Below are 43,494 nucleotides of genomic sequence, written 5' to 3' on the forward strand. Positions count from 1 at the left end.
AAGAAGCTTAAATTTTTAAAATTCTTGTCTTTTCGGAGTTTTACTATGTTTTTCTTGGGTTTTTGTTGTTTTTATTAAATTTATAGTTTTTATTCTATTCTTTATAGATATATCCAGTATTACTTTCTAATACAATAGTTCGTTCTTCACCTAAATGGTCTGATAGTTTTATTTTACACTTGTTCTTTATTTCATGTGAAGTATTGTCATTTACATTATTACTTAATTTTGAGTATATTTTTCCATCTGCTCCAAAAGATAGTTGTCCCAAGGAACTTGTTTCATTACAAGAGATAACTACATCTTCAATATTAAAGTTTTGACTTATTAATACATATTTACTGTTATTAATATTCTCTTTACAATAATTTGTACTATAAATATTTTTTAAAGTTAGACTATCTTTTAAACTATCTTCAATACTAGGATGTCCAGATGAATTATTGTCACTATAAATTGAATAGTAAATACCTCCTACATCTTTTCTACATCTAAAGAACTTTAATGTCCATCTTTTTTTATGCCAATAGCTATCATCTTGATCATGTTTATCATTTATCAAAGCTTGATATCTTGTTTGTTTTAAATATAGAATCAATCTATTTGTTAATTCATCAATTTTATTAATTTGTGATTTAGGAATAAAAGCAGTATATAGAATCCCTAATAATGAGATTATTAAAAGTATTTCTAAAAGGGAAAAGGCTTTTTTCATAAGTTTTATTTTATATAAACTTTATAAAGATCTTTATTGTAATAACTAACTGTCATTTTCTTTTCATAGTTAGAGAATTTATTTAAACTAATAAAATGTTTTTTCCCTTCAACTATGCCATAGAATCTCAATCGTAATAATAAACGTTTATCATCACTTGAGATAAAATTAATATTATGTTTTTTCATTTCTCCAGCTAACTCTTTTATAAAATGGTATTTATAAACAAAGTGTTTTTTAGGATTTGGAAGTATTATATATAATGGTTTATTTATAAAAGTAAACAATACATTTGTAAATAACATAAAAAGAACTAGCACTACAACAATATTATGTTTTTTTCTAAACTCTTTTAATCTAACACGATATGAATGGAAAAAAATCTTTAGCATAAAGGGTAAAGATATTACAACATATGGTGCAAAATCTTCAATATATACTCTTTGTCTAAATGAGAAAAGAAAAGATACTAATAAAGCAGTTGTAGAAATATACCAAGTTAAAGATTTTTCTTTTTCTTTAAACCCTACTCTATATATTGAATAAAAGAAATACACAAAAAGTAAGGGTGAAAATATTGTTGCATAAATTGCAAATGTATCTAAAAAAAAGCCTTTTGGTTTTCCTTCAGTTGTGAAACCATAGATATACATAGATAATGCAAAAAGGAATAAAGAAACCCAAAGTAAGGTATTTTTCTTATTTTTTCTGTCTTTTAAAGAATAGAAGAATAATGCTAAGAATAATATAGCAAAAGAGTTATCAATAAATACAAATATAAATAAAAGGACATAAGAGTGTTTGTTTGTTACTTTATAATAATATAAATATAACAATGTAAAAAAAGTAACTAATATTGCACTATTTACTAATAAAGAGGCACTTAAAACACCCGGAAGAAGCATAAAAATACAAATTGATATTAACCTATCACTTTCATATTTAAAATATTTATCTGTAATTTTATACATTAATAAAACACTTAAAATATATAAAATTATAAAAGGTAATCTTAATGATATATCATTTTGGCCAAATATATAAAGTGAGGCTTTAGTAATATAAGTTAAAACAGAAGTATTTACAAATACGTTTAAAGACTCTTTATATGAGATACTAAGAGTATTTGCAACAAACAATAATACAAAAACTAGTAATGTTAATAAAGCATAAAAATAGTAATTGTATTTATTTGTATTTGTCATAGTTTTAAGAAGTTATCTATCATTTCATATCCATGCTCACTCATAATTGATTCAGGATGAAATTGTACTCCATATATTTGTTTATCTTTAATCTCTAAAGACATAATCTCATCATCATCTAAACTAATTGATGTAGGAATTACAATAGAGGGTAAATTATTTTTATTTACACTTAATGAATGATATCTAGTTTCTACAAATTCAGAAGGTAAACCTTTGAAAATAACTGTGTCTTTTAATACTTTTACTTTGGAAGTTTTTCCATGCATCATATTTTTAGCACGAATTACTTCAGCTCCAAATACTTGTGCAATGCTTTGATGTCCTAAACAAATTCCAAAGATTGGTATTTTATTTGAAAAATGTTTTATTACATCTAAACAAACACCAGCTTCATTTGGAGTTGCAGGTCCTGGAGATATTATTATCTTTTCTGGATTTAGTTTTTCTATTTCTTCAACACTTAATTCATCATTTCTAATAACTTTTAAATCTGCACCTAATTCTAAGCAATATTGAACAATATTATATGTAAAGGAATCATAATTATCTATCATTAAAATCATTTTTTTTCAATTTCCTCTTGATACTTAAGCATTGCTAATTTTATTTTATCAATTTCACTTTGTGGTACATTATCATCTGCAGACCATTTAACTTCATCTATTCTTCCACCATAATCAGAACCTAACTCTTCAATCTTCTTAGAAAAATCTTCTAAATCATTACAAATTTCTATTCTTTGTGTTACTGTGTCTTTTAATTCTATATATGCAAATCCTAAGTCATTACATTTAATTACTGATTCAAAAATTACGCTCATTATAGTTTCCCTTTATTATTTGAGGATATTATATCCATAAATAAATTTCAATAAGTTAAAATAAATAGAAATAGATTTGATAATCATTCTTAGTATTAAGAAACAATAAAGCTTTATTTTTTTATAATTCTAATAACAATTATCATTACAGGTAAAATAAGAAGGAAAATTATGATTAAAAAATTAGCATTAAGTGCTTTAGTATTAACAAGCTCATTATTCGCAAGTAGCGAAGTAAATGTATATTCTCATAGACATTATGATACTGATAAAAAACTATTTAAAATGTTTGAAGAAAAAACTGGTATAAAAGTAAATGTTGTAAATGCAAAAGCAAGTGCTTTAATTAAAAGAATAGAGTCAGAAGGTGTTAAATCTCCAGCAGATGTATTAATTACTGTTGATGCAGGTAGATTATATCAAGCAAAGCAAAAAGATATTTTACAAGCTATTAATTCAGATTATTTAAATGAAAATATTCCAGCTAATTTGAGAGATATAGATAATAAATGGTATGCTCTAACAAAAAGATCAAGAGTTGCTTTATATAAAATAGGTTCTGGTATTGAAAGTAAATTAACGACATATGAAGATTTAGCGAAACCTGAATTTAAAGGTCAGATTATGGTTAGATCTTCAAATAATATTTATAATCAATCACTAATGGCTGCAATGATTGCACATCATGGAGAAGAGTACTCATTAAATTGGGCAAAAGGTGTTGTTGCTAATATGGCAAAAGCTCCAAAAGGGAACGATAGGTATCAAGTTAAAGCTGTTGCAAATGGAATTGGACAAATTGCTATTGCAAATACGTATTATATTGGTAAAATGGTTGACAATAAAGATGCATCACAAAGAGAAGCAGTTAAAAAAGTTAAAGTTTTATTTCCTAAATTTGAAAATGGTGGAACACATATAAATGTATCTGGTGCAGGAGTTGCTAAATATTCTCCAAATAAAGATAATGCAATTAAGTTTATAGAGTTTATGGCATCAAAAGAAGCACAGAAGTTATTTGCACAGGGTAATTACGAATATCCAGTATTAAAAGGTGTTAAAGCATCAGAATTAGTATCTTCATGGGGTACATTTGAAGATGATAATATTTCAATTAATACTTTAGGACAAAACAATAAAGCTGCAGTAAAAATCTTTGATAAAGCAGGATGGAAGTAATAAATATTGATAAACAACTTTTCAAAAATTAAAATAAGTAGTGTTTTTTTAACACTACTTATTAGTGCTCCGGCATTAATTATATTTTTATATTTATTTATAGGTGATAGCCAAAACTGGCAACACTTAAAAGAGACTCTTTTATTTGAATATATATTTAACTCTCTATACATCATGATAGGTGTAGCAATACTTACGTCCATAATAGGCTTTACAACTGCTTATTTAACTTCTTTATATACTTTCTCTTTCTCTAAATTTTTCCATTATGCACTTATACTTCCTTTTGCAATACCTACATATATAATGGCTTTTATTTATGGAGGAATGTTTGATATTACTGGAAGTGTGACTACTTTTATTTTAAATATTTTAGGTATGAGTATTAATGAAGTTTATTTCTTTGATATTATGTCAATAGAAGGTGCTATTATAGTTATGTCATTAGTTTTATATCCTTATGTTTATTTAATTTGTAAGACTTATCTTTCTTTTGAATCAGCATCAATTATTGAAGCTTCTAAAACATTTAATTTATCAACTTGGAAAATATTAAGAAAAGTAATTTTACCAATATCTAGACCTGCTATTGTTGCTGGTGTTACTCTAGCTGTTATGGAAGCAGTTAGTGATTTTGGAGTTATGGATTATTTTGGAGTTAGTACATTTGTTACAGGAATATTTAGAACTTGGCTTGGAATGGGAAGTATTGAAGATGCTTCAAAACTTGCAAGTATTCTAATGACTTTTTTATTTATTCTAATAGTTTTAGAAAAAATTCAAAGAAGAAACAAACTTTATAAAAGTTCAGGTAAAGATTTTAGACCAATTGAAAAAATAAAATTAAAAGGTATTCAAAATATTTTAGCAAGTAGCGCTTGTTTTATTCCATTTTTCTTAGGATTTTTATTACCATTTATTCAATTATGTTTTTGGTTTATGCAATCTTATGAAGATATTATTGATGAAGACTTTATGACTTTATTATATCAGACACTAAGCTTAGGTTTTGGAAGTGCTTTTTTAATCACTGCTCTTGCATTTTTATTTGTATATAATGTAAGAATAAACAAAGATACTAGTTCTTCAGTATTGACTCAAATTGTTAAACTTGGATATTCAGTTCCAGGTGCTGTTGTAGCTGTTGGTATCTTATCTTTCTTTTCAATTATAGATAAATATGTAATTGATTTTATATCTACAACATTTATAATATCAGGAAGTATTGTTGCTATTATCTTTGGTTATTGTGTTAGATTTTTAGCAATTTCAATTAATACTTTTGAGTCAGGTTTTTCAAGAATTCCTAACTCTTATGATGATGCAGCATTTATTTTTAAAATAGGTGATTTAAAAACATTTTTAAAAATCTATGTTCCTTTATTAAAGAACTCTGCTTTTGCAGCATTTATTGTTATCTTTATTGAGGTAATAAAAGAGCTTCCTCTTACTATGATTCTAAGACCCTTTAATTATGACACACTTGCAGTTAGAGCTTTAGAATTAACACAACAAGGACAAATAGTAGAATCATCTGTTCCTTCTATGTTTATAATATTAATTGGAATGATTTCCGTAATACTTTTAGCAAAAAATATGAATAAGGTTTAAATAATGGTTAATGTAAATAATTTAAGTATTAAATTTAATGATACACAGATTTTAGAAGATATAAATTTTTCTGTACAAAATGGAGAGATAGTAACTCTTCTTGGTCAAAGTGGTTGTGGGAAAACAACAATTCTACGAACTATTGCAGGACTACAGCGAGAACATGATGGAAATATATGTATTGGAGAAGTATGCGTTTCTTCAAAAGAGGTTTATAAGCAAGATAGAGAAGTTGGCTATATTTTTCAAGACTATGCACTTTTTCCTCATTTAGATGTAGAAGAGAATATATCATTTGCTTTAGATAAACTTTCACGTAAAGATAGAAATAAAAGAGTAGATGAATTATTAGAACAATTTGATATTATTCCTCATAGAAAAAAACAGATTCATCAACTTTCAGGTGGGCAGCAACAAAGGGTTGCAATTGCAAGAGCAATGGCTAACAAACCAAAAATCTTACTTCTTGATGAACCTTTTGCAAACCTTGATTCACAACTTAGATATAAAACAAAAATGTGGCTTAAAAATCTTATAAAAAAATATAACCTATCTGCAATTTTAGTAACACATGATAAGAAAGAAGCTTTAAGTATTTCAGATAAAATTGGAATAATACATGATAAAAAACTACTTCAATTTGATACTACTAAAGCTATTTATACTAAACCTATAAATTATTATGTTGCAAATTTTTTAGCTGAAATCAATATACTACCTATTGAAATTATAAAAGATTTTGATATTGCTTTATCTGAAGAACAAATTGCAATAATAGAAATATCAAAATGTAAAATATCAAATGAAAGTAGTTTATTTGAAGTAGAAATAATAGATAAATCTTTTTGTGGAGAATATTATGAAGTACTAATAAAAATAAAATCTGATAAAGAAAATAAATTAATAATGATTAAATCTTCATTAGAACAGATTAATTTAGAAAATAAATTTTATTTAAATATAAAAAAAGAAGATATACAAATCATATTAAAATAAACAGTATAATTAGAGTATAATATTTTTATGAAGATTAAAAATATTGTTTTTATATTAATCATATCAATGTCAAGTCTTTTTTCGCAAGAAAATAATAAAATTACTTTACAACTAGACTGGCTAAATCAATTTCAATTTGCAGGTTATTATACTGCAAAAGAAAAAGGCTTTTACAAAAATAATAATTTAGATGTAACTATTAAAGAGTTTAGTAATAATGTAAGCCTTGTAGAAAATGTAATAAACAACTCAAATACATATGGTATTGGAAAATCTTCTTTAATAATAGATAAATTACATAATAAAAATATTGTACTTCTAGCTGCAATATATCAAAATTCCCCAATGACATTAATAACTTTAAAAAAATCCAAAATAAATACTTTACTTGATTTGAAAAATAAAAAGGTAATGCTAACTTCTGATGCAAAAGATACTGTTAGTATTCACTCTATGATAAAATCTCAAAATCTACAACTAGAGAATATTGAGTTCATTCCACACTCTTTTAATCTTGAGGATTTAATAAATGGCAAGACTGATGCAATGGCTTGTTATTTATCTAACGAACCATTTATTCTAAAAAATAGAAATATAGAGTTTAATATTTTTAATCCAAGTGATTATGGTTTTGATTTTTATGGAGGAATATTATTTACTTCAAACGATGAGCTTGAAAATAATCCTAAAAGGGTCAAAGATTTTCATACTGCTAGTATGCAAGGTTGGAATTACGCTTTTTCAAATATAGAAGAAACTGCTAAACTAATTTATGAGAAATATAATACTCAAAATAAAAGCTTAGAATCTTTAATTTATGAAGGTCAAATTTTAAAAAAATTAGCCCAAAGAGTAGATGATAAACCCTTAGGATTTATTGATCAAAAGAAAATCAATGAAATAAAAAGATTATACTCAGTTTTAGGCTTTACAGGTAAAACTAACGTTAGTTTTGATAATTTTATTTTTAATAATCAAAAAGTAATTCTTAATAAATTAGAGAATGATTTTATTAAAGATAATAAATTTACTCTACTTACAAATATAAAAAATAGACCTTTTTCTTATATAGATGATAATGAGATTAAAGGAATTGAAACAGATTTATTTGGGCTTTTAAGTAAAAAAATGAATATAGCGGATAATGTGATTGAAAAACCTACAAATCCATCAATATTTAATAATCTTAGAACCAATAGTATTCATTTAGGATTTAATTACTCAACTAATCAAGTTAATTTAGCCAAAACTTTATATAGCGAACCTATTTTAAAAATTCCAATGGCTATTGCAACTACTCATGATAAAAACTTAATTACAGACCTTTCAATTTTAAAAAAACAAAAACTTGTAGTCTTAAAAAACTCTAATATTTACAATGAATTAAAATCAAAATACAAAAATATAGATTTTATTCTAGCTGATACAAAAAAAGAAGCTTTTACTTTAATAAAAAAAGAAAAAGCTTTTGGTTTTATAGACAATATTTTATCTCTTTCACACGAAATAATTATAAGAAAACTATCTACTATAAAAATTTCGGGAAGCCTTCCTTATAATTTAGAAATGAGAGTATCAACAAATAAAGAGAATTTTGTACTAATTGATATTATTAATAAAATCATACCCTTAATTAGTAAAAAAGAGAAAGAGGAAATTGTAAAGAAATACCAGTTAATTATATTTGAAAAAGTAAACGATTATTCATGGATATATAAATTTATTCTTCCTCTTTTATTTGCTATTATTATAATATTATTGGTTAATAATAAAATGAGAAAAGAGATAAGTAAAAGAAAAAAAGCAGAAGAGACTTTAAAAGATTATGCAAATAAAGATAGTTTAACAAAAATATTTAATAGAGCAAAAATTGATTCTGTTCTTAAAGAGGAGATTAAAAAAGCCAAATTATTTGATGAAACATTCTCAGTTATATTTTTTGACATAGATGATTTTAAACTAATAAATGATGATTTTGGTCATATAAAAGGAGATAATGTTCTTATTAAATTAGCATCTTTAGTTTCAAAGAACATACGAGATAGTGATATTATCGGAAGATGGGGAGGAGAAGAATTTATAATAATTCTTCCTAATACAACTTCAAATAAAGCATTTATCTTAGCAAATAATCTAAGAGAACTTGTTTTAAAAAATAATTTTGAGATAAATAAGCAACTTACAATTAGTATAGGAATTACTCAGTATACACCAAATGATACAAAAAAAGATTTGATAAAAAGAGCAGATGAAGCTATGTATTATGTAAAAAACAAAGGGAAGAATGCAGTAAAAATATTATAAAGAAACAGAGCTAAAATGCTCTGCTTTTATTTATAATTGATACTCTTTTTTAAACTCATCACTTATGTCAATAACTCCACGTTCTTGAAGTGACTTAAGTACACTAGGCGTACAATCAACATCATCTGGCCATCTTCTTTTAAAGTTATCTAAGGCATTTTTATTTGTACTATCAATACAAATTGTATTGTTTTCAATATACACATCTCTATTTGAATCCATATTATTTACAACTCTCCAAACTAACATATAAGAGTTTTCTACATCATTTTGATTTGAAGAATCAACAATTACTAAAATTTTTAAATTTCCGTATAGAGGTTTTAAATCTTCAAAAAGTTCTTTTTGATTTCTAGTTTTCTCTACAGTTATAACAGTTAGTGGATTTTTTGTATCTTTATAATATTGTTTTAAATCTTTTATTTCACTAGTTATTTCTTGCATTTTTTCAAGTAAATCTTTATCACTTAAAACTTCAATACCAAGTTCATCAACTTCATCACCAGTACAATCAAGGCCAAGCTTTCCACCAACTGCAAACTTAGGACTTGAGTGATCCAATGCATCAACAACACCTCTTGTAATTAATATCTCTTCAATATCAACTCTATTTAATATATGTCTAATAATTCCATCATGGTCTGTTAATAAAGGTGCATCTTCACCTACAAAAATAGCATGTTTTACAAAAGACATTTGCCCTACTCCCCAAAATGCATGCATCATTTGCTGCGCATGACCTGGATATAAAGTTTTAATTTTTGCTAAAATTAGATTATGAAATACTCCATTTTCTGGCATATAATAATCAATTAAATCTGGTGCAGTTGTTTTAAGTAATGGTAAAAAGATTCTTTCAGTTGCATGTCCCATATATTTATCTTCTAATGGCGGTTTTCCTACAACTGTTGCTAAATATGTTGGTTCTTTTTTGTGTGTAATTGCTGTTACTTCCATAAAAGGATACTCTTCTTCAAGTGTATAATAACCTGTGTGATCTCCAAAAGGCCCTTCAATTCTTAGCTTACTTGGATCTACAAAACCTTCAATAATAAAGTCATTATCTTTTGGAACCCAAATATCATTTGTAATAGATTTTACAAGTTGAGCATTTTTCCCTTTTACAAAACCATATAACATTAACTCAAAAATACCTATAGGAAGAGGTGCTTGCCCACACCAAATATACATAGGATCTCCACCAATACCAACAGAAACTGGCATTTTTTTACCTGCTTTTTTGTATTCATGGAAAAAATGATTTGAGTCTTTATGAATTTGCCAATGAAGTCCTACAGTATTATCAGCATAAACTTGTAATCTATACATTCCTAAGTTCTTCATTTCTCCATTTAAAGATGTTGTATAAACTTGTCCCATTGTAATAAAAGGACCTCCATCTTGTTCCCAAGTAGTCAAAACTGGTAAATCAGATAATTTAGCATCAGCTCCTAATTTAATTACTTCTTGACACTCACCCTTACCTTTATTCTTTTTAGGAATTGTATTTTTTAATGCAAATAGTTTTCCAAAAGTAGACAGTTTTTCACTAATAGTTGTTGGTGGCTTCATCTTTAATAAGCTTTCAATCTCATTACCTATTTTATCTCCATCACCAATAAACAGTTTTACTGCTTTTTCATTACAAAATACATTCATTAAAACAGGTATATCAAATTTTTTATTGTTTTCTTTATCAATAACATTAGTAAAAAGTAAGGCTTTTGAATCCTCTTTCTTTACTTCAATATATGCTATGTGTGGAATTTCTAAATTAATATCTAGTTCATCATCTATAATTCTTAATAAATCATTCTTTTTTAATAGTTCAATTGCTTTTTTCATATTTTCCTCTGTGTAACCTAATAAGGTAATTAGTATAAATCTTATATCATCTTATCAATAAAATATAGTTTATGGTAGAGGATTTATATATGCTTAATAAAATTAATTACAATTTTGATGAAAAAATAGATAGAAAAGGTACAAATTGTGCCAAATATGATGGATTAAAAAAATACTTTGGATATGAAGACTTAAATCCACTTTGGGTAGCTGATATGGATTTTAAAACTCCTACTTTTATAAATGATGAAATAATAAAAGCAGCCCAAAATTCAGTTTATGGCTATAGTATTGATGATGATCAAACTTATAATGCCATAATATCATGGCAAAAAAATAGACATAATTGGGAAATAGAGAAAAAAGACATTTATATGATAAATGGTGTAGTTCCAGCTTATTCTGCTTGTATTGAAGCTTACAGTGATATTGATGATGAAGTTATTGTTCAAACTCCTGTTTACCCTCCATTATTTAAAAGTGTTAAAGCAAATAATAGAAAAGTTGTTATTAATGAATTAAAAGAAAAAGATGGCTATTACACAATGGATTTAGAAGATTTAAAATCTAAAATAACTAAAAAAACAAAAATACTTTGTTTATGTTCCCCACACAATCCTGTTGGAAGAGTTTGGAGTAAAGAAGAGCTTGAGGATTTAGCAAAAATATGTATTGAGAATAATATAGTAATTGTGTCAGATGAAATTCATTCAGATGTAACATTTAAAAAATTCACACCACTTGCTTCTATTTCAGAAGAGATTTCAAATATAACGATTACTCTTAATTCAGCAGGAAAAACATTTAATATAGCAGGACTTAATTGTGCTTATGCAATTAGTAAAAATAGTAAAATACTAAGTAGATTTAAAATAATAGCTCAAAAAAGAGAAATTAATTCTGTTAACTTTTTTGGTTATATCTCAACAAAGGCTGCTTATGAAAATGGTGCTATTTATGTCGATGAATTAAAAGAATATTTACAAGAAAATATGGAGTTTACAAAAAACTTTCTTTTAGAGAATAGTCCAAAAATAAACTTTTTGTTACCAGAAGCAACATATCTTTTATGGTTAAATTTTAAAAATACTTCACATTCTCATAAAGAAATAAAAAATATATTATTAACACAATCAAAAGTAGCATTAAATGATGGTGTTTCATTTGGTAGCAATGGTGATTCTTATTTTAGACTTAATGTAGCTTTACGTAAAGATGCTCTAAAAGTCGCTCTAATAGATATTAGTAAGAACTTTAAATAGCAATAAAATAGCAAAGTATTACCTTTTTTCTCACTATTTTAATTATACTTTAGCAAAGCTCTTAAAAGCTTTCTAAGTATGTAAAATTAGTGTACAATCCTAAAACAATATTAATAAATAGGATATGAAATGTCAACAGAATTAGTTCTTGCATCTGTTATTTTTGTTACAATTGGTTTCATTCTAGTAGGTGTTTTTGTACTTACAAGGTATATAGGACCTAAAGATGAATTAGCTCAAATGAAAAATACAGTTTATGAAAGTGGTGTTTCAAACCCTGTAGGAAATACAAACATAAGATTTTCAATCAAGTTTTATCTTGTTGCAATTTTATTTGTTCTATTTGATGTGGAAATAATTTTTATGTTTCCTTGGGCTGTAAATATTAAAGAACTAGGCTATCTAGGACTTTTTGAAATGTTCATGTTTATGGGACTTTTATTTTCAGGGTTAATCTATATTTATAAGAAAAAGGCATTATCATGGGATTAGGAGCTGAAGCTGCGTTAGGTGATTCAATAGTTACAACAAAACTTGATCACGCAATAAACTGGGGTAGATCTTACTCTTTATGGCCTATGGTATTTGGAACTGCATGCTGTGGAATTGAATTCATGAGTGTTGCAGGAGCTAAATACGATTTATCTAGATTTGGAGCTGAAGTTGTAAGATTTTCTCCAAGACAAGCTGACTTATTAATTGTTGCAGGAACTATTTCATATAAACAAGCACCTATTTTAAAGAAAATTTATGAGCAAATGTGTGAGCCTAAATGGGTAATCTCAATGGGAGCATGTGCATGTTCTGGTGGATTTTATGATAACTATACAACTTTACAAGGAATTGATCAAATTATTCCAGTAGATGAATATGTAGCAGGTTGCCCTCCAAGACCAGAAGCCGTGCTTGATGCAATTATGAGAATTCAAGAAAAAGCGAATGACGAATCAATTATAAAAGATAGAGTAAAAGATTATAAAGGATTCTTAGATGCTTAAATGTGATATGTTAATTGAATCAAATGAGATCAAAGCAACTATATTAAAATTAAAAAATGAAGAAAACTATTCAATCCTTTTAGATATTACTGTAGTTGATTATTTAAAATATCCTGATGTAACTCCTTCAAGATTTGCAGTAGTTTATATATTAAGAGATGCAACATTTAAAAAACAAATAAGTATAAAATCATATGTTGATGACAATACGCTAACAGTAGATTCTTTAAGTGATATTTACAAATCTGCAAATTGGGCTGAAAGAGAAGCTTATGACCAATATGGTGTAAACTTTAATGGTCATCCAAATTTAAAAAGAGTTTTAAATCATCATCAATTTGTAGGTCATCCTTTAAGAAAAGATTATGAAATCACAAAAGGTCAAATCTGTACAGAAACTGAAGATTTAATGGATGAAATGAATCCTTTACTTACTAGTAAAGGATATACACCTGAAGAAGTTAATGATTTAATGCTTCTAAATGTTGGACCATCACATCCAGCATCACATGGTACTATTAGAAACTTTGTAGCAATGGAAGGTGAAACAATAACAGCTTGTGTTACTGAAATTGGATACTTACACAGAGGTTTTGAAAAATCGTGTGAAAATCATACATACTCACAAGTAATTCCATACACAGATAGATTAAATTACTGTAGTGCAATTTTGAATAATATTGGTTATTCAAAAGCTGTTGAAGAGATGTTAAATATTGATATTACGCAACGTGCTAAATCAATTAGAGTTATAATTGGAGAGTTAAGTAGAATCATAGATCACCTTGTTTGTAATGCTGCAAATATGGTTGATTTAGGAGGTTTAACTAACTTCTGGTACTTATTTGCTCCTCGTGATACTGCTTATGATTTATTATCAAAATTAACAGGTGCTAGACTTACAAATACTTATACAAGAATTGGTGGCTTAGAGTTTGACTTATATGATGGTTTTGCAGATGATTTAGAAAATGTATTAAAAGAAGTTGAAACTGCATGTTCTGATGCATTAAGTTTAATCGCACATAATAGAATATTCCATGATAGAACACAAGATGTTGGTGTTATTAAATCTGACTTTGCTTTAAATGCAGGAATTTCAGGTGTTAATTTAAGAGCAACAGGTGTTGCACATGACTTAAGAAAAGATAAGCCTTATTATGGTTATGAAAACTATGACTTTGATGTTGTTGTAGGTTCTCATGGTGATGTTTATGACAGAATGATGTGTAGATTTGAAGAAATGGTTCAAAGTACAAAAATTATTAGACAAGCTATGAAAGAATTACCAGATGGTCCTATAAATGTTGATGCACCTGGTATCTTATTACCATCTAAAAAAGATGTATATGGAAATATTGAAGGTTTAATGAATCAATTTAAACTTACATTTGAAGGTATAAAAGTACCAAAAGGTGAATATTATTCTTCAATTGAAGCTGGAAATGGAGAGCTTGGATTCTTTATAGTAAGTGATGGAGAAGGAAGACCTTATAAAGTAAAATGTAGACCACCTTGTTTTTACTCACTTGGTGCTTATTCTAATATAGTTGAAGGTGGAATGCTTGCAGATGCTGTTGTTACAATGGCTAGTATGAACTTTATTGCTGGGGAGTTTGATAGATAATGAAAACATTTGTATTTACAAAAGAAAATGAAGAAAAGTTCCAAGAACAACTAAAGAAATATCCTAATTCAGATGCTATGATGCTTCCTTGTTTATGGTTAGTACAAGAACAAGAAAACTGGATATCTCCAGAAGCTATGATATTTATAGCTAATAAACTTAAAAAAACTCCAATTCAAGTATATGAAGTTGCAACTTTTTATACTATGTTTAATTTAAAACCAATTGGTACTTATCATATTGAAGTATGTAAAACATTATCTTGTATGTTAATGGGTGCTAATGATTTAATTAAATTTATGAAAGACACTGTTGGTATTGAACCTGGACAAACAAGTGAAGATGGAAAGTTTCATTTAAGTGCAGTTGAGTGTTTAGGTGCTTGTGGAGGTGCACCTATGTTTGCATTTAACGGTGTTTACAAAGAAAACCAAAGTGTTGAATCCTTAAAAAAACTTGTTGAAGGATGTAAATAATGGTAGTTAAAGTAGTAAGCAAAAAATTTGATATTCCAGACTATCATAAACTAGAAGTTGCACAAAAAAATGGTGCATATTCTTCAATAGAAAAACTTTTTACTATGAAACCAGATGAAGTAACTGAAGAAGTTTGCAAATCAGGGTTAAGAGGAAAAGGAGGCGGTGGAGCTGCTTGTGGTCCTAAGTGGAAACTTATGCCAAAAGATGATCCAAGACCTGCATATTTAATTGTAAATGGGGATGAAAGTGAACCTGGAACTTTTAAAGATAGACAAATTTTTCAATATGACCCACATCTTTTAATTGAAGGAATAATTTGTTCATCATACGCAATTAATGCTCATCATGCATACATTTACATAAGAGGTGAATATAAATTTTTCTCTGATAGAGTAGATGAAGCAATACAAGAAGCTTATGCAGCTGGTATTATTGGTGATAGTGTTATGGGACATGATTATAAAATGGAAATAACAGTTCACCGTGGAGCTGGAGCTTATATTTGTGGGGAGAAGTCTGCACTTATTGAATCATTAGAGGGTAAAAGGGGACATCCAAGACTAAAACCACATGGTAAAGAGTGTGAATGGTTCTTTGATAATCCAGCAACTGTAAATAATGTTGAAACAATTGCAACCGTACCTTTTATTGTTGAAAATGGTTATGAAGCTTATACAGCCTATGGAACAGAAAAATCACCTGGAACAATGTTATTCGCAATGAGTGGGCCTGTTAAAAACCCAGGAGTTTACGAATTAGCATTTGGAAACAAAATGATTGACTTCTTAAATGAAGTTGGTGGTGGTATGAGAGATGGTAAAAAATTAAAAGCAATTATTCCTGGAGGATCTTCGTGTCCTATTCTAACAGCAAAAGAAGTAGAATCCGCAGTATTAGATTATGAGTCTATGTGGGATGTTGGTTCAACTTTAGGAACTGGAGGAATGATTGTAATTGATGAAGATACTTGTATGGTTGAAGCTGCAAAAAACTTAATTGAGTTTTACCATCATGAATCATGTGGACAGTGTACTCCTTGTAGAGAGGGTTGTGGATGGATAGATGATATCCTAGCAAAAATTCTTGCAGGTGAGGGATCAAAAAAAGATATAGATACTATACTTGATGTATGTGTATCGTTAAATGGTAAAACAATTTGTGTATTTGCACCAGCTGTTAAAGATATCATTCAAAGCATGGTGCAAAAATTCCCGCAAGAATTTGAAGCATACTTTAAAAATTAAATTTTATATTAGGAGAAATAAATGGCAAAAAATACTTTTACACTAACAGATAATAGAAACGGTAATTCATACGAATATAACGTAATTGATGGAACAAGAGGACCAAGTGTTGTAGATATTTCTACATTCTATAAAGATTCAGGAATGTTTACTTATGACCCAGGTTATACATCAACTGCATCTTGTGATTCAAAAATCACATTTATTGATGGAGAAAATTCTGAATTAAGATATAGAGGTTATGATATTGCTGATTTAGCTGGTAAACACTCATTTTTAGATGTTTGTTACTTACTTATGAGAGGTTCTTTACCAACTGAAGATGCTTCAAAAAACTTCGATTTAGAAATTAGACATAGATCTTTTTTAAATGAAGGTTTAATTAGAATTTTTGATGCATTACCAGATGGAGCACATCCAATGGCAACTATGGGTGCAGCAACAATGGCACTTGCAGCATTCTATAAAGATCATTTAAATTTAGAAGATGATAAACAATTTAAAATAATGAGAAGAAGAATTGTTGCTAAAATGCCTACAATTGCTGCAATGGCATATAGAAACTCTATTGGTACTCCATTAATTTACCCAGATGTAAACAGATACTTTACAGAAAACTTCTTATATATGTTAAGAGCATATCCAGGTGGTTCTATGAAAAGACTTCCAGATGGAACTAATGAAGAAATTAAACAAATTGAAGTTGATGCACTTGATGCAATCTTTACATTACATGCTGATCATGAACAAAATGCATCTACAACTACTGTAAGAAATGTAGGTTCTACTGAAGCACATCCATATGTTGCAATTTCTTCAGGTATTGCTGCATTATGGGGTTCTGCTCATGGTGGTGCAAATGAAAAAGTAATGGATCAATTAAAAATGATTGGTGATATTAAAAATGTACCTTCATTTATTGCTAAAGCAAAAGATAGAAATGATCCATTTAGACTTATGGGATTTGGACATAGAGTTTATAAAAATAGAGATCCAAGAGCTGAGTGTTTAAAAGGTTTACAAGATCAACTAAGAGTTGAGTTAAAACTTGATTCTAAATTATTAGATATTGCTGCTGCTGTTGAAGAAGCTGCATTAAGTGATGACTACTTTAAAGAAAGAGGTTTATACCCAAATATTGACTTCTATTCAGGTGTTATCTTAACTGCATTAAAAATTCCAGTTGAAATGTTTACACCAATTTTCGTAATCGGTAGAACTCCAGGTTGGATTTCACAATGGTCTGAATTAAAACAAGATCCTAAGCATAAAATTGCAAGACCTAGACAATTATATACAGGTAACTAAGAATTAAAATAAACAAGTGTAAGGGGTAAAATAAATGAGTGAAATGGTAGAAATAACAGTCAATGGCGCACAAATGGAGGCTTCTAAAGGAAGTCTTCTAATTGATAAATTATTAGATGAAAATATTCATATTCCTCATTTTTGTTACCATCAAGCACTTGGTAAAGATGGAAACTGTAGAATGTGTATGGTTGAAATCGAAGGTCAAAAAAGACCTCAAATTGCCTGTGATACACCAATCAAAGATGGTATGATTATAAGAACTAAGGGTGAAAATATTGAAAAAGTTAGAAGAGATATATTAGAACTTGAACTTATAAATCATCCAATCGATTGTCCTACATGTGATCAAGCTGGAGAGTGTAAATTACAAGATTACTATATGGAATCTGGTTTTTATGACTCAAGAGTAAATACAGATACAAAAGTGAAAGCTAGAAAAAGAGTTGATTTAGGCTCTAATGTAATGCTTGACCAAGAAAGATGTGTACTTTGTACAAGATGTGTAAGATTCTGTTCTGATATTACAAAGACTAATGAATTAGGTGTAATAAATAGAGCTAATCATTCTGTTATTGGAACTTTCCCAGGACAAGAGTTAAGTAATCCTTATGCAATGAATGTTATTGATATTTGCCCAGTTGGAGCTTTAACAAACAAAGATTTTAGATTTAAACAAAGAGTTTGGTTTTTAGAAACTTTTGATGCTATTTGTAATGGTTGTTCAAAAGGCTGTAATATTTATGTTGATCATAGGAAAGAGAAATATAAAGATGACCAAATATTTAGATTTAGACCAAGAAGAAATGATACTGTAAATGGTTTCTTTATGTGTGATGAAGGAAGACTTTCATACGAAAATGAAGCTACTAATAGATTTACAACTCCTTTACTAGATAATGCTCAAACAGAAATAAGCAACACAATTACGAATATGTTCAAAGAGTTAACAACTCAAAAAAATATTCTTTTTGTATTAAGTCCAAATCTTTCTTATGAAGAAATACAAAATGTAAATAATTTAGCAAATAAATTAGAAGCAAAAGTATCGGGATATTCGCCAGATACTTTTGATGAAGATTTTAAAGATGATTATTTAAAAACAAATGATAAAACAGCTAATAGAGCTGCATTTAAAGAATTAGAAATAAATGAAGATGAGAAATATTTTAAAGATAGTTTAGATACTTCATCATTAGTAATTATTGTAGATAATAAATATTTTGATGAAAATTTAGATTTATTAAAAAATAAAAAAGTAATTTCTCTTTTTAGCCATAATTGTAAAACTATAGAAAATTCTGATATTGCTATTCCTATTTCATCATTTTATGAAAAATCAGGAACATATATAAATACAAATGGTACAAAACAAAAAGTGATTTCAAAGATTAATAAAGATAATCCAATGGAATCTATTACTACTATTATTGAACATTTAAAATCAATGATTGAAAAAGGAACTCTATGAGTAGTGCAATTGTAATAGCTGTAAATATAGCTCTTGCTGCATTTTTAGCAGTTGGTCTTACACCAGTTTTTGTATGGTGGGAAAGAAGGGTATCTGGTTTTATGCAAGATAGAACGGGTCCAAATAGATGTGGTATTGGTCCAATTAGGTTAGGTGGATTAATCCAAAGTTTTGCAGATATGTTAAAGCTAGTATTTAAAGAAGATTTTACTCCTACACATATTAAGTACAAATTCTTTTTTACAATAGCACCTGTAATTGTATTTTTCTGTTCTTTTTTAACATTTGCTACAATTCCTTTTGCTGATAATTTAGTTATTGATGGGCAATCTTTTATTATGTCTGCAATTCCAAATGAACTTGGAATCATGTGGTTCTTAGCATTTGCTGGACTTTCTATATATGGAATTATTTTAGGTGGTTATTCATCAAATAGTAAATATGGATTATTAGGTTCAATTAGAGCAGCAGCGCAAGTAATTTCTTATGAAGCAGCAATGGCATTAGCAATTATTTCAATGCTTTTATCATATGGTTCAATTCACTTAACAGATATTGTAAATGCACAAACAGGAACTTTCCTAGGTGTAATACCAATGTGGGGTATTTTTATACAGCCAATTGCTGCAATTATATTTATTGTGTGTTGTTTTGCTGAAACAAATAGAGCACCTTTTGATATAGCTGAGGGTGAATCTGAAATTGTTGCAGGGTATCATACTGAGTATTCTGCGATGAGATTTGGACTATTTCAAGTAGGTGAATATGCTGCTATGAGTGCAAGTGCTGCTATTATTGTTACACTTGTATTTGGTGGTTATCAAATACCTTGGTTAGATACACCAACTGTTCAAAATAATATGAACTATATTATGATGGCATTAATTGTAATTTTACCGATAAAAGTTTTCTTCTTAACAAAATGGATGAAGAAAAATAATAGATCAAAAAATAGTGAAGATAAATCAAGAGATTTAGAAACAAAAATACTTACTATTGCATTTTGGGGTATTTCGTTAGTTGTAGTTGCATTACTTGCAATTTTCTTAATTTTTGGTTTAGGTGAAAACGGTGTAAATATTGTAACTGCAGTTTTACAAATTGGAACATTCTTAGTTAAATTCTTTTTAATGGCATTTGTATTTATTTGGATTAGATGGACAGTATTAAGATTTAGATATGACCAATTACAAATGTTAGGATGGAAAGTATTATTACCACTAGCATTATTAAATATTGTTGTAACTGCGACATTTATCGTAGTTCAAGGGAGTTAAGATGGGAGTTAAAGTAGTACCAAGACATGGTAAATCATTTAAAGACAAATTATATCTTCCTGGAATAATAGGTGGAATGAAAACTACACTTAGCCATTTTACTAAAAACTTAAAAGATGTAAATAAGCTAAAAACAATGCAGTATCCAGAAGTTCAACCAACTGACTTAAATGAAAGATACAGAGGTGTTCATAGACTTACAAAATGGGAAGATGAAACTGAGAAATGTGTTGCATGTTATATGTGTGCAACTGCATGTCCAGCAGATTGTATTTTTATTGAAGCAGAAGAGAGATTTGATGAACATGATGAAAAAAGACCAAAAGAGTTTAAAATAGATTTACTTGAATGTGTTTTTTGTGGTTATTGTGTTGAAGCTTGTCCTTGTGATGCAATTAGAATGGATACAGGAATTTTTTCTTTTACAGCAAGTTCTAGAGAAGAGTTTGTTCTAGATAAAAAAGCACTAATGGCAAATGAAAGATCAAAGGATTTAGATAATGGTTGATATAGTATTTATAGCACTTGCATTCTTAGCAATTTCAGGTGCAATTGCAATGATTGTATATGCAAATCCTATGTATAGTGCACTTGGCGTTTTAATCTCAATGCTAAGTGTTGCAGGAATGTTTGCGCTTTTAAATGCAACTTTTTTATTCCTTGTACAAATTATTGTTTATGCAGGTGCAATTATGACACTTATTCTTTTTATCTTAATGTTCTTAAATATAAAAGAAGAAGATTTACCAAAGGAACCAAAGAAATTTCAATTAATTGCTTTTGGTGCAGTTATAATGATTCCTTTAAATATTTTAATTTTAAAAGCTGTTGCAAAGCTACCTTCAAAAGATTTTTCTATTTCAAGTAGCGATTTTGGAGATATTAAACCAATTGGTATGCAACTATATAATAACTGGTTATTAGCTTTTGAGTTAATATCAATTTTACTTTTAGTTGCATTAATAGGTTCAGTAGTACTTGCAAAAAAAAGAAACTCAAAAATTAAAAATCCAGGAGAAGAATCATGATTTCATTAACATCTTATGCATTTGTAGCAATGATGCTTTTTTCTATTGGAGTAATTGGTGTAATAGCAAGAAGAAATATCTTTGTTATTTACATGTCAATTGAAATGATGCTAAATGGAGTAAATTTATTTTTAGTTACTTTTGCTAGATATCATTTCAACATGGATCCACAAGTAATTACAGTAATGGTTATAGCAATAGCAGCAGCTGAAGCTGCAATTTTCCTTTCAGTAATTATTCTATTATTTAGATCAAGAAAATCACTTGATACAGATATTTTTAATACTTTAAAACAAGGAGAAAAATCATGAATACTTCCCTTTTAGTTTGGATTATTCTAGCTCCTTTAATTGGTGCAATATTAAATGCTGGATTTTACTTCTACCACATTAAAAAACAAAAAGTTTCTGAGTTAACATTTGCTTTAATTGGAACACTAACTCCTTTAATATCTTTTTTAATTACACTTAGCTTGTTTTTAAGAATGAATGAAGAGAATATTACATTTAAGCAAGATTTATTTACTTGGTTAGATATTGATAAATTACATATTGGAATGTCTTTACTAGGAGATAATCTATCAATATTTATGTCTATGTTTGTTACATTTGTAGGTTGGTTAATTCATATTTATGCAATTGGATATATGAGAGGCGATAATGGCTTTGGTAAGTTTTTTGCTTACTTTAACTTATTCTTAGCTTCTATGTTAATTTTAGTACTTGCAGATAACCCAATTATACTTTTCATTGGTTGGGAAGGTGTTGGAGTTTGTTCTTACTTACTAATTAAATTCTATTATGGAAAAGCAGAAAATGTAATAGCTGCAAATAAAGCATTTATTGTAAATAGAGTTGGAGACTTTGGTTTTATACTTGGAGTTGTAACTTTATTCTTTGCACTTGGTGAAGTTGACTTATCATTTTCTTCAATGGAAGCAAATATAGCAAATGCAAGTAGTGAATTATTAGTATTATCAGGTGTTTTACTTTTTATTGGGGCAATGGGTAAATCTGCACAAATTCCTTTATATGTTTGGCTTCCTGATGCAATGGCAGGTCCTACTCCAATTTCAGCTTTAATTCACGCAGCTACTATGGTAACTGCAGGTGTTTATATGGTTGCAAGATTTCACTTCCTTTATTCTGGAATTGAAGAGATTGGTTTATTAATAGCTTATATTGGTGCATTTTCAGCTCTTTTAGCTGCTATTATTGCAACAAGACAAACAGATATTAAAAAGATTCTTGCTTATTCAACTATGAGTCAATTAGGTTATATGTTTATAGCAGTTGGTCTTGGTTTTTATTCAACTGGACTTTTCCATGTATTTACTCATGCTTTCTTTAAAGCTATGTTATTTATGGGAGCTGGTGGAGTTATTCTTGCAGTTCATCATAGACAAAATATCTTTGATATTGCAAAACATAGAGCAACAACACCAATTATTAAATTTACTTTTCTGATTGGAGTAATAGCAATTTCAGGAGTTCCTTTCTTCTCAGGTTTCTTCTCAAAAGATGCAATACTAGCAGCTGCTTTCCAAGAAGGAGAATACTTAATTTGGGGAATTGCACTATTTACTGCATTTTTAACAGCATTTTATATGTTTAGATTATATTTTATTGTTTTCGTAGCTCCTACAAAACATGATGTAAAATATGAATATACATCAAGAACAATAACTATTCCACTACTATTATTAGCAGTAGGAGCAGTTGCTGCTGGATATTTAAATCTTCCAGCTGTTTTAGGTGGAGAGCATTTAGTTGATACTTGGTTAGCACAATTAAATTCAACTCCTATACATATGAGTCACTTAACAGAATGGATTTTAATGATTCTTTCTGTTGCAGTAGCTGGTTCTGGTATTTTTGTAGCATATAAGAAATATGCTAATTTTGATATTTACCATCCTGAAGAAGAGACGGGACTAATTGGTAGAAGATTTTATATTGATGAATTGTATGACTATTTATTTGTACAATCTTCAAAAAAACTATCTACTTTTATTGATAAAGTAATAGATGAAAAAATTATTGATGGTTTTATTATGCGCTCATCAAATAGTTTTGTAAACATTGGTAAAAAAGTTTCTTTATCTCAAAATGCGAATGTTAGATTTTATGCAGCCTTTATGCTTGTTGGAATGACTTGCATATTTATTTATTTATATATTAAGTTAGGATTATAGTATGAGCCCAGATATACTTTCATTTATAATATTTTTACCTGCTCTTGTTGCTTTTGCTTTAATGATTACAACTAAAGATGTAAACACAATTAGAAATATCGCTTTTTTAACAACTACAGTTATTTTAGCTCTAGTTTTAAAAATCTATATCGAGTTTATTCCAAGTGAAGGTATGCAGTTTGTTACGAATGTACCTTGGATTGAAACATATGGAATTAATTACTATGTTGGATTAGATGGTTTTTCTTTAACAATTTTAATGATGATTGCAATTTTAATTCCAACTGCTTACCTATTATTATGGGAAGGGAGAACTAAAGGATATTGGTTAAATATGCTTTTAGTACAAACAGGAGTTACAGGAACTTTACTATCTTTAGATATCGTACTATTTTACTTCTTCTGGGAAGTTATGCTTTTACCAGTATTTCTTATGATTGGTTCATATGGATTTGGAAATAAGATTTTTACAACAATAAAAGTAACTGTTTATACAATGGTAGGTTCACTACTTATGTTTGTTGCAATTTTATATCTTGGAGTTGCTTACTATAACGAGTTTGGAGTTTGGTCATTTGCATATAATGAACTAATGAAAATATCAACATTAGAGTATTCAACAAAAGTATGGTTATTCTTAGGATTCCTAGCTGCCTTTGCTATTAAAATTCCTATTTTCCCATTACATACTTGGATTATGGAAACATATAAAAATGCACCAACTGGTGCTGTTTTTCTTTTATCTTCAATTATGGCAAAACTTGGTGTTTATGCGATTGTAAGATTTATGATTCCAATTTTTCCTGAAATTTATATTGAATTCTCAGCATATTTTGTAGCAATTGGTTTATTTGGTCTTATTTACTTTGGAATTGCTGCACTTATGCAAGATGATATTAAAAGAATGTTTGCATATTCATCAGCATCTCACTTAAGTTTTATAGCTGCTGGTATTTTCTCTTTAAATGAATATGGTATTAATGGAGCACTTTACTTAATTATTGCTCATGCAATTGCAACTGGTGCACTATTTTTACTAGTTGGATTGATTCATGAGGAGACTGGTTTTAAAAGTATAAAAGATTTAGGTGGAATTGCAAAGCAAGCACCTATTTTAACTTTTATATTTGCAATAATGCTTTTTGCAAATGTTGGACTTCCAGGAACAAATGGATTTGTATCTGAACTATTAATTATTTTTGGTATTTATGAGTTTAATCATACACTTGGATATATTTCAGCAATTACTGTTGTTGTTGGTGCATCATATATGTTGTGGATGTTCCAAAGAGCAATACTACAAGATAGACCTGAGGGTGCTAGTGTTTTAAAAATGAGAGATTTAAAAATCAAAGAGATTGTAGGACTAGCTCCTTGGGTATTCTTAGTGTTTTTAATGGGTATTTATCCAGAAATTTTTATAAACAAATTTGAACCAACAGTTACTCATTACTTAAATGACATTTTACATATTGGAGCTTCAAAATGAGTCAATTTATATATTTAATTCCAGCAATTACTGTATTAGTTGGAGCTTTAACTCTTATGTTTATGAGTATGTATGAAAAATACAATGTTAAAAACTTTATTACAGTTTCATCTATTTTTCTTTTTATTGCTCTTGGTTTTTCAGCATTATTCTTTACTGAATCATATTCAGTTCAACCATATAATGACTTATTAAACAATGTTTTAATATTTGATACGTTTTCAAACTTCTTTAATATTCTACTAATACTTGGTACTATATTAACGCTATTAATAGGTGAACACTATTTCCAACATAGATCATATTTTAAAGGTGAATTTTTCTCAATTTTATTATTTGCACTATTTGGAATGATGTTATTAGCGCATACAAATGAACTAATTACTGCATATATTGCGCTTGAAATTGCATCTTTTTCTGTTTATATTATGGTTGGAGTTAATACAGAAGATTCAAAAAGAGTTGAGGCTATTTTTAAATACTTAGTATTAGGTTCATTTATTGGAGCATTTTATTTACTAGGAGTTGTATTAGTTTATGGAGCAACTGCAACTACAAACTTAAGTGAAATTGGAGCATTTATCTCAACACACTCTGGTGATGATATGATTTTAGTTTATATAGGATTAACACTAATTCTATTTACATTCCTATTTAAAATTGCAGCATTTCCATTCCAATCATGGGTACTTGATGTTTATAGAGGTGCGCCAATGGTTATTACAGCTTACATGGCATCAACTTTTAAAATTGCAATTTTCTCTTTTTTCATGAGAGCATTTTTACAAGACTTAGCACCAATTATTGATTTTTGGGATACGATTATATCAGTAATTATTGTATTAACACTTGTATTTGGTACATACTTAGCAGTTAGTCAAAATATTGTAAAAAGAATGTTAGCAGCATCATCAATTGTACATACTGGATATTTATTATTAGCATTTATTGCACTATCATATAAAGATGGAGAAATATTAAATATTGATTCTGCATATGCAACAATGTTCTATTTAATTGCATATTTATTATCAGCACTTGGAGCATTTGGTTTAGCTTCTCATATTATTTCAGAAACAAATGTAAGAGTTACATATGATGATTTTAAAGGTTTAGCACATGAAAGACCTTTCTTAGCAGCTATGATGACAATATTTTTATTCTCACTAGCAGGAATTCCTTCAACAATTGGATTTATTGGTAAGTTTTATGTATTCACTGAAGCTATAAATGCAGGATATATAGGACTTGCAGTTTTAGCAATTATTGCTACAATTGTTTCAGTTTACTACTACTTTAAATTAATTGCAATGATGTATTTTTACCCTGCGCCACTTACTTGTAGTATTGAAGGTTTTAATGATAAAAGAGTTTCAACTTATGCAATTGCATTTGTTGCAATTTTAACAATATTAGGTGGAGTTGGTTCAGCAATTGTCTTCTTTATTCCTATTTTAAATATTGATGCTATTATTGCATTAAGTCAAACTGCAGTTCAATCTTTATTTATAAAATAGAGTGTGTTAATAAGTAACACAACCTTTTATAAATACTTCAAATACACAATCAAAAATTGTACATAGTAAAAGCCCATATAATGGGCTCTTACTTCTAACTCTCGACTACTTCACTATTAAATTGTACAGTTCTAATACAAAGAGAAATAAACAAAAATGAAGTACCCTTTCGCTATTATAATGCTATTATAAAAAATTAATTTTATCACTGGAAAGGATTGAATATGAGTAACCTTATAGAAGGCTATTTAGGTAAAACAGTTGAGGGGAAGAAAAGTAGACTACCTGCTAAACTTGACTATTTACAAAGTGTTACAGGTGGATTTCTAGCATTATTCATGTGGGCACACATGTTACTAGTATCTTCGATATTAATATCTGAAGAATTCATGTATACAATTACAAAACTATTGGAAGCGAGTTTTATAATTGATGGAGGAAGCCCTCTTTTAGTTAGTATTACAGCTCTTGTAATATTTGTAATCTTTATTGCGCATGCAGGATTAGGTATGAGAAAATTACCTGGTAACTTTAAACAGTACCAAGTAATGAAAGCACACTCTAAGAATATGGATCATGACGATACTAAACTTTGGTTTACACAAGCAGGAACAGGTTTTACTATGTTCTTCTTAGGTTCTGTTCACCTATATATCATTATGACAAATTCAGATGCAATTGGTCCTTATGCATCAGCTGATAGAATCTGGTCTGAGTGGATGTGGCCTTTATATATTCTTTTATTAATTGCTGTTGAGTTACATGGAACAATTGGTCTTTATAGATTATGTGTTAAATGGGGTTGGTTTGACGGAGAAAATCCAAAAGCTACAAGAATTGCACTTAAAAAAGTTAAATGGGCATTAACTATATTCTTCTTAACATTAGGTTTCTTATCATTAGCAGCTTATATGAAAATAGGTTACGACCATGCAAAAGCTGGAAAAGTTGGTGAAAGATTTGTTCCTACTGCAAAAGTTATGGAATACAAAATAACAAATAAAACTATTGGAGGAATCGCATAATGAAAATTAATTACTGTGATGCACTTGTAATTGGTGGAGGACTTGCAGGTTTAAGAGCTGCAGTTGCTGCACAAAAAAAAGGTTTAAATACAGTAGTACTATCACTTGTACCTGTTAAAAGATCTCACTCTGCAGCTGCTCAAGGTGGTATGCAAGCATCTTTAGGAAACTCTAAGATGTCTGATGGAGATAATGAAGATTTACACTTTGCTGATACTGTAAAAGGTTCAGATTGGGGATGTGATCAAGAAGTTGCAAGAATGTTTGTACATACAGCACCAAAAGCAATTAGAGAATTAGCTGGTTGGGGTGTTCCTTGGACTAGAGTTAGAGAAGGTTCAAGAGAAGCTGTTATTAATGCTAAGAAAACAACTGTAACAGAAGATGCTGATAGACATGGTTTAATTATGTCTAGAGACTTCGGTGGTACTAAAAAATGGAGAACATGTTACACTGCTGATGCAACTGGACATACTATGTTATTTGGTGTTGCTAATGAAGCATTAAAACATGATGTTGATATTAGAGATAGAAAAGAAGCACTTTCTTTAATCCATGAAAATGAAAGATGTTATGGAGCAATTGTAAGAGATTTAATTACTGGTGAATTAGAAGCTTATGTTGCAAAAGGAACATGTATAGCAACTGGTGGATATGGAAGAGTATTTAAACAAACTACTAATGCTGTAATTTGTGAAGGTATTGGTGCAGCTATTGCACTTGAAACTGGAATTGCAACTTTAGGAAATATGGAAGCTGTTCAATTTCACCCTACTCCAATTGTACCATCAGGTATTTTATTAACTGAAGGTTGTAGAGGTGATGGTGGAATCTTAAGAGATGTTGATGGACATAGATTTATGCCAGATTACGAACCTGAGAAAAAAGAACTAGCTTCAAGAGACGTTGTTTCTAGAAGAATGATTGAACATATTAGAAATGGTAAAGGTGTTCCATCACCATATGGAGATCATATTTGGTTAGATATTTCTATTCTTGGTCGTGAGCATATTGAAAAGAACTTAAGAGATGTTCAAGAAATCTGTCAAATCTTTAATGGTATTGATCCTGCTGATGAGGGTAAAAAAGGTTGGGCTCCTGTTCTTCCTATGCAACATTACTCTATGGGTGGAATTAGAACAAAACCAACTGGTGAGTCTCAAAAATTAGCTGGTCTATTTGTTTGTGGTGAAGCATCTTGTTGGGATATGCACGGATTTAATAGACTTGGTGGAAACTCAGTATCTGAAACAGTTGTTGCTGGTATGATTGTTGGGAACTATTTTGCTGATTATTGTATTTCTAATGATGTAGTAATTGGAACAAAAACTGTTCAAAGCTTTATGGATGCTCAAGATAAATATCTTGATGAGATTTTAGCTTATGAGGGAAGCGAAGATATTTTTAGAATTAAAAATAGAATGCAAAACTTAATGGACGAAAAAGTTGGAATTTTTAGAGATGGAATTAGACTAGCTGAAGCGGTTAATGAATTAGAAGAGCTATTAATTAAAACAAAACAAATTAATGTTAAGTCTAAAGAAAGAGTTGGAAACCCTGAGCTTGAAGAAGCATATAGAGTTCCAAGAATGCTAAAAGTTGCACTATGTGTTGCTAAAGGTGCTAGAGAGAGAACTGAATCAAGAGGTGCTCACTATAGAGAAGATCACTTAAAAAGAGATGATGCAAATTGGTTAAATAGAACATTAACTTCTTGGCCAAATCCAAGTGATACACTTCCTACAATCACATATGAAGAATTAGATATTATGACTATGGAAATGCCTCCAGCATTTAGAGGTTATGGTGCTAAGGGTATGATTATTGAAAATGAATTATCAGAAAAGAGACAAGCTGTAGTTGATGAAACTGTAGAAAGAATGCAGGCTGAAGGTAAAGATAGACATGAAATTCAACATGAATTAATGCCATTTGATTTACCAATGAACTATAGAGAGAAAAATGAAAGAGTAGGAGACTTATAATGAGTATTGAAAAAGGTAGAGAAATAACAATATCAGTTCTTAAATTTAATCCACGATCTAAGGTTTCTAAACCTCATTTCGTTGATTATAAATTAGAAGAAACTCCAGGAATGACTCTTTTTATTGCATTAATGAAAATTAGAGAAGAGTATGACCCAGATTTATCATTTGACTTTGTATGTCGAGCTGGAATTTGTGGTTCTTGTGGAATGGTAGTAAATGGTAAACCTGCACTTGCTTGTAGAACACTAATTGCAAACTATCCAACTGGAAACTTACAGTTAATGCCAATGCCAGCGTTTGAGCTTATCAAAGATTTATCAGTTAATACTGGTAAATGGATGGATGCAATGTCTAAAAGAGTTGAATCTTGGATTGTTGATAATGGTGAAGAAAATGATATTACAAAACTTGAAGAGAGAGTTGATCCAGATGTAGCTGATGCAACTTTTGAACTTGACAGATGTATTGAGTGTGGAATTTGTGTTGCTTCTTGTGGTACTAAACTTATGAGACCAGATTTTGTTGGACCTGTTGGACTTAACAGAGTTGCTAGATTTGAAGTAGATCCTCATGATAAAAGAACTGCAGAAGATTTCTATGAATTAATCGGTGATGATGATGGAATCTTTGGTTGTATGTCTTTATTAGCATGTGAAGACCACTGTCCAAAACACTTACCATTACAAAATAAAATTGCTTACTTAAGAAGAAAATTAGTAGCATTAAGATAATTACGAAAGAGGTTTTTCCTCTTCGTATTTTCATTAGTAATTGTATAAAAAGTTAAGTATCAATCCTTTGATATTTAACTTTTTGTATTTTAGGGAGATATAATGAGCTTAGCTAATGACTACTTTTTACTTTATCATGGGATAACATTTGAACAAAATTTAGATGTTGAACCTATTGATACAAACATAACAAATGATATATTTTCAATTTATGCTTTAATATTAAGCACGACTAGAAAAAATTGTGATAAATTTTTACCATTAACATCATTTAAAACTTATTGTCAACAATTAAATGTAAAAACACCATCTAATATTAGTGAGTTAAATCACCTACAACATAATATTGTTGAAAATATTAAGGAAACTAAATCAAAAGAGTTTATTGATACTTTGCATGAGTCTTTTGATTATCTTAAAAAAGCAGAAATTGTAAATAATGATGATTATCAAAAACTAGTTTCACTTTTTGACCATAAAGAGTTAGATATAAATAGTGAAGATATTATTTTAGAAGATAGTAATGAAAAAAAATCGAAATCATCTTTTAAAGAATTAAAACCTATCTTAGAAAATATTATAGATGAAATAAAATCTTTAACAAAAAATGAAACTACTTTAAGCGAATTAATTCAAACAAAAGATTATCTAAATAACCAAAAGTTCTCTATAGGAATCACAGGTGTTATGAATGCTGGTAAATCTACTATGTTAAATGCTTTAATGGGTAGAGAAATCTTAGGTAGTGCCGTTGTACCTGAAACTGCAAACTTAACAGTTGTAAAACATAATACTCGTGAAAAAGCAAAAGTATTTTATTGGAATACTCAAGAATGGGGAAAAATTGAAACAGCTGCTTTAGAACTTGAATCAATGAGAGAATATGTAAATGAAACAATTGAAACATTTGGAGATGAATTAAGTACATATATAAAAAAAGAGTCAAGATATGATGAAGTTGAAATAAATGACCTTTCTTTATATACATCAGCAGAAGCTAGTAATAAAAAATGTAACCTAGTAAAATATGTAGAATTAGGTTCAAATTTAGATTTTCTATCAGATGGTATTGAAATAGTGGATACTCCAGGATTAGATGATCCTGTTATTCAAAGAGAAGAGATTACAAAAGAGTATATATCTCAGTGTGACATGATGCTTCATCTTATGAACGTATCTCAAAGTGCGACACTAAAAGATGTTGAATTTATAATTGATGCCCTACTTTATCAAAATATTTCAAAATTATTAGTAGTAATTACAAGAGCTGATACTGTTTCAAAAGAGCAATTAGATGAAGTAATCTCTTATACAAAATCTTCAATAGAAAAACAATTAAAAGCTCAAAATAAAGATTCACAACTTGACTATATTTTAAAAACAATTAAGTTTATTCCAATCTCAGGAAAAATGGCTTTATTACATAGAACAGGAAGAGAACAAGAAGCCTTAGATGCAGGATTTACATTAGAAGATACTGGTATTTTAGAGATTGAAAACTATTTAAATGAAACACTTTTTGGTTCTAGTTCACAAAAGGGTGAAATTATCATCCAATCTGCTAAAACACAGCTTTTAAAAACATTAGATAAAAAAAATCTATCTTTAAACTATGAATTAAAACTTTTATCAAAATCAAAAGAAGAGTTGGAAGTTGAGTTAAAAGAGTTTGAAAAGAAGAAAATAGTAAATAAAAGAATATTTGATGCAATGAATGAAGATATTATTTATTATAAAAATGATGCTAAGAATTATATAGAATCACTTGAAACTTTTTTAGAAAGTGAATTAGTTGATCTTCAAACTGTTATAAAACAAAGAGTAATTTCAGATGTTAGATATAGTTTTGAAAAAACAAAAAAAAGACCTGAAAACTCTAGAATTAAAGTTATTGTTGAAACAGCAATTAAAGATGGAATTATTGATGTTATTAGAGATTACAGATATAAATTTATTGTAAAATCACAAAGTATTGGTGAACAATGTGAGCAAAAATATCAAGATTTTGGTTTTGTAATGGGTCATAAAAATGATAACTTTGATGCAAGAGGATTTTTTCAAGATGACTTTAAATCAGGGTTTTTAACTTCTAATAATGAGATTCTAATTTCTCAAATAACAGGAGCTGTTTCTAAGTCAAAAGCTACTAAATTAAATGAGCTTGATAGAGAAATAGAGAACTTTATCAAAGGTCAATTTGAGGGTATTGAACAAAATATAAAAACTAAGGCAAATAAAGTTTCAAACCATTTAGTTGAAACATTTTTTGAAACATTAAACGCACCATTAAATAGAGTTAAACAAAAACTTCAAGATGAAGAGAACATTTTACAAAAACAAATTGAATCTTTCGAAGATAATGATAAAAATAGAGCAAATTTATCTATTGATATTCATAAAAAAATAAAAAATCTAGATCAAATTTCTACTAATATTAAAGGACTAAAATAATGAGTGCAAATTTAAAAATATTAGATAGTTTTATTAATGAGTTTAAAAATACATACAAAGAAGTTGAAGTTGTGTATGATGAGGGATTATTAGGGGATATTAAAAAAATCCAAGATCGACTTCTTGATCAAAAGTTTTTTCCTTCAAAACAATTAGAGAGCATTTTACAAAAGCAAATTAGACGTGCGAGATTTCCAATGGAAGTTGCAATAACGGGACAATTCTCTGCTGGTAAATCAACATTTTTAAATGCCCTACTTTCAAAAAATATTCTTCCAACTGGAATTACTCCAGTTACTTCAAAAGTAAATTTTATTAGTTATGGAGAAGAGTATAAACTAAAAATCACTTATTATTCAGGAGCTCAAGAATATGCTCCAATAGAAGCAATAGCAGATTTTACAGACCAAAGGTCTGAGGATATGAAAGATATTAAATATCTTACTTTATATGCACCTATGGATATATTAAAAGAGATATCTTTTGTAGATACTCCTGGACTTAACTCACAATCTCAAAGTGATACAGATACAACAAGAAGTGTACTAAGAGATGTTGGTGGAATTATTTGGCTAACACTTATTGATAATGCAGGAAAGCAATCAGAAGCAAAAGTTCTAGAAGAGTATATGCAACTTTTTAAAGATAAATCTTTATGTGTTTTAAATCAAAAAGATAAATTTTCACAAGAGCAAATAGAAACTACTACAAAATATGTATCAGAAAAATTTGGTAAATATTTTGCACAAGTAACTCCCATCTCAGCTAAAATGGCATTAGATGCAAGAGCCTTACAAAAAACTGTACTTATTGAAGATTCGGTTGATGCAATTTTAAAAGATTTTAAAAAAGATTTAAATGAAAATTTAAATGCCAATACTTTAGATTTCTTTGAAGAAAAATATGATGTTTTTCAAAATAAATTAAAAGAGATTAAATACTCAGATATATCATCAAATTTAAAACTATTAGAAGAATCAAATATTCAAGAAGTATTAGATTTTATAGAACATGAAATGAGACCAAAAGCAGCAGAAGCAAAAGAGTATGCAATTAAAAAAGATTTAAAAGGTGTCTGTGATATTTTAATCAAAGAGTACCAAACTATTATTGGAGTATATGATGCTTTATGTAATGTTTTAAAATCTTGTGAAGAAAAAGTACTTAAACAATTTGATGAGATTCATAGTAAGCACTCAAAAGAGTTATTTACAATTTATAACTCACTTGAAAGTATTATGGAAAAAGTTGCAAGTGAAACTTATAAAAATATTCAAAGAAAGCCTGCTTTTAGATTTGAAGAATCTTCAGGAGGATTTTTAAAGTCTGAAAAAATTGAAAAAATTCAGTTTGAAACTTACTGGATAAATGCCGATAATATTTATAAAAACCTATTTTATGATGACCAAACTATTGATAAAATGTTTAAAAGGTCAATTAAGCTTCTTAAAAATGTTGAGCTAAATACGGATGAGGCATTCAGAGAAGTTTACAGACATATCAAAACAGAAGTAAGAAAATGGCAAGAACCATATGAGCTTATTAAAAAACACAGAGAAATTGCATCTGATAGTGAGTTTTCAAATACAAGACACTTTGCTGCAAAAGTATATGAAAATGTACTAAGATCATATCATAGAGCTATTTTAGAAAATATTTCTGCTTTAAGAAAAAAGTTTGCTTACTTTAATGGAGCATTATCGTATTCATATATTCAAACTACACAAGCAACTATTGCACACTTTGAAGAACAAATTCATGAATCAGAAGAGTTATACAAAAAAGAACCAACTAGGTTTGCAATACAACATCCAAGGGAAGATGAAATTTTAGCAAAACTAAAAGCAAATTTTGGTTTTGATAAAATCGAAGATTTCTTAACTTCAAGAAGAAACTATTTATTTAAAATTGCGAAATATTCAAAAGAACAATATTTAGATATAAATGAAGATAGAATAAACTTTGTAAAATCAAAAGAAGCAGAATATGTTCAAAAAATTAAAGATTTAGAAAAAATAAAAGAGGAAGTTTAAAATTGAGACTTCTTGCTTTATTATGTGTTTTTTTAACTCTAAATTTAAATGCCCAAGACTCTAATCTTGATATTAAATTTTTTGGAACATTAGGTGGAGTTTATAATGACAATAATAAATATCTATATACAAAAGGTCCTCATAGTAAAGATGGTTCATCAAAAAAAATAAATACTTATGTAGATAGTATAGTAGGAACTCAAGCAACATACAAATTTAATGATAACTTCTCTTTAATATCTCAAGGAATAATCAAAAAAGATGATTTTGGAGATACAGATCCTGCAATTGATTGGGGTTATTTAAAATATGATTCAAATGAAAACTTTATTTTTAAATTAGGTCGAATTAAACTACCTTATTATAAAAACTCTAATAACAATAATATTGGTTATTCTAAATTAATGATTAGAGAGCCTATTGAAGTATATGGACAAATGCCTTTTGATATATACAATGGGGTAGAGTTTATTTACTCAAATATTATCAACAAATACTTCTATACAATTCAAGGAAGTTATGGACAAGAAAAGTTTGATATTCCAATTCAAACACTAAATGAAGTTTTTGAAAATGAAATAAAAGATTTAAAAGCAATAAATTTCACTTTTGGAAATGACAATATTGAAGCTAGAGCTTCATATTTACATGGAAAGATATCTAGTTCTAGCTCAAGTATAGATACACTATTTTCAAGTTTAAGACAATATAACTTAAATGATTTAGCTAGTGAATATGAAATGAAAGATAAAAATGCCGAGTATTTTGGTTTAGGTTTATTTATTGATTATGAAAATTATATATTTTCAAGTGAATATGGAAAAAGAAAAGTTGATTCTTTTTACTTAGGTACCTCTGGTTTTTATACAACATTAGGATATAGATTTGGCTCTTTAATTCCATATTTTACCTATGCAAAAGTAAAAATGATTAAAGATACAAACATAGATAGTATTTCAAATGATTTAAACTATTTAGTAGGAATTCAAAATGTTGCTCAAGATACAAAAACACTAGGTTTTAAATATCATATAAACCAAAATATTGATTTTAAATTTGAGTATCAAAGAATTAGACCTAGAGGTCTTAATGGTGGGTTTAATCTAAATCCTACAGGTGATTATGAAAATTCAAACTCTAATATCTATTCTTTTGTAATAGATTTTGTTTTTTAAGAATTTGCTATGAAATTTAATATATTAATCTTATTATTCATAATAACAACATTTCTTCAAGCAGAAATTGTAATTGTAACAAACAAAAATTCTGATATAAATAGTTTATCTAAAGAATCAATCAAATACTTATATTTAGCAAAAGTAAATACAATCAACGATATTAGAATCAAAGCCTTATTATCTAGAAATAAAACTTTACATGAAAGATTTATTAATAATATTATAAATAAAGATATTCAACAATATAGTAGTTATTGGGCAAGATTAGTTTTTACGGGTAGAAAACCAATTCCTAGAAGATTAAGTAGAGAACAAATTAAAGAAAAACTTGCTGAGAAAAATACAATAATTTATATTGATAAAAAAGATATCAATAAAGACTGGAAAATAGTATATGAAAGATAAATCTATAGATTTTATAAAAGATTTTGTAAAATACTATAACTCATTATCTATACTTAAAAAGTTTTTAATTCCTTCAATTGCAGGGTTTATGTTTTTTCTACTTTTTTATATATATATTCTATCAAGTACAACTTATATGAAAAAAACAATTCATCAAATAAATAAAGAGTCTATTCCTATTTATGAAACAATTTTTGATAATGAATTTTTATTACAAAAAATTTCTTTTGAACTTAATAATGCAGTTGTTGCAAAAGAGTTAGATTTAGTAAAAGAAACAAATGCTTATGCAAGTAAAATTCAAAAAAATCTTGAAAATCTTGAAAACACTACTTTTAAAGAAGAGATAATTAATATAAAAAATTCTTTTAATGAATACTATTTTGAAGCTAGTAATTTATCTGAAGACTTAATAGAAGATGATAATAGTTACGATTATATTCATATAAAAACACTCTTAGTTGTAAGTAAATACAATAAAATTTTAAAGTTATATCAAAATCTTAGAGAAACTATTAAAAAAGATATCAAAGATGATGTAAGTTCAATATATATAGCTTCAAGTAGAGTTTTATTTAATAGTAGTTATGCTTTTGTTTTATGGATAATTCTTTCATCTATGGGACTTTTTTATATTTATAAAGATATGAGTTCTAGAATAAAACAGATTGTTGAAGAGTCAGAAAGTATTTCACAAGGTAAAGCAAACTTTCACAAAAGACTCTCTTCTATTTCTTCTGATGAATTAGGACTTATTGTAAATTCAATTAATACTTTTATTTCAAAATTAGAACAAAACCATGAAGATTTAGAAAATGCAAAAGATGATATAAAACGTTTTATTGCAGATACAGTACATCAAATTAGAACTCCTTTATCTAGTATTCTTATGAATGCTGAGATGATAAAAGATTTGCAAGAAGATGACTCTTTAGCACCTTTTATTGATTCAATAGATGCTTCAATAAATATGCTATCAAACTCCTATGAAGATTTATCTTATGTTACCTCTTATGACTCAATAAAATATAATCCAAACTTAATCTCATTAAGTCAAATGATAGAAAAAAGAATAGTATTTTTTCAAACTATTTGTAGAATGAATTTAAAAGAAATAGATTCTGATATTGATATAAATGCCTATACTTATATAAATATTGTAGAACTAGAAAGATTAATTGATAATAATATTTCAAATGCAATTAAATATGCTCAAATAGAAAAGCCTATTTATATAAGATTAATAAAATCAAAAGAATCTAATAGAATTATTTTAGAGTTTAGAAGTTATGCAAAAGAGATAAAAAATAAAAAGAAAATATTTGAAAAAAATTATAGAGAAGAAGAATCAAAAAGAGGTTTAGGTTTAGGATTAAATATTGTAAAAAACATCTGCGATAAATATAATATTTCATATGAAGCAAGCTATAAAGATAATCAAAATATTTTTACTTATACTTTTGATGAAATTAAAAAAATAGGGATTTAATTTAAATTGAAATATATACAGCATTATCCACAAGAGATACAAAATCAAATACAAGAGTTAATAAACAAAGATAAATTAGGTGACTACTTAAGAAATAAATATCCAAAAAAACATGAAATTAAAACTGATAAAGCTTTATATGCTTATGTTATGGATTTTAAGAATGAATATTTCAAAAAATCTCAAATATCAAAAGTAATGTATGATGGAAAGATAAATGTAATAAGTAATGCTCTTGGAATGCACACAATTATCTCAAGAGTTCAAGGAAGTAAACTAAAATCTAAAAATGAAATACGAGTTGCAAGCATGTTTAAAAATGCTCCAGAAAAGTTTTTAGAAATGATTGTAGTTCATGAATTATCTCATTTTAAAGAGAAGGAGCATAATAAAGCTTTTTATAATTTGTGTACATTTATACAAGAAGATTATCATCAAATAGAGTTTGATTTAAGAGTTTATTTACTTCATTTAGACTTATATGGAAAGTTATATTAACTCTCCATATCTATTTTAACTTTTTTCTTTTATTTTTCTAATTCTACAGTATTTAAATACTCTCTAAATGAGTTTTGACCTAAGTTATCATTTTCATAAGAAGCAATTAAATTACCTACAAAATCAACAAGTTTAGAAGCTTCAACTTTTACACCTGTTTTATGTGCAATTCTACTTCCCTTCTCACCTTGAAGTTGACCACCTAATAATACATCATAACCTTCAACTCTTTTGCCCTCTTCATCTCTTACTTTAGTTCCAACAAAACCAATGTCAGAAATTTGTGGATGTGAACATCCATTACCACAACCTGAAATTGCTATCATTACAGTTTCAGTAAAGTTAGGGTTTTTCTCTTCTAATTCAAGTACAACTTTTTTAGCATACTCTTTTGTTTCAGTTATACCAAATTTACAAAATTCTCTACCTGTACATGATTGTAATCTTGCTCTAAATGGTGTTGGAGCATACGGGTAACCTAATGCATCAATCTCATCTGCAAGTGCTTGTGCATCTTGATCTTTTACACCATAAATTATAAAGTTTTGTGTAGAAGTTAAAGCCATTCCACCTGCATTGTATTTATTACAAATATCACTAATTAATTTAAAGTCTTCACCATCAACTCTTCCTGAGTTTGTAGCAAATCCAATAAATGATTCACCCTCTTGTTTGGCTTTATGAATACCAAAATGGTTTCTATTTTCTAGAGGAGTAATTGCTGGTTCTTCTAAACCATCTTCTAATTTATATCCAATAACTTTTTCAATCTCGGCTACAAATTTTTCTAATCCCCACTCATTTACTAAGTGTCTAACTCTTGCTTTATTTCTATTTGCTCTATTTCCATAATCTCTAAAAATCTCAGCACATGCAACTGCAACATCTTTTACTTGCTCAGGTTTAACGTACTTTTTTGCTCTTAATGCAATTTGTTTTGATTTTGAAAGTCCACCAGCTAGTGTTAAATCAAATAATACATCTCCAGATTCATTCTTAAAAGCTGTAAATGCTACATCTTGAATTTCATGAGCAGCTGAATGTCTTGAACACCCAGAAATACCAATTTTATATTTTCTAGGGAAGTTGCAGAATCTATCTTCATTTTCATCAAAATATGTATCAACTTCACGTGCAAGAATACTTGCATCAATAATTTCTTCAGCATCAATTCCGCCAACTGGAGAAGTCATAATAGGTCTTGGACCATCTCCTGATGCCATTCTTGATGTTAAACCTACTGAATCTAAAAGTTTAAAAATTGCAGGTATATCTTTTATTTGAATATAGTGAAATTGTATATTTTGTCTATCTGTAATATCAACTAAACCTTGAGCATACTCAAGTCCAATCTTTGCCATAACTGCTAACTGTTCTTGATTCATTTTTGTATCAGTTAATTTAATTCTTTTCATAAAATATTTTTTATCTTCTGTTTCATCTGCATTAATATGTGGATACATACCATACCATTTTAATAATCCAATATATTCATCACTTAAAGGTATTCCCTCTTGTGCTTCTTTAAACATATCTTCAATAACATGTAAAGGATTTCTTGAAGCTTTAAGCTGTTCAACTGCTGATAATTCTTTTTCTGCCATAAAGGACTCCTAATATTTATATCAATTTTAATTAATTTTTCAAAATTATAACATATAATTTTGAATATACAATTAATTTAATGTTGATTATTTAAATATAGTATAAATAAACACTATATATAGTACCTAATTAAATATATAACTATTTTACTTGGGTATTAATTTAAAATAAAAAAAGCAAAAAGAGTAACTTCCTTTTACTTATTAAATCTTTATCTAAAAGTTCTTTTGCTCCGCCAGCTTGAGTTGTAAGAGTAATACCTTCTAGTAATACTGATTTATCTTTTTCTTTATTTGGTAAATGATTATAGATAATCAAAGAAAAATAGATTTTTCACTATAATACGACAAACTTATACACTAAGAGAAAATATGAAACTATCAAATGAACAACTAGAAGAATTTAACTCAAACGGTTTTCTAATCTTAAAAAATTTTGCAAATGAAGAACTATGCAATAATATCTTGCAAAAAGCAAAAGAACACTTGAAAAGAAAAGAAGCTCCAATAGAGAGTGAACAAGAATATATGAATATAGATGAAGAGAAAATCACAGTTCGAAGATTAAGACAAGTGTATGATAGAGAAGAGATATTCAAAGATTGGATGACAAACGAAGAGATTAGACCAGTTTTAAAACAAGTTCTAAATGATACACCAGTACTTACTTTAGCTCACCATAATTCGATTATGACTAAGTTACCACATGAAAGTACAAGAACATTTTGGCATCAAGATAGAAGATATTGGCATTTTAAAAATGATGATTTAGTTTCTGTTTGGCTAAGTCTTGGTGATGAATTTTTAGAAAATGGTCTTTTAGAGTTTATTCCTACTTCACATAAAATTCAATTTGATAAAAATAGGTTTGATGAAAATTCAAATTTCTTAGATGAAAATATACAGAATCAAGAATTAATAAAAACAAAAACATCTCAAAATCTAAAAAAAGGAGATGTAGTATTATTTCACTGTAAAACTCTTCATCATGCAAGCAAAAATCAAAGTGATGATGCAAAAATCTCATTTGTTTATACTGTTCGAGCAAAATCAAACACACCTATAAAAGATACAAGAAGTGATGATAAGGAAATAATTCTTGACTAGTGATTTACAAAAAGATTTAATCAATCTTTTAAAAGAGAAAACAAAATTATCGAATAAATCAATTGAAAATATAATAAGCCTGTTAGAAGAGGGATGTACTATTCCTTTTATTGCAAGATATAGAAAAGACCAAACAGGAAATGCTACAGATGAAGATTTAAGAGCATTTGAAGAAGTTTTTAATTATTCGCAAAAACTTTTAAAAAGAAAAGATGAGATTATAAATATACTTGAAGAAAAAAACTTTTTAAATGAAAAAGTTAAACAAAGTATTCAAGAAGTAAAAACATTACAAGCCCTTGAAGATATTTATACTCCATTTAAAGATAAAAAATCATCAAGAACTTCATCTGCAATAGAAAATGGTCTTGAACCTTTAGCAAATATTATCCAATCTTTAAAATATACAAATGAAGAAATAAATCAAAAAGCAAAGCAGTTTACTTCAAAAAATATAAAATCAAGTGAGGATGCAATCACAAGTGCAAAAGACATAATTGCCCAAAGATATGCAGATGATTTTAAATCAAAAGAGATTATTAGAAACCTGATTGCTTCTTGGGGTGAACTAGTTATAAAAGAAGGCAAAAACTTTAATAAAAATGGTATTTACGTTAATTTTGTAGAAAAAAACGAAAAAATAAAATATATTAAATCACATAGAGTTCTGGCAATTTTAAGAGCTGTAAATGAAAAAGAATTATCAATCAAAATAGACATTGATGAAAAGCATATTTTAGAAAATATAAAAAAATATAAAATACCTTCTTGGGCAAATAGTTCAAAAGATATAGTTTTTGATGCATACAAAGATGGATTAAAAAGGCTTTTACTTCCTAGTTTAAAAAGAGAAGCTATTAATACTTTAAAGGAAAACGCAAGCGCACAAGCCATTGAGCTTTTTGGTAAAAACTTAAAAGAACTACTTCAAACAGCACCTTTAGTAAATCAGGTGATTTTAGGAATGGATCCAGGTTTTATCTCTGGATGTAAATTAGCTGTTATTGATGAAAATGGAATTTATTTAGACTCAAATGTTATTTATCCTACGAAACCAAAAGAAGATATAAAAACTTCAAGTAAAGTAGTACTTGAACTTATAAAAAAATATAAAGTAAATTCAATTGCAATTGGAAATGGAACAGCATCAAGACAAACAGCAGAATTTGTCTCAAAGCTTATAGATGAAAATAGTTTAGATATAAATTACGCAATTGTAAGTGAAATTGGAGCTAGTGTTTATTCAGCTTCTAAAATAGCAGCACTTGAGTATCCAAATCTAGATGTAACAATTAGAGGTGCCATCTCGATTGCAGGACGATTAAGGGACCCAATGGCAACCTTAGTGAAAATTGACCCAAAATCACTAGGAATTGGACAATATCAACATGATGTAAATCAAAAAGAGTTAGCTTTAAAACTAGAAAATACAACTGTGGATTTAGTAAATAAAGTAGGAGTTGATTTAAATTCTGCATCATATAAGCTTTTATCATTTATCTCAGGAATCTCAGAAAAACTTGCAATAAATATAATAGAACACAGAGATAATATAAAAAAATTTAATAGTAAGAATGAATTACTAAAAGTAAAAGGCTTAGGTGCAAAAGCATATGAACAAGCTGTAGGGTTTTTAAGAATTAAAGATGGAAAATCTATTTTAGATAATACTGCAATTCATCCTGAAGATTATACTCTAACAAAAGCCTTACAAAAAAACTTCAAGATAGAAGAAATAAAAGACAATCAAATTGAACAAATTGCAAATAATTTAAACACAAGTTTAGTAAAACTTCAAGATATTATAAATGAACTAAAAAAACCAGGATATGATGTAAGAAATGAGTTTAATCAAGTGAAATTTTCATCAGATGTTACAAAAATTGAAGAGCTAAAAGAGGGATTTATCCTAAGTGGAATAGTAAGAAACATCACGGACTTTGGCGCATTTGTAGATATTGGTTTAAAAAATGACGCCTTACTTCATATCTCACAAATATCAGCAAAAAGAATTTCACATCCAAGTGAAGTTTTGAGTATCAATCAGAATCTTGAAAATGTTAAGGTTGTTAGTGTTGACTTAGAAAAACAAAGAGTAGGACTTAGTTTAAAGTAAAAGTCAATTAGTAATTGCTATTGTTATTCTTGCAAAAGGGATATTTGTAGTTTAAATTTTAAAAATAACAATTGTGTATAAAATCATTATTTGTCTTTAATTAAATAAGTATACTTGTAAATAATATATTAAAAGGCTTTTAAAAGTAATCAAAAGCCCTTTATATGAGCTTTATCTAATTAGATTTTAAATTTTTTTTGTTATAATGATTAATTATAACTATTACCGTTATATATAAAACAAGGAGAAATAATGAGAAAGTTAAGTTTAATTGCATCTGCGTTTGCAATTTTATTG

General features: G+C 27.9%; 36 protein-coding genes. 30 read left to right on the top strand and 6 right to left on the bottom strand.

Features of this window, described 5'->3' with window-relative positions:
* Positions 1–94: 94 nt before the first annotated feature.
* From GBG18_RS08710 to GBG18_RS08725, 4 genes are read right to left on the bottom strand one after another with little or no spacing between them, the layout of a single operon-like run.
* Entirely contained in the window at positions 95–715 is a 621-nt protein-coding gene (locus GBG18_RS08710) for a type II secretion system protein (protein ID WP_193311105.1), read from the bottom strand.
* Positions 716–720: 5 nt separating this feature from the next.
* Positions 721–1,920, bottom strand: a complete 1,200-nt coding sequence (locus GBG18_RS08715) for an ArnT family glycosyltransferase (RefSeq protein ID WP_152190267.1) — start codon at positions 1,918–1,920, stop codon at positions 721–723.
* A complete protein-coding gene (locus tag GBG18_RS08720; protein ID WP_152190268.1) occupies positions 1,917–2,486 on the bottom strand; it encodes an anthranilate synthase component II in 570 nt (189 codons plus the stop codon). The genes GBG18_RS08715 and GBG18_RS08720 overlap by 4 nt, the downstream gene beginning before the upstream one ends.
* Positions 2,483–2,743 (bottom strand): hypothetical protein, encoded by a 261-nt coding sequence (locus GBG18_RS08725; protein ID WP_152190270.1) that lies wholly within the window; start codon positions 2,741–2,743, stop codon positions 2,483–2,485. Before GBG18_RS08725 ends, GBG18_RS08720 begins: the two co-directional genes overlap by 4 nt.
* Before the next feature lie 171 nt (positions 2,744–2,914).
* Between GBG18_RS08725 and GBG18_RS08730 the strand changes: the two genes are divergently transcribed.
* From GBG18_RS08730 to GBG18_RS08745, 4 genes are read left to right on the top strand one after another with little or no spacing between them, the layout of a single operon-like run.
* Positions 2,915–3,922, top strand: coding sequence for a Fe(3+) ABC transporter substrate-binding protein (locus tag GBG18_RS08730; RefSeq protein WP_152190272.1), 1,008 nt, complete (start codon positions 2,915–2,917; stop codon positions 3,920–3,922).
* A gap of 6 nt (positions 3,923–3,928) precedes the next feature.
* Positions 3,929–5,533 (top strand): ABC transporter permease, encoded by a 1,605-nt coding sequence (locus tag GBG18_RS08735; RefSeq protein WP_152190274.1) that lies wholly within the window; start codon positions 3,929–3,931, stop codon positions 5,531–5,533.
* A 3-nt stretch (positions 5,534–5,536) separates the two neighbouring features.
* Complete coding sequence (locus GBG18_RS08740; RefSeq protein ID WP_152190276.1) at positions 5,537–6,529, top strand: ABC transporter ATP-binding protein; 993 nt, start codon at positions 5,537–5,539, stop codon at positions 6,527–6,529.
* A gap of 27 nt (positions 6,530–6,556) precedes the next feature.
* A complete protein-coding gene (locus GBG18_RS08745) occupies positions 6,557–8,833 on the top strand; it encodes a diguanylate cyclase (RefSeq protein ID WP_152190277.1) in 2,277 nt (758 codons plus the stop codon).
* 30 nt (positions 8,834–8,863) lie between these two features.
* Here the strand turns inward: GBG18_RS08745 and GBG18_RS08750 are convergent, their stop codons facing one another.
* A complete protein-coding gene (locus tag GBG18_RS08750) occupies positions 8,864–10,678 on the bottom strand; it encodes a menaquinone biosynthesis decarboxylase (RefSeq protein WP_152190279.1) in 1,815 nt (604 codons plus the stop codon).
* Positions 10,679–10,767: 89 nt separating this feature from the next.
* Here GBG18_RS08750 and GBG18_RS08755 point away from each other — a divergent pair, with 89 nt between their 5' ends.
* From GBG18_RS08755 to GBG18_RS08870, 24 genes are all read left to right on the top strand, one after another.
* Entirely contained in the window at positions 10,768–11,940 is a 1,173-nt protein-coding gene (locus tag GBG18_RS08755) for a MalY/PatB family protein (protein ID WP_226896426.1), read from the top strand.
* 129 nt (positions 11,941–12,069) lie between these two features.
* A complete protein-coding gene (locus GBG18_RS08760) occupies positions 12,070–12,432 on the top strand; it encodes an NADH-quinone oxidoreductase subunit A (protein WP_152190281.1) in 363 nt (120 codons plus the stop codon).
* Complete coding sequence (locus GBG18_RS08765) at positions 12,423–12,938, top strand: NADH-quinone oxidoreductase subunit B (RefSeq protein WP_152190283.1); 516 nt, start codon at positions 12,423–12,425, stop codon at positions 12,936–12,938. Before GBG18_RS08760 ends, GBG18_RS08765 begins: the two co-directional genes overlap by 10 nt.
* Positions 12,931–14,565 carry an NADH-quinone oxidoreductase subunit D gene (locus tag GBG18_RS08770; RefSeq protein ID WP_152190285.1) on the top strand — a complete coding sequence of 545 codons (1,635 nt, stop codon included), beginning with the start codon at positions 12,931–12,933 and terminating at the stop codon, positions 14,563–14,565. The genes GBG18_RS08765 and GBG18_RS08770 overlap by 8 nt, the downstream gene beginning before the upstream one ends.
* Positions 14,565–15,041: an NADH-quinone oxidoreductase subunit NuoE family protein gene (locus tag GBG18_RS08775; RefSeq protein ID WP_152190286.1), complete on the top strand. Its 477-nt coding sequence runs from the start codon at positions 14,565–14,567 to the stop codon at positions 15,039–15,041. Before GBG18_RS08770 ends, GBG18_RS08775 begins: the two co-directional genes overlap by 1 nt.
* Complete coding sequence (nuoF, locus tag GBG18_RS08780; RefSeq protein WP_152190288.1) at positions 15,041–16,288, top strand: NADH-quinone oxidoreductase subunit NuoF; 1,248 nt, start codon at positions 15,041–15,043, stop codon at positions 16,286–16,288. The genes GBG18_RS08775 and nuoF overlap by 1 nt, the downstream gene beginning before the upstream one ends.
* Positions 16,289–16,309: 21 nt before the next feature.
* Entirely contained in the window at positions 16,310–17,596 is a 1,287-nt protein-coding gene (locus GBG18_RS08785) for a citrate synthase (RefSeq protein ID WP_152190289.1), read from the top strand.
* A gap of 34 nt (positions 17,597–17,630) precedes the next feature.
* Positions 17,631–19,067, top strand: coding sequence for an NADH-quinone oxidoreductase subunit G (locus tag GBG18_RS08790; RefSeq protein WP_152190290.1), 1,437 nt, complete (start codon positions 17,631–17,633; stop codon positions 19,065–19,067).
* Positions 19,064–20,344, top strand: coding sequence for a complex I subunit 1/NuoH family protein (locus tag GBG18_RS08795; protein ID WP_152190292.1), 1,281 nt, complete (start codon positions 19,064–19,066; stop codon positions 20,342–20,344). Before GBG18_RS08790 ends, GBG18_RS08795 begins: the two co-directional genes overlap by 4 nt.
* A 1-nt stretch (position 20,345) precedes the next feature.
* A complete protein-coding gene (locus GBG18_RS08800) occupies positions 20,346–20,852 on the top strand; it encodes a NuoI/complex I 23 kDa subunit family protein (protein WP_152190294.1) in 507 nt (168 codons plus the stop codon).
* Complete coding sequence (locus GBG18_RS08805; RefSeq protein ID WP_152190296.1) at positions 20,845–21,372, top strand: NADH-quinone oxidoreductase subunit J family protein; 528 nt, start codon at positions 20,845–20,847, stop codon at positions 21,370–21,372. The genes GBG18_RS08800 and GBG18_RS08805 overlap by 8 nt, the downstream gene beginning before the upstream one ends.
* Positions 21,369–21,683, top strand: coding sequence for an NADH-quinone oxidoreductase subunit NuoK (gene nuoK, locus GBG18_RS08810; RefSeq protein WP_152190297.1), 315 nt, complete (start codon positions 21,369–21,371; stop codon positions 21,681–21,683). The genes GBG18_RS08805 and nuoK overlap by 4 nt, the downstream gene beginning before the upstream one ends.
* Positions 21,680–23,566, top strand: coding sequence for an NADH-quinone oxidoreductase subunit L (gene nuoL / locus GBG18_RS08815; protein ID WP_152190299.1), 1,887 nt, complete (start codon positions 21,680–21,682; stop codon positions 23,564–23,566). The genes nuoK and nuoL overlap by 4 nt, the downstream gene beginning before the upstream one ends.
* Position 23,567: 1 nt before the next feature.
* Complete coding sequence (locus GBG18_RS08820) at positions 23,568–25,055, top strand: complex I subunit 4 family protein (RefSeq protein WP_152190301.1); 1,488 nt, start codon at positions 23,568–23,570, stop codon at positions 25,053–25,055.
* Complete coding sequence (locus tag GBG18_RS08825) at positions 25,052–26,572, top strand: NADH-quinone oxidoreductase subunit N (RefSeq protein ID WP_152190302.1); 1,521 nt, start codon at positions 25,052–25,054, stop codon at positions 26,570–26,572. The genes GBG18_RS08820 and GBG18_RS08825 overlap by 4 nt, the downstream gene beginning before the upstream one ends.
* 224 nt (positions 26,573–26,796) lie before the next feature.
* The gene (locus GBG18_RS08830) at positions 26,797–27,597 is read left to right on the top strand and encodes a fumarate reductase cytochrome b subunit (RefSeq protein WP_152190304.1); all 801 of its coding nucleotides are present in this window, start codon (positions 26,797–26,799) and stop codon (positions 27,595–27,597) included.
* Positions 27,597–29,582 (top strand): fumarate reductase flavoprotein subunit, encoded by a 1,986-nt coding sequence (locus GBG18_RS08835; protein ID WP_152190306.1) that lies wholly within the window; start codon positions 27,597–27,599, stop codon positions 29,580–29,582. The genes GBG18_RS08830 and GBG18_RS08835 overlap by 1 nt, the downstream gene beginning before the upstream one ends.
* Entirely contained in the window at positions 29,582–30,316 is a 735-nt protein-coding gene (locus tag GBG18_RS08840; RefSeq protein WP_152190308.1) for a fumarate reductase iron-sulfur subunit, read from the top strand. Before GBG18_RS08835 ends, GBG18_RS08840 begins: the two co-directional genes overlap by 1 nt.
* 102 nt (positions 30,317–30,418) lie before the next feature.
* The gene (locus GBG18_RS08845) at positions 30,419–32,767 is read left to right on the top strand and encodes a dynamin family protein (RefSeq protein WP_152190310.1); all 2,349 of its coding nucleotides are present in this window, start codon (positions 30,419–30,421) and stop codon (positions 32,765–32,767) included.
* Entirely contained in the window at positions 32,767–34,800 is a 2,034-nt protein-coding gene (locus tag GBG18_RS08850) for a dynamin family protein (protein WP_152190312.1), read from the top strand. Before GBG18_RS08845 ends, GBG18_RS08850 begins: the two co-directional genes overlap by 1 nt.
* Before the next feature lie 2 nt (positions 34,801–34,802).
* Positions 34,803–35,975 (top strand): hypothetical protein, encoded by a 1,173-nt coding sequence (locus tag GBG18_RS08855; RefSeq protein WP_152190314.1) that lies wholly within the window; start codon positions 34,803–34,805, stop codon positions 35,973–35,975.
* 9 nt (positions 35,976–35,984) lie between these two features.
* Positions 35,985–36,383, top strand: a complete 399-nt coding sequence (locus GBG18_RS08860; RefSeq protein WP_152190316.1) for a hypothetical protein — start codon at positions 35,985–35,987, stop codon at positions 36,381–36,383.
* Entirely contained in the window at positions 36,373–37,872 is a 1,500-nt protein-coding gene (locus GBG18_RS08865) for a HAMP domain-containing sensor histidine kinase (protein WP_152190317.1), read from the top strand. The genes GBG18_RS08860 and GBG18_RS08865 overlap by 11 nt, the downstream gene beginning before the upstream one ends.
* 6 nt (positions 37,873–37,878) lie before the next feature.
* Positions 37,879–38,370, top strand: a complete 492-nt coding sequence (locus tag GBG18_RS08870; RefSeq protein WP_152190319.1) for a M48 family metallopeptidase — start codon at positions 37,879–37,881, stop codon at positions 38,368–38,370.
* Between the two features lie 29 nt (positions 38,371–38,399).
* Here GBG18_RS08870 and GBG18_RS08875 read toward each other — a convergent pair whose 3' ends face one another.
* Positions 38,400–39,974: a nitrite/sulfite reductase gene (locus GBG18_RS08875; protein ID WP_152190321.1), complete on the bottom strand. Its 1,575-nt coding sequence runs from the start codon at positions 39,972–39,974 to the stop codon at positions 38,400–38,402.
* A 372-nt stretch (positions 39,975–40,346) separates the two neighbouring features.
* Here GBG18_RS08875 and GBG18_RS08880 point away from each other — a divergent pair, with 372 nt between their 5' ends.
* Positions 40,347–41,081 carry a phytanoyl-CoA dioxygenase family protein gene (locus GBG18_RS08880; protein WP_152190323.1) on the top strand — a complete coding sequence of 245 codons (735 nt, stop codon included), beginning with the start codon at positions 40,347–40,349 and terminating at the stop codon, positions 41,079–41,081.
* Positions 41,074–43,197: a helix-hairpin-helix domain-containing protein gene (locus GBG18_RS08885; protein WP_152190325.1), complete on the top strand. Its 2,124-nt coding sequence runs from the start codon at positions 41,074–41,076 to the stop codon at positions 43,195–43,197. The genes GBG18_RS08880 and GBG18_RS08885 overlap by 8 nt, the downstream gene beginning before the upstream one ends.
* The last annotated feature ends 297 nt before the right edge of the window (positions 43,198–43,494 follow it).

It is taken from the genome of Poseidonibacter ostreae (assembly GCF_009208075.1).
Classification (GTDB): Bacteria; Campylobacterota; Campylobacteria; order Campylobacterales; family Arcobacteraceae; genus Poseidonibacter; species Poseidonibacter ostreae.

What these genes read in the sequence shown, in the direction of transcription:
- GBG18_RS08710 (WP_193311105.1), bottom strand. Translation starts at nt 715, where the DNA reads ATGAAAAAAGCCTTTTCCCTTTTAGAAATACTTTTAATAATCTCATTA.
- GBG18_RS08715 (WP_152190267.1), bottom strand. Translation starts at nt 1,920, where the DNA reads ATGACAAATACAAATAAATACAATTACTATTTTTATGCTTTATTAACA.
- GBG18_RS08720 (WP_152190268.1), bottom strand. Translation starts at nt 2,486, where the DNA reads ATGATTTTAATGATAGATAATTATGATTCCTTTACATATAATATTGTT.
- GBG18_RS08725 (WP_152190270.1), bottom strand. Translation starts at nt 2,743, where the DNA reads ATGAGCGTAATTTTTGAATCAGTAATTAAATGTAATGACTTAGGATTT.
- GBG18_RS08730 (WP_152190272.1), top strand. Translation starts at nt 2,915, where the DNA reads ATGATTAAAAAATTAGCATTAAGTGCTTTAGTATTAACAAGCTCATTA.
- GBG18_RS08740 (WP_152190276.1), top strand. Translation starts at nt 5,537, where the DNA reads ATGGTTAATGTAAATAATTTAAGTATTAAATTTAATGATACACAGATT.
- GBG18_RS08745 (WP_152190277.1), top strand. Translation starts at nt 6,557, where the DNA reads ATGAAGATTAAAAATATTGTTTTTATATTAATCATATCAATGTCAAGT.
- GBG18_RS08750 (WP_152190279.1), bottom strand. Translation starts at nt 10,678, where the DNA reads ATGAAAAAAGCAATTGAACTATTAAAAAAGAATGATTTATTAAGAATT.
- GBG18_RS08755 (WP_226896426.1), top strand. Translation starts at nt 10,768, where the DNA reads ATGCTTAATAAAATTAATTACAATTTTGATGAAAAAATAGATAGAAAA.
- GBG18_RS08760 (WP_152190281.1), top strand. Translation starts at nt 12,070, where the DNA reads ATGTCAACAGAATTAGTTCTTGCATCTGTTATTTTTGTTACAATTGGT.
- GBG18_RS08765 (WP_152190283.1), top strand. Translation starts at nt 12,423, where the DNA reads ATGGGATTAGGAGCTGAAGCTGCGTTAGGTGATTCAATAGTTACAACA.
- GBG18_RS08770 (WP_152190285.1), top strand. Translation starts at nt 12,931, where the DNA reads ATGCTTAAATGTGATATGTTAATTGAATCAAATGAGATCAAAGCAACT.
- GBG18_RS08775 (WP_152190286.1), top strand. Translation starts at nt 14,565, where the DNA reads ATGAAAACATTTGTATTTACAAAAGAAAATGAAGAAAAGTTCCAAGAA.
- nuoF (WP_152190288.1), top strand. Translation starts at nt 15,041, where the DNA reads ATGGTAGTTAAAGTAGTAAGCAAAAAATTTGATATTCCAGACTATCAT.
- GBG18_RS08785 (WP_152190289.1), top strand. Translation starts at nt 16,310, where the DNA reads ATGGCAAAAAATACTTTTACACTAACAGATAATAGAAACGGTAATTCA.
- GBG18_RS08790 (WP_152190290.1), top strand. Translation starts at nt 17,631, where the DNA reads ATGAGTGAAATGGTAGAAATAACAGTCAATGGCGCACAAATGGAGGCT.
- GBG18_RS08795 (WP_152190292.1), top strand. Translation starts at nt 19,064, where the DNA reads ATGAGTAGTGCAATTGTAATAGCTGTAAATATAGCTCTTGCTGCATTT.
- GBG18_RS08800 (WP_152190294.1), top strand. Translation starts at nt 20,346, where the DNA reads ATGGGAGTTAAAGTAGTACCAAGACATGGTAAATCATTTAAAGACAAA.
- GBG18_RS08805 (WP_152190296.1), top strand. Translation starts at nt 20,845, where the DNA reads ATGGTTGATATAGTATTTATAGCACTTGCATTCTTAGCAATTTCAGGT.
- nuoK (WP_152190297.1), top strand. Translation starts at nt 21,369, where the DNA reads ATGATTTCATTAACATCTTATGCATTTGTAGCAATGATGCTTTTTTCT.
- nuoL (WP_152190299.1), top strand. Translation starts at nt 21,680, where the DNA reads ATGAATACTTCCCTTTTAGTTTGGATTATTCTAGCTCCTTTAATTGGT.
- GBG18_RS08820 (WP_152190301.1), top strand. Translation starts at nt 23,568, where the DNA reads ATGAGCCCAGATATACTTTCATTTATAATATTTTTACCTGCTCTTGTT.
- GBG18_RS08825 (WP_152190302.1), top strand. Translation starts at nt 25,052, where the DNA reads ATGAGTCAATTTATATATTTAATTCCAGCAATTACTGTATTAGTTGGA.
- GBG18_RS08830 (WP_152190304.1), top strand. Translation starts at nt 26,797, where the DNA reads ATGAGTAACCTTATAGAAGGCTATTTAGGTAAAACAGTTGAGGGGAAG.
- GBG18_RS08835 (WP_152190306.1), top strand. Translation starts at nt 27,597, where the DNA reads ATGAAAATTAATTACTGTGATGCACTTGTAATTGGTGGAGGACTTGCA.
- GBG18_RS08840 (WP_152190308.1), top strand. Translation starts at nt 29,582, where the DNA reads ATGAGTATTGAAAAAGGTAGAGAAATAACAATATCAGTTCTTAAATTT.
- GBG18_RS08845 (WP_152190310.1), top strand. Translation starts at nt 30,419, where the DNA reads ATGAGCTTAGCTAATGACTACTTTTTACTTTATCATGGGATAACATTT.
- GBG18_RS08850 (WP_152190312.1), top strand. Translation starts at nt 32,767, where the DNA reads ATGAGTGCAAATTTAAAAATATTAGATAGTTTTATTAATGAGTTTAAA.
- GBG18_RS08860 (WP_152190316.1), top strand. Translation starts at nt 35,985, where the DNA reads ATGAAATTTAATATATTAATCTTATTATTCATAATAACAACATTTCTT.
- GBG18_RS08865 (WP_152190317.1), top strand. Translation starts at nt 36,373, where the DNA reads ATGAAAGATAAATCTATAGATTTTATAAAAGATTTTGTAAAATACTAT.
- GBG18_RS08875 (WP_152190321.1), bottom strand. Translation starts at nt 39,974, where the DNA reads ATGGCAGAAAAAGAATTATCAGCAGTTGAACAGCTTAAAGCTTCAAGA.
- GBG18_RS08880 (WP_152190323.1), top strand. Translation starts at nt 40,347, where the DNA reads ATGAAACTATCAAATGAACAACTAGAAGAATTTAACTCAAACGGTTTT.